The following is a 53,880-nucleotide window of genomic DNA, read 5'->3' as shown; positions in this document are numbered from 1 at the left end:
GAATTGACTGGAGGAATCCGCAACTGAGCTGGCGACCGCAGAGCGCGGGCTGATCTAGGAAAATCTGCGGTTGCCGGCATTTTGAGGAGTCCCAACGCGTCCAACTTGTGATTCACTGCGTCGCATGGATGCTGATCGCGACGCTGTTCCGGATGACATTGCCGCCCTGAAAGAGGCGCTGGCAGTCGAGCGCGCGAAGGGTTTGGAGGTCGCCGCTGAACTCGCGGTCGCCCGCGCGAAAGCGTCGCAAGACGAAGCGCTGATTGCCCAGCAGAAGCTGCAGATCGCCAAGCTAAAACATCAGATCTATGGGCAACGGTCAGAGCGTTCCGCGCGGCTGATCGAGCAGTTGGCGCTGACGTTCGAAGAGCTGGAAGCCGACGCCACCGAGGACGAGCTTGCGGCGGAACGGGCCGTGGCGAAGACGACGACGGTGCGTGGATTTACGCGCCAGCGTGCCGAGCGCCAGACCTTCCCTGAGCATCTGCCACGGGAACGGGTGGTGATCGATGGGCCTACGGCTTGTGAATGCTGCGGCAGCAATCGCCTTCGCAAGCTCGGCGAGGATGTGACCCGCACGCTGGAAGTGGTGCCGCGCCAGTGGAAGGTGATCGAGACGGTTCGGGAGAAGTTCTCCTGCCGCGACTGCGAGAAGATCAGCCAGGCGCCGGCCCCATTCCATGCCATCGCCAGGGGATGGGCTGGCCCGAGCCTCCTGGCCATGATCATGTTCGAGAAGTTCGGCCAACATCAGCCGTTGAACCGCCAGGCCGAGCGCTACGCTCTGGAAGGCGTGCCGATCGCACTGTCGACCATGGCGGATGCCGTTGGGGCGGTCTGTGCCTCGCTAGATCCGTTGCTGCGCCGCCTCGAGGCCCATGTCATGGCGGCCGAGCGCCTTCATGCGGACGATACGACCGTGCCGGTGCTGGCTAAGGGTAAGACCGACACGGGGCGGTGCTGGATCTACGTGCGGGACGACAAGCCATTTGGTGGAGCCGGCCCGCCAGCGGCGATGTTCTACTACTCGCGCGACCGCAAGGGCGAGCATCCCCAGGGGCATCTGGCCCGATATGCCGGCATCCTGCAGGCCGACGCCTATGACGGGTACAACCAACTCTATCTGGCGGGACGCCAGCCCGGACCGATACGGGAGGCTGCCTGCTGGTCGCATGGAAGGCGTCCGTTCTTCGCCATGGCCGACATCGAAGAGAATGCGCGGCGCAAGGCTGCCGGCAAAAAGGAGATCCCACTCTCGCCCATCGCGGTCGAGGTCGTGCGCCGGATCGATGCGCTGTTCGAGATCGAACGCTCCATCAATGGCAGGAGTGCGGAGGAGCGTGTTCAGGTGCGGCAGACGCTGAGCCGTCCCTTGGTCGATGATCTTCAGGTCTACATGCGGGAACAGCTCGCCAAGCTCTCCCGTGGGCACGACCTGGCCAAGGCGTTCAACTATATCCTGAAGCGATGGACGAGCTTCACGCTGTTCCTGGAAGATGGACGCGTGTGTCTCTCCAACAATGCCGCCGAACGGGGCTTGCGAGGCATCGCTCTTGGACGGAAGTCCTGGCTGTTCTGCGGATCTGATCGCGGAGGGCGGCGCGCCGCAGCCATGTACAGCCTCATCGTCACGGCGAAAATGAACGGCATCGACCCGCAGACCTGGCTCGCCGATATCCTCGCCCGCATTGCCGCCCATCCGGCTCATCGGCTGGACGAACTTCTGCCCTGGAATTGGACGCCGGCGTCAGCACTCTCCGCTCGAGCGGCATGACCACGCACGTCAACAAGGTCCATCACGTCACCACCATCACCCAGGTCGCGAAAGACCTCGGCGAAGACGAAGATTGGCTGTGGGACATCGCCAACGAAATGGAGATCGAGGACGGCGTCATCTGGGTCTATGGCGTCGGAGAACACGGCATCCAGGCGTTCACCGACTTTGGAATCGAAAACCTCATCGAGCTGATTAGGTTCTATAAAGAGAACCCTGGACTGCTCAGGCGGTAACCCTGCGGCCTACGCCGAATGGATACCCGGATAGTGGGCCTGTGAGGGTTGGTCGAAAATTACGAAGCCGGGAACAGGTCTTCCTCTTCGCCTAAACCACCAGTGAAGCGAGAGGTAAGTCAGAACATGGTATCCTACCCAATTTTCACCGCTCCCCATTCGAGTAAGCGGAATCGGACCATCTTCGGTATCGGCCACGACAGTGAGCTTCTTTAGATCGAGCCGCAACGCACTGCCACTATGTTCAAGCTCCAACTCGGTCGCGTAGATCGACATTTGTTTGCTGATCAGATTGAGGTACGTGTCGATGCGCTGTGACACGTCATCAGAATTTATTGCGGCTTCAAGGACTGCGACTCTATCTCTCGCAGATTGGATCTGGGGCCCCAAGTCTGGGTCAGTGTCAGTCGGCCGCACACCTTCCATAAACGAACCGATCCTCCCGACCACGCGGGCTCTCTCCAGTAGCAAATCCTGTTGCTCAGCTGCGCGTTCATCGTCAGCAATCGCCTGCCCCAGATTAGCTTGAACTTCGACAAGTTCATCCTCGAGCGTTTGCCGCTTCTGCTCGAGGTCTTCGATATATTTTTGGAGATGCGGCTGCTCGATCTCTACGGCGCTTAGTTGAGAATCAATTTGTTCCAACGCGACTCGAATCTGGCGAGACTGAGTTGTGGGAACAACGAGCGCGCTTTCGCAGACTGGGCAATAATCCCCCGGAACATCTGCTGCCTTAAACAAGCCGACCGAACTAAGCCTCGAACGCTGCTCTTGTCCCTCGCGCGAAAATCCTCCCTGCTCCGACATGAGCATCCGGGCTACTCGAATGTCGTCGGACGCCTGACCTAGTAGTTGGCGCAACGTCGACTGCTCCCCACGCAAGCGTTCAATCGTTTCCCCGAAGTCCGGTATTGACGCCCCCTTCAATAACTCCATCCGTCCAGCGGATTCGAGAGTGCTAAGGGTACCGTTTGTGTCAACGGATGTGGGCTCGAAATCTTGCCGAATCAAACCTACACGCTTGCCATCGTTGACTAGGCGTCGCACGCGATTGAAATCGAAGCTTCGCCTGTTATCGAATTGCGACTGACGTTGCTCAAGGGCACGCAGCGCTTCGCGAGCTAGATCCAATTCATTTTGCCTCAGAAAATGGTCCTCGTTAACAGCCCCAAGGAAATAGGGAATAGTATCCTTGATGGACTGAGGAATAAATTGCTCGCCTTGCCGGTGAAACAATCGATCACGATTATCAATTTCATCTTGCTTCTGAAAACAGAGGAAGAGCGCGTGCCTGATTGTTGCTCGGAGTGGCAACCTCGTCCCAGTCTTGGGTCGATGCTCGTTTTCTGCAATGCCAATAAAGCGGGTCAATAGAGTTATCAGCTCATCTTCGACGATATTTTTTCGCAATTCTTCATGAGAAGGCGGCTGGCCGAAGTCGCCGCGACGAACATAGATTTCTGCGCTGGTATCCGTACCAGGGCCAGGGTTCTTACGAGCTATAAACAATCTATTGTCGCGATCAACGACCTCTAACGCAAACCAACTTACGCTTCGGCGAATGACCCCTTCGGCCACATTGCAATGACTTCGACCGAGACAATAATCGATGATGTCTATGATGGCCGATTTTCCAGTCTTCGAATCTCCCGTTATGACATTGAGGCAACCACTCTTGAAAGGGAGGACCCTCTGCTCGCCGGAGTGCGAATAAAGGACAATCGATCCGATATTCATACTCATGGTCTGATACCCCATGCAGCCAGCACAGTTGAGGTCGTTCCTGCCTTTGCAAACCAACGCCCCAGGAATCTTGTGGCGGCGATAGACTCTCTCGCATCACTGGTAATCTCCAGCTGAAATGTCTTCGTAAACGCTACGCGCGCGAATCCAACGGCAAGCCCCCCGGAGCCTGTAACGATGAGGGCTGACCTGTCCAATCCAAAACGAATCGCCTCCTGAAGCACCGGCCGAAAATTCGCCGCGCGCGCCTGATATCCAACGAGCAAAGCCGAGTGCCGTTCAAGCCAAGTGTACATTGAGGTGATCGTTGTGCTGGGAAGAAGCGCTCGTGTTTTTGGATGCAGGGAAATTGGAAGAGCACAAAACGGTAAGACAAACGGACAATCTCCGTCTTTTGCATCACAAAACTCTCGAATAAATTCGGTCGCCAGCGCTCCGCAGTAGGCCGGGTTGAAGAGGTAAGCCTCCTCCGGCACTCGCTGGTCCCATCTTTTCAAGACTGACATCAGACGCACTCCGACGAAGAAAACAGACGCTGAAAGTCGGGATGCCAACCAACTCGAATGTTGTCAGCGAGCAGATGAAATGATCCTGTGGTCAGCCATGCTTCGTGTCTATTACGAAAAGGCGCCTGATAGCGGTTCGCCCAATGAAATATCTGGCGTCCGTAGCTCTTCTTGATATCCTCGCTCGATAGATTCGTTTCTTCGGCAAGGGCCATGCATTCGCGTTGCCACCGATCAACTAGAGAATCGTCATAACGTTGAGCTTCGCCATCAAATAGGGCGTTCTCTCTTACCCATTCCGACCGCTGCGTTGTTGCCTTATAGTAGTCGCGCTTGGCCATATCGATTGGCGATTGCCCCAATCCAATACAACGCATCTGCCGCACAAAAGTGCGGTTATCCGAGGTAAGCTCGACGCCCGTCAGCGCTGCCCCAAGTTCGGGGTTGAGGAGCAAATCGCCTCGTCGAAATGCAGAGGCAAGTTCGTCCACTTTGGCCCGAAGGGCCAGCAACGACAGCGGCGGCTCGCTATCATCGGTCAGAGAGCGGATGACCGCCGCGCCCCACCATCCCTCTAGATTGTCGACTAGAGCATCGATGTGCTGGGCGGGCACAGCGAACGCCAACATGTCTTCGATTTCTGCCCGAACGTTCGTTATGTTTGGAGCTTTGTCGAACACGAGAAAGGAAGCGATTAGACTCCTCCGAGCTGCGGGCGATAAGTCCATGAAGGCTTCGCGGGCAGCCTTTGTCTCTTGGCTCTTCGAACTCTTCGCTGCCTCTTCGAGGAGCGCGAGTGCTCTTTCCTCATCTTGCCTAGTTCGCCCAAGTCGTAAAGCTGCCGCGGCGGTTCCTTCCCCTGCACATCCTGTAGTGAAGAGGACGAAACGTGTTTCGAAGGGAAGCTGAGGATTGTCTAGAGTCTGCTCGCTCCAAACGCGAAGCGTCTTCCAGATGTCCGGACTCTTGTCCGTCAAAGCTCCAGGGGTTATGTGATGCTTTAGTTGAAGCTGGACAGCCGGCACTCCGGCACTTTCAATTGCGACGTCATCAAACTTTTCGATAGAAATCGTGAGACTGGGAAAGCTCTTAGATAACTGAATAGAAAGAAGCAGAGCTTGCCGGCATTGATAGAGGTAACCCAAAAAGGGCGCGACCGCGCCGAATTTGCTCTCCGCAACGACCATGTGCCTCCCCTGTTAGATTCTCCTTTGTCACGCGTAGTATTGTTTTCTGCAACCAAAACTATAGTCGATAGCGACAAACTGTCGAGCCGGCTATACGCGGCTGGCACGACCTGCTCCAGAGGCGGTGGCATGAAACACTAAGAAGCGCGGACGGGACCATTTTTTGCTGCCGCGCGTCATCCACTTTGCTCATAGCCAATATACTCGCCCGGGTAGCATCACCTAAGGAGACAGCCGGCGAAGCCCAAAACCGAACCGAAGAACCTCGTCATCTGCTGTGACGGCACCGGCAACGAGACCTCGGAAACTCCAGCCTCCTGAAGCTCGATCGCCTACGCAGGACGAACTTTGCATTGGTTGCGCCGCGATGACAGAGTCGAGGCAATACCCCCCTACCCCCGAAAATCAATGCTCCGCAGCACGATGCCCGGCGGCGAGCCCTCGAACTCCGTGGCCTGGTACTTCCGTCCCGCGCAGGCTTCGATCTGCTCGCGCAGGCGGATGAACTGGGCTTCGCGCTCATCGGGCTTGGTGCGCATCCCGCGCTCGAGGTCGTCGAGCGCTGAGGTCGAGATCGCGCAGGCGATCTCGTGGGGGCCGTCCTGCATCGAGAACTGGACGATGCCGCGGTCCTGTTCGTGGCCGATATAGCGGCCGGGGGTGAGCTTCATGGGGGACTCCTTCGTTGTGCGTCGTCCCGGCGAAGTCCGGGACCCATAATCCCGGTCGACGCCGTTGAAGCGCGCTGTGGCCACAGACGCTGGCGACCACTTGCTGCGGTGGTTATGGGTCCCGGCCTTCGCCGGGACGACAGCTATGTCGGGACACCGGGCGTGCCCCTCAACTATCCCCGTCCAATCTCTTGAAATCGTCGAACAGCGCCGTCACCAGCGCGTGGTGGCGCGCGTCCTCGCTGGGCAGGCTCGCGGTATAGAGGTTGAGCAGGTGGCGTGTCTTCACCGCGGCCTCGGGCCACGAGGCGGAGGGCGCCGTCATCATGCGGTTTTCGAGATCGGTCTCGCGCTCGCGCAGCTCCCTGACATGGGTCTCGACGACGGCGATCGCCCGGCGCAAATCGGTCGCCTTCTGCGCGGCCATGCCGCGGTGCCTGTCGAGGTCGACCGGGATGTCCTTCATGGCGTGACGCTCGCGTCAGCGGCTTGCGCGTCTTTGGCTTGCGCGTCGGCAAGATCGACCGAGCCGATCGACAGCATCTCCGTCACGCCGCGCGCGCCTTCGGCCGGCACCGTGATCATGGTGGCGATGCGGCGCCAGGACGCGAACGACAGGCCCTCGATCATCTCCTCGTCGGTGATGACCTCATAGGCGCCCGCCGGCAGCATGCGATCGATGCCGCGGATGCGGAACGGATGGTTGAATGTGATGGTTTCGCGTCGCGAGCGGATGGACATGGTGGCCTGCCTTTCGAGAGAGGGGAGCCCCAACCGACGCTGCTGCGGCCGAGCATGGGCGCATCGCGCGGCAATAGCCAGCACTAAAGCGCGATGAGATCAGGATGAATCGTCATCGCGCTTCAGGTTGTTGTTTGAGCATGATCTCTTCGGAAAACCGCTTCGCACTTTTCCGGATCATGCTTTATCGCCGCGGTTCCGCGCTCAGCGGGTGCGGCGTTTCAGCTGTCTTCGCCCAGCCTTGCGAAATCGTCGAACAGAGCGGCCACCAGCGCGCGGTGGCGGGTGTCCTCGACCGGCAGGCTTGCGGCGTAGAGATTGAGAAGGTAGCGCGCCTTCACGGCGGCCTCGGCCCACGACGCGGCAGGCACGGTCATCAGGCGGTTTTCGAGATCGGCCTCGCGCTCGCGCAGCTGGCGGACATTGCTCTCGACTTCGGCCAGCGCGCGGCGCAGGTCGGTCGCCTTCTGCGCGGCCATGCCGCGATGCTTGTCGAGATCGACGGGAACATCAGTCATGGGCGACACTCGCATCGATGCGACGCGCGTCCGCAAGGTCGACGGCGCGGATCGACAGCATTTGCTCGGAGCCGAGCACGCCTTCCACCACGTCTTCCTTGGGCACGATGATCGACGTGCCGACGCGGCGCCAGGCCGAGACGGTCTCAGCCCGGATCGTCTCCTCGTCGGCGAGCACCTGATAGCTGCCTGCAGGCAGCAGCCGATCGATACCGTGGATGTGGAACGGATGCCGGAACGTGACGGTTTCCCGCCGCGTACGGGTGGTCATGCACGCCTGCCTTCCTGCGACAGCGGCCCCAGCCGACGCCAGCTCGTTACGACCATGCGCTCAATGCGGGGCAATAGCCAGCGCTATCGTCGTTGTGCTCAGTGTCACCTCTCCCCAGCGGGGAGAGGTCGGATTACTCACGCGCGCAATTGCGCGCCTGAGTAATCCGGGTGAGGGGGCCGCGGCATACGGTGAGACCGTGCCCCCTCACCCGGATCGCGCCGGACGATGCTTCGCATCGCCGGGGGCGATCCGACCTCTCCCTCCGGGAGAGGTGAAGCACCTTCCGCTGCGCACGCAGCGTTTTAGTCCTCGCTATTGGTCTGATGCAGGCGTAGGCTCGGCCGCATCACCGCATCTCCTAGACGGCATCGACCGGTGACTGAGGGTCACGCGCGCTCCCGCCGAGAAACCAGTCGCTGAAGCACGACGCGTTCGTGCTCGCGCAGGAGCATGCGATGCCGCGTTTTCGTGCCTCGGAATGGATCGTTCCACGGGTCGATGTGGCATTGCTCCTGCTGCTTCTCGTCGGCGCTGCGGCCCTGTTCCATGGCTAAGCCCGTGCGCGTACCCTATTTGATCTGGGCGACCGGCGAATATGGCAGCGCCAATCACGGCCGCAGCAACGCCACCGTGGCGCTGCGGCTGGCGCGCAAGCTGCTGCGCGACGGCTTCATGGACGTGCGCGTCTGCACGCCGCGCGGCCGCGTGCTGCAATCGGACGAACTGGACGAACTGAAACCCGCAAAGGAGATTGATGCCATGGCCAAGGGACAGCAACGCGGCAACCGCGAAACCAAGAAGCCGAAGAAGGAGAAAGCCAAGGTGATCGCCGCGGCGCCGAGCCGCAAGGACGTCGCATGGCAGCCGGATTTCGGGCCGGGGAAGAAGAAGTAGGGCAGGCAGGACGACGCCCGCGGTAGGGGAGCGACCTCACAACGCAAGGGGGGAGGGAGCGCAGTTGTGCGCGCAGTCACAGCGCGGGCTCAATCTCCTCCCGCTCGTCTCCTCGTCGTCGCGCATTTGCGCTATACTCGCCCCGGTAGCATCACCTGGAGGGGCCGACCTGTGGAGCACGATCACAAGCTTGAGCCGAAAAACCTCGTCATCTGCTGCGACGGCACCGGCAACGAGATCTCCGAAAACATCTCCAACGTGCTGAAGCTCTATCGCTGCCTGCGCAAGACCGACAAGACGCAGCCGCGGCAGATGGTGTTCTACGATCCCGGCGTCGGCACGGTGACGGAGCCGTCGACCTGGAACAGGTGGAAGGCCAACATCAATCTAGTGCTGGGGCTCGCCACCGGCTACGGGCTCGATGACAACGTGCTGTCGGCCTATTGCTTCCTGATCGAGCATTACGCGCCCGGCGACCGCATCTATCTGTTCGGCTTTTCGCGCGGCGCCTACACGGTGCGCGTGCTGGCGGGGCTGATCCACAAAGTGGGGCTGATCTCGCCCGAGCAGGCGAACCTCGCAGGCTCGGGCCTCGTCGCCTACAAGCAATATTCCGGCACCGGGCGCGGCAACGACGTCGAGGATCTCAAGGATATCGTCGTCGACGACCAGGGGCCGCTGCCGAAGGACGAGTTCGACCTCGCCGCGCAGTTCGCGCGCATCACCTCGACGCGCTGGCCGACCATCCACTTCATCGGCGTGTGGGACACGGTGGCGAGCGTGATCGTGCCGCGGCGCGACGTGTTCTTCCTCGTGTTCACCTTGGAGGAGCTCGCGTTCACACGGCGCAATCCCAGCGTCAACATCTTCCGCCAGGCGATCGCGATCGACGAGCGGCGGCGCATGTTCCGCCTGAAGCCGTATGAGGAGCCGCAGGAGTACTGGAGCAACCGCTACGTGCCTGACGAGAAGAAGGTGGCGCAGGACATTTTGCAGGTGTGGTTCTCCGGCGTGCATTGCGACGTCGGCGGCGGCTATCCGGAGACGGAAAGCGGCGAGTCGAAATATCCGCTGGTGTGGATGATCGACGAGGCGGAGAAGGCCGGGCTGAACTTCAACAGGCGAACCGTGAACCAGCTCGCCTGGGGCATCCAGCGCAAGAACTCGCCGTTCCAGTATGTCCCGCCCGCGGTCACCGGCAAGGCGGGGGGCTTGCATAATTCGATGAGCGCGGCCTGGCGCGTGCTGGAGTATTTTCCGAAGAGCGCGAAGTACCGGGAGTGGCCTGAGCGGAAGGTGGTGTTGGGGTTCTACATCCCTGATGCCGAGCCGCGCCTCATTCCTGAAGGCGCGCATGTGCATGAGAGCGTGCTGAAGCGGATGGACGTGGAGCCTGGCTATCGGCCGGTGAATTTGCCGAAGGCGTATGTGACGGTGCCGATGCCGGTGCCGCCGGGGGCGGATCTGGCGGCGGGGGCGGAGGCGGTTGTGACGGGGTGATGGAGGGCGTGAGGAGGCAGGCTCGCGCTACATCCTCCGCCGTCGTCCCGGCGAAGGCCGGGACCCATAACCACAGGGAGTGGTTTGGCGAAGATTCGTCGTTAGTACTTCGACCTTACGTCACCGAGAAATCACGCGGTATGGGTCCCGGCCCCCGTGCGCAATTGCGCACTAGGCCGGGACGACAACTGAATGTGTGGCCGCAGTGGAGTACCTCACTGACTCTCTTGTCTCCTCCCCCACCCCGCTACCTCCGCATTCTCCCATCACCGCTACTTTTCATTAAAATTCTCGCCCTCGCTTTAGCGTGATCGCATCACATCGTCGGCATCATTGTTCCCGAGACCTCCGCAAGAACAGCGGAGCAGGAGGACACGTGCCACAATTTCCGAGAAAGTTTGCCCGTGTGAAGCCCGCCGGCCTGGTGTCCCGCCAGGCCAAGATCATCACAGACCCGCGCGCGCCGGTGATCCCGTGCACGCTGATCGACTATTCGCCCGGCGGGGCGTGCGTCGATCTCGGCGGACAGGTGAAGATCCCCGACAGATTCGAGCTGCTGCACGTGAACACCAAGAAGCGCTGCCGCATCGCCTGGAAGCGCGGCACGCGGGTGGGCGTGGTGTTTTAGGGCGCTGTTGCGCTGACATCGTTCAATCTACTCGCCGGGCACGCTGCTCTGTTCCCTCCGCCCTTGTGGGGGAGGGTCAGGGAGGGGGGTAGCCCAGCAAATGGCGTGGCACGATCTATCGCAACAAGACCCCCTTCACGCCTTCCGCATCCTGGCCTTTGCGCCTGCGACGATCTGCATCGTCACGCCGCCGATCCAGCCCAGCAGCACCAGCCAGGTCAGCGCGTCGTGCGGCTCGAGGCGGAGCACGATGACGGCGACCGAGACCAGCGCCGTGAGCGTGGCGCAGAGCGTGCCGGCGGAGCTCAACAGCTCGGCGGCATCGATATGGCTGTGGGCGTCGTCGAACGGCAGCTGCGGCGTGTCGATGCCGAGATAGAAGCCGACGACGCCGAGCAGCATCATCAACAGCAGGAAGCCCTGCGTGGTGAGCACGGGTATAGCCGATCCGACATAGGCGCCGACGAACAGCCCGCACGCAGCGCCAGCCATCGCGAGGCCCAATCGCTCGAACAAATGGGCAGTCTTGCGAACACGAAAACGCATGGCGGACCTCCGTGAGGATGCGCGGAGGTTAGGCCAGTTTGAGCCGGTGCGAAAGCTAAGGGGAGTTACGGATGCGTGAGGTGGCGTGAGTGAGGAACGCGAGAACCGCGCCATGCATTCAGCCGTCGTCCCGGCGAAGGCCGGGACCCATAACCACAGGGAGCAGTTATGGTGCGAAGTGGTAACTCCGAGTCTTCGCAAAACTATTGCTGCGGCGTATGGGTCCCGGCCTTCGCCGGGACGACACCATTGGTGGGGCACCCGCCGTCGAACTCAACACGCAGAGTCCCTCACCGCGCCCCGAACGTGGTCTTGCCGAACAGCGCCTTCTGCGTCGAGGGCTGCGAGCGCCAATATTGCGGCGGGGCCTCGACTTCGCCGCCGACTTCGGCAGCGGCGTGCCAGCCCCAGCGGGGGTCGTAAAGCATGCCGCGGGCGAGCGCGACCATGTCGGCCTTGCCTGAAGCCACGATCTCCTCGGCGTGCTTCGCTTCGGTGATCAGGCCGACCGCAATGGTCGGCAAGCCGGTCTCGCGCTTGATGGCCTCGGCGAATTGCACCTGATAGCCGGGACCGAGCGTGATCTTCTGCAAGGCAGAGACGCCGCCGGAGGAGGCATCGATCCAATCGACGCCGCGCGCCTTCAACGCTTTGGCGAATTCGATGGTCTGCGCCAGATCCCAGCCGCCCTCGACCCAATCGGTCGACGACACGCGCATGCCCACCGGCTTGTCGTGCGGGAACACGGCGCGCACGGCGTCGTAGATTTCGAGCGGGAAGCGCATGCGGTTCTCGAGCGAACCGCCATATTCGTCGGTGCGCTTGTTCGAGATCGGCGACAGGAACTGATGCATGAGATAGCCGTGCGCGCCATGCAGCTCGATCGCATCGATGCCGATGCGCTCCGCGCGCTTCGCGCTGTCGACGAAGGCCTCGCGGATGCGCTTCAGGCCGCTCGCATCGAGCGCGACGGGCGCGGCCTCGCCCTCCTTGTGCGGGATCGCCGACGGCGCCACGGTCTGCCAGCCGCCCTCGCTTGATGGAATGAGCTGGCCGCCGTCCCAGGGCCGCGCGCTGGACGCCTTGCGGCCGGCATGGGCGAGCTGCATCGCGACAGCCGTGTGCGAATGTTTCCGCACCGAGGCGATGATCTGCTTCAGCGCAGCCTCGGAGGCATCGCTGTAGAGGCCGAGACAGCCCGGCGTGATGCGGCCGATCGCCTCGACATGGGTCGCCTCGATGCAGAACATCGCAGCGCCCGACAGCGCCAGATTGTTGATGTGGGTGAAATGCCAGTCGGTGGGAACGCCGTCTTCGGCCGAATACTGGCACATCGGCGACACCACCAGGCGGTTCTTCAAGGTCAGGCCGCGCAGCTTGATCGGGGAAAACAGGGCGCTCATGCGGGGGCATCCGGATACGAGAGGGAAGGAAGCGATTGCATGAAGTTTAGTGGCCCCTTCGCGAATTGCGAGATGCGCGGGCGGCATGGCGGGTGGCGGGGCCATGCATTGCGGGGCGGTGCCAAGAACCCCGCTGTCATCCCGGGGCACGCGAAGCGTGAGCCCGGGATCCATAACCACAGGATTGGGTTTGGCGAAGGCTGGTCACTCCGAGTCTTCGCAAAACTCCTGCTGCGGCGTATGGGTCGCGGGCTCGCTGCGCGCCCCGGGACGACGGCGGAGTTTGTGGCGCGGCCTACGCCCGCCCCATCACGCTACGGCAAATCCTCGAACTTTCCCGGAATCGGCTTGCCCATGCGGATCCTGCCGTTGGGCAGGATCTCGCCGTCCGCCTGCGCGGAAAACTGGATCGTGTTGCCGCCGCCGTCGCGCTTGCTGGCCTTGCCGAGCGGGCCGAGCTTGTCGGCGAGCGCGGTGTCGTCGGCCGTGAAGACGCGGTAGTCGGTGAGATGGAAGCGACGCGGGGCCGCCCAGGTGAAATCAGGCACTGAGGTGCGCATGTCGGCATCGTTGACGCGATCGACTGTGCGGCCGGTGACGTCGCGGAACAGATCAGGGCCGTCGAGCAGCTTCGCGCGTGCGCCGTCGACCGAATAGATGTTCAGCGTGACGATGTGGCGCTCGCTGCGGAACGACACCGCGACGTCGCGCGAATCCGCCGACCACGCCGCATGGAAGGCATCCGGCGCGCTGTCGAGGATGTTGTCGTCGTTGATGTCGTCGAGCGTCATCAGCTTGCGATGCGCCGGCTCCGCCATCAGGTAGATGCGAAAACCGTCGCTGCCGGTTTCGCCGCCGCCATGGGCGGCAACGGACAACTTTCCGTTCGGCGCCTTGCCGCCGAGGATGATGGCGTATTCATTCTTGCCGTATTGATGCTCTGATGTCGCCAAAGCCGGCGCTGCGGCTAGGGCGAGAAGCATGGCGATGACGGCGCGGCGGTGGGGCATGATTGTATGTCGGCGAAGGGGCCGCCGACGTTCAACCTACTCCACCAGCGTGAATTGCAGCAGCAGCGTGCGCTGGAGCATGGAGAAATTGTCGTCCGACACCATGGTCAGCACGGTCTCGCCATCGGCCGTGACGTGAGCGTCGATGCCTTCCATGTTGTCGACCTCATGGCCGAGATCGGCGCGAAACAGCTCGCCGCCGTCGACCAGCGCGCCCGGCGCGATCGATTTCAGGGGGATCGCGCGGATGCGGATGTCGATGCCGGTGAACCAGGAAAATTTGCGCTCGAGGATCAGGACCTCGCCGGAGGCCAGCAGCACGGCGTCGCTGATGTCGAACTTGTCGGTGCGGCGCACGGCGAACTGGCCGGGCGACGGGCCGCCGATCAGGAAGGCGACCAGGTTGCCGTCGGCATCCAGCCCGCGCTCGGAGAACGCAATCAGCGTGCCGGCAAGTGGTTGGCCTTTCGGCACGAACACCAAAGCCTCGAGCCCCTTGTTGACCGGCAGCTTGCGGATCGCAGCCGGCGAGGCGATCACCTCGCCGCGGGCGCGCGTGCCGCCCTTGGCGAAGTCGAAGCGCATGATCTGGTTGACGCGCTCCAGCCCGACATAGACGAGCGAGCCGTCGCGGGCGAGCGACTCGGTGTCGTACCAGAGCCGCTTCTCCGTAATCGGCCGCCCCTCGGCGTTGAGCATCGGCGCGGCCTCGACGTCGTCGAGCCCGGCCATCTTGCTGCCGTCATAACGGACGGCGCCGGTGAACCAGGTGCCTTGATCCGAGAGCGCGAGGAAGCGCTCGCCCTTGTCATCGAGGAAGCGAAAGCCTGAGAGGCCGCCGAAGCCACGATGCGGCGAGGTCAAGACGAGCCCACTGCGATATTGCAACGAGCCGAAGCGCACGCGCGCGCGATCGCGCGGTTCAAAACTGGGAATCGGCCGCGCGTTGACTTCGATGCTGACGGGCGCGTCGACGGCGTGCTCGGGCTGCGCCGGCTTGGGCACTGCCTGCGCCTGCACGAGCCGGGACGATGCGAGAGTGGAAAATCCCGCCGCCGCGTGGCCTATAAAGCTGCGGCGGGATCGATGTGTGCTCACGAATGCAATTTGCGTCGCGGGCGACCGGCCGGCTGGGTGGGCGCGGTGTTGGTCTCGCTGAAGAGCTCGGCGAGCTTTTCGGTGATGGCGCCGCCGAGTTCTTCGGCGTCCACGATCGTCACCGCGCGGCGGTAGTAGCGCGTCACGTCATGGCCGATGCCGATCGCGATCAGCTCGACCGGAGAGCGGGTCTCGATCTCCTCGATGATGTGGCGCAGATGCCGCTCGAGATAATTGCCGGGATTGACCGACAGCGTGGAATCGTCGACCGGCGCGCCGTCCGAGATCATCATCAGGATCTTGCGCTGCTCGGGCCGGCCGAGCAGGCGCTTGTGCGCCCAGTCCAGCGCCTCGCCGTCGATGTTCTCCTTCAGCAGCCCCTCGCGCATCATCAGGCCGAGATTCTTGCGCGCACGGCGCCAGGGGGCATCGGCGGATTTGTAGATGATGTGGCGGAGATCGTTGAGACGGCCGGGATTGGCCGGCTTGCCGGCGGCTAGCCACGCTTCACGCGATTGCCCGCCCTTCCAGGCGCGCGTGGTGAAGCCCAGAATCTCGACCTTGACGCCGCAACGCTCCAGCGTGCGCGCGAGGATGTCGGCGCAGGTGGCGGCGACCGTGATCGGGCGTCCGCGCATCGAGCCGGAATTGTCGAGCAGCAGCGTCACGACGGTATCCCGGAACGTCGCCTCCTTCTCGTGCATGAAGGACAGCGGATGATAGGGATCGGTCACCACGCGCGACAGGCGCGCGGGATCGAGGATGCCCTCTTCGAGGTCGAACTCCCAGGCGCGGTTCTGTTGCGCCATCAAACGCCTCTGGAGGCGGTTGGCGAGGCGGGCGACGATGCCCTGCAGATGCGCGAGCTGCTTGTCGAGATAGGCGCGCAGGCGCTCCAGCTCGTCATGGTCGCAGAGGTCCTCGGCGGCGATGACCTCGTCGAATTTCGGCGCGAAGGCGTGATATTCCGGCCCGCGCGGCTCGTTCTTGCCGTGCTGGTTCGGACGCGTCGCCTCGCCGGGCGTCTCGTCGTCGCCAAGCTCGCCGTCGTCGAAGGTGTCAGAGGTCGAGGCCTGCGCGCTTTCCATCGCGCTCTCGCTCATCTCCTCGGATGAGGCCTGCGCCTGGTCGGCGCTCATCTCCTGCGCGGCGTCGGAATCGGGCGAGCCCTCGGCGCCGGACTGATCGTTGTCGCCGTCCTGGTTCTCGTCGTCGTCTTCATTGTCCTCACTGTCGGCGCTGCGCTCGTCGCCGAGCTCGAGCGCGGTCAGCAAATCATGCACGGCATCGCCGAACTTGGTCTGGTCCTCGACCACGCCATCGAGCCGGTCGAGCCGCTTGCCGATCTTGTCTTCGAGAATCGGACGCCAGAGATCGACCATCTTCTTTGCAGCCGTGGGCGGCGCCAGGCCCGTCAGGCGCTCGCGCACCAGCATCGCCAAGGCATCGGCGAGCGGTGCATCGGCACGGTCGGTGATCTCGTCGAACTTGCCGCGATGGAAATGGTCATCGAGCATCGCGGTGAGATTCTTGGCAACGCCCGCCATGCGGCGCGCACCGATGGCCTCGACCCTGGCTTGCTCCACCGCCTCGAACACGCCGCGTGCCTGCGGATTGCCAGGCATCAGCTTGCGATGCAGCTTGGCGTCGTGACAGGCGATCTTGAGCGCGATGGAATCGGCGTGGCCGCGCACGATCGCAGCATCGCGCTTGGTCATCTTGCGCGCCGGCTCCGGCAGCCGCGCCTTGCCCGGCGCAAGGCCCGGACGCTCGGCCGCGAAGGAGACGTCGAGCTCGGGCGACTTCGCGATCGCCTTCAGGCAGGACGCGACCGAACGCTTGAACGGCTCGGTCGGCGCTTCCTTGGTGTTGCGGAATTTGGAGTTGGAGGGCGTGCTCATCTCGATCTCACCGTCGTCCCGGCGAAGGCCGGGACCCATAGCCACCGACGGTTGGTGCGTCAGGGAAAACTATCAGCGTCGCTTCATCGAGAGACCTCGCGGTATGGGTCCCGGCCTTCGGGACGACATGCCGCGAGAGATATCAGCTGAGCGCCACGTTGACGGCCGATTCCGGCAGTTCCGCGTTGAAGCAGCGCTGGTAGAACTCGGCGACCAGGGGACGCTCGAGCTCGTCGCACTTGTTCAGGAAGGTGACGCGGAAGGCGAAACCGATATCGCCGAAGATATCGGCGTTCTCGGCCCATGTGATCACTGTGCGCGGGCTCATCACCGTCGACAGATCGCCATTGGCGAAGGCGTTGCGGGTGAGATCCGCGAGGCGAACCATCTTGTTGACGATGTCGCGGCCCTCCTGGGTGCGATAGTGCTTGGCCTTCGCCAGCACGATCTCCACTTCCTCGTCGTGGCTAAGGTAATTCAGCGTGGTGACGATCGACCAGCGGTCCATCTGGCCCTGGTTGATCTGCTGGGTGCCGTGATAGAGGCCCGAAGTGTCGCCGAGGCCGACCGTGTTGGCGGTCGCAAACAGGCGGAACGACGGGTGCGGCTTGATCACCTTGTTTTGGTCGAGCAGCGTCAGGCGGCCGGAGACTTCGAGCACGCGCTGGATCACGAACATCACGTCCGGGCGGCCGGCGTCGTATTCGTCGAACACCAGCGCGACGTTGTGCTGCAGCGCCCAGGGCAGGATGCCGTCGCGGAACTCGGTGACCTGCTTGCCGTCACGGACCACGATGGAGTCCTTACCGACGAGATCGATACGGCTGATGTGGCTGTCGAGGTTGACGCGCACGCAGGGCCAGTTCAGGCGGGCGGCGACCTGCTCGATATGGGTGGATTTGCCGGTGCCGTGATAGCCGGTGACCATCACGCGGCGGTTGCGAGCGAAGCCGGCGAGAATGGCAAGCGTGGTGGCGCGGTCGAAACGGTAGTCGGAATCGACTTCAGGAACGTGAGGATCGACTTCGGAATAGGCCGGCACTTCGAGATCACTGTCGATCCCGAACACCTGGCGCACCGACACCTTCATGTCGGGCAAACCGGAAACTTCCTCAACTTTGGACATCGCGGCGGTCGTCATCAATCCTCCGAGGTCCCGGGCGATCCCGAGACCAGTTATTTGCACGTTGGCTGCGGCTGGGTGCGGCTGCGAACCTATCAGAGACAACGTGCCGGCAGAAGCCCGCCCCACAATCAAAGTTCCGTTGTCTTTTCATTTAGATAGGCAAGGAACGCGATTTTTGGAAGGCTGCAATGCAAATCTCGCCCAAATTTCGCGCCGGGCAGGCGCCCTGCCCAAGCGAATGGCACTTTCGTCGCCTCTGCTTACTTGTGTAAGGGTCTGAACCCGAATGCTCCAGCCCGCTACAGAGACCTCGTGACTTCTTTCCTTGATCCGCTGATATCTTTCGTCTCAGTCCACGCGTGGCTGGCCTATCTGACCCTGTTCCTGGCGGCGCTTCTCGAAGCTGTCCCAGTGGTGGGATCGGTCATCCCGGGCTCGACCATCATCCTGGCTCTGAGCGCCCTCATCCCGGGCGGCGAGTTGAAACTGCAATGGGTGCTGCTCGCGGCGGCCGTCGGCGCCGTGATCGGCGACGGTTCGGCCTACTGGATCGGGCACCGGCAGCAGCGCGGAATCCTCAACACCTGGCCGCTGACCAGATATCCGCGTGTGGTCGAGGAGAGCGAGACCTTCTTCCATCGCTTCGGCACCTGGGCGGTGTTCTTCGCCCGCTTCGTGCCGCCGATCCGCGCCTTCGTACCCATCACAGCCGGTGCGCTCGGGATGACGCCGGCGAAATTCTACGCGGTCAATATCCCGGCGATCCTGGTCTGGGCGCCCGCCCATGTGCTGCCGGGTGTACTGGCGGTGTCGGCCCTGCATGAATATGCCGGGCTGCCGCACCATGAGCATATCGGCAAGCACATCTGGATGTTCAGCGTGATCGGTGTTGCGATCGTGGTGGGATTGGCGATCTGGACCATCCGGAGAAGGCACGGTGGCGGCGTGGCAGCAGCGAAGGCGCGGGGGTAAGGCGCCCACATCCGTCGTCGTGGCGAAGACCAGGCTTCATTGCTCCCGGGAATGGTGTGGCGAAATTGGCAATCCCGAGCCTTCGCCAAACCACCCTGGGACTATGGGTCCTGAATCGGCGCTCGCTTTGCTCGCTGGTTCGGGACGACGGCCCCTGGATTTGTCGTCCGCCGCCCCGGCGCCGGTCCCACATACCTTGCCCGCGGCCTGATCAACTTGCCGAACTGCAATTGCTCGCTGGAATGGGCGATCCAGCCGACGCTGCGGGCCATCGCGAACAATGCTAGCTCGCTGCCTGCAGGCAAGCGCAGCGCGTGGACGAGCACAGCCAGCACATAGTCGATGTTGACGAACTCGCCGGTCGCCTCCGCGATCCGCTCCGGCACCTCTTTGGTGAATTTGCGCGGCGCGCCGGCGCGGGCCAGCGCGTTCAGCAGCGATTGCGCGCGGGGATCGCCGCGCTTGTAGATGCCATGGCCGAAGCCCGGAAAGCGCTCGCCGAGCGCCACGCGCTCGCGCACCATCGGCTCGACATCGCGGTCGACCAGCGTCTTGACGAGCTGCGAGGCCAGCACGCCGGCGCCGCCGTGCTTCGGGCCTTTCAGCGCAGCGAGACCGGCGATCACGGCATCGTAGAGATTGAGTCCGGTCGAGGCTGCGCAACGCGCGGTGAAGGTCGACGCGTTCAATTCGTGGTCGGCGAGCAGTACCAGCGCGCGGCGGATCAAATCAGGCGCGTGCTTGTTGTCGGGCGCCCAGGCGCGCGCGATCTGCTGATGCAGCGGATCGGATGACGGCTCGGAATTCAGCATCGTGGCAACAAGGAGCCGAACGATGCGCGCGCCGACCAGCGCGCGGCCATCGGGTGCGCGGGTGAAGGCACGGGAATCGGCGCCGGTCGCGAGCGCGAGCACGGCAATGGCGCGGTCGATCGGCGCGGCGCGGCGCGCGGCTTGCGCGATCGCGCGCATCTCGTCGGAGATCTTTGGCTGATTGTCAGGAGCGAAGGGATCGACGTCGGAGACATCCCATAGCAGCGTTGCGGTGTGCTCCAGCGTGTCGTTCTCGGCGAGATCGATGCAGTTCACACCGCGATAGATCGCGCCCTCCTCCGTGATGGTCGAGATCTCCGTGTCCATGACAGGCAGGTCCGCGTCGAAGCTGCGCAGGCCGCGCGGCTCCGGCGATGGCACCCGGCGCTCCTTCAGGGCGCGCACGTCCTCGGCGCGATAGCGGTTCTTGCGCGAGTCCGGCGTCGGCTCGGAGCGGATCAGGCCGCGGCTGACATAGGCGTAGAGGGTGGCCGGTGAGATCGCGAGCTCGGCGGCGGCTTCCCGGGCAGAGAGGTAGAGCTCTTCGGAAATATTCATATTGATTTATGTAATCAAGATTGATCAATCTGTCGAGAGGGCCGATTTTCTCCTGGTGCAGTGCAAAAAGGGAGATTTGGTCCATGAACATCCACCTCACCAAAAGCCAGATCGGTCTGGACGGCGTCCCCGCGGCCGAAACCGTGCTGAGCCACGTCGACGGCGAGCGCGGTGAGTTGATCATCGCCGGCGAGCATGTCGGCCGCCTCGCCGCCGTCTCGAGCTTCGAGGGCGTCACCGCCCGGCTCTGGAACGGCGCGAGCAAGACCACCCTCACCGAAGCCAATGTCCGGGCGAGCCTCGGCGCGGCGCGCGAGCGGGCATTCGCGCGGCTGGACGAATTGCTGCCGGCAACGCGCGGCATGGGCATCATCGACGGTTTTCGTGCGGCGGTCGCCGGCTTGCGCGCCGAGCACGGGCTCGAGCACGAGGCGACCATCGTCGGCGCCTTCCCGGTGATCGCGGGCGCGCTGGTCCGGCGCGCCAAGGGATTGGAGCCGATCGCGCCTGATCCGACCGTCAGCCACGCCGCCGACACGCTGCGCATGCTGCATGGACGCTCGCCCGCGGCTCGCGAGGTGACTGCGCTGGATGCTTATCTCGTCACCGCCAGCGACCACGGCATGAACGCCTCGACCTTCACCGCGCGCGTCGTGGCCTCAACGCAAGCCAATCTGTTCGCGGCCGTCACCGCCGGCTACTGCGCGCTGACCGGTCCGCTGCACGGCGGCGCACCGGAGCCGGTGCTGGAAATGCTGGATGCGATCGGCACGCGCGAGCGCATCCAGCCCTGGGTCGATGCCGCGCTGGCGCGCGGCGAGCGGATGATGGGTTTCGGTCACCGCGTCTATCGCGTGCGAGATCCGCGCGCGGATGTGCTGAAGACCGCGGTCGAGGCGCTCGCCTCCAACGGCACCGATCTGCCGTTTGCCGGCGAGGTCGAAGCCTATATCCGCGCAGCGCTGCGCAAGAAGAACCCGGAGCGGCCTCTGGAGACCAATGTGGAGTTCTTCACCGCGATCCTGCTCGATGCGCTGGCAATCCCGCGGCAGGCCTTCACGCCGATCTTCGCGGTGGCGCGCGCGGCAGGGTGGACCGCCCATGCACGCGAGCAGCAGCGGACGGGACGATTGATCCGGCCGAGCTCGTCTTATGTGGGGGCAATGCCGGAGGCGTTTGTGGCGTGATGACGGATGGCTGAGACGCGATGGCGCTCAGCATTCCGAAATCGTAGATTCCATGGGGCGAAAGCCGGGACGACGCCAGAGAATGCCGGGAGGCTCAGGCCTCCCGCACCACCGTCTTGAGATAATTATACGCCTTGATGATCTCGATCAGGCGATCCTCGGTGGAGCGGTCGCCGCCATTGGCGTCGGGGTGGTGCTGCTTGACCAGGGCCTTGTACTTGGCCTTGACGTCGGCGAGCTTGGAATTCGGGCCGAGGCCCATGACCTGGAGCGCCTTGCGCTCGGCATTCATGACCTTGCGCGTTTCGGCCTTCGGCTCGGCCTCCGGCCCCTTGCGCCAGTTGGCGCGGCCGTTGATCTCGCTGAACATGCTGAACGGATCGGACGCCATATCGATCTCGGCTTCCGCGCCCTTCTTGCCGCCATTGGCGCCCATCTTCCAGGTCGGGCGATGGCCGGTCAGCGCATCCTTCTGATAGCGCGCGACGGCGTCGGCATTCATGCCGGAGAAGAAATTGTAGTTCTGATTGTACTCGCGGACGTGGTCCAGGCAGAAGTGCCAGTACTCGCGCTGGTTATCACGGCCCTTCGGCGCGCGGTGCGCGCCCTTGTTCTGACACCCGGCCCACTCGCAACCGACCGCGGTGTCGCGCGGCTTCACTTCGGCCTGCTTGCCCCGCGGCTTCACACGGATGGAGTCGAAGAACTTTGATGAATCGATCGGCATGGCTGACTTTGACTACGCAATGCAAAAACCTTCAAGTCTTGACATTGCAATTAGCTGCGAACCCGGCAAATAACGGAGTGCGTCTCTGCACCTGAATGGCACACACACATGGCTATGAGCGACATTATCAGCAACAAGTTGCAGGAAGCTTTCACGCCGGAAAGCCTGCAAGTCGTCGACGAGTCACATTTGCATGAGGGCCATGCCGGCCATCGGCCGAGCGGCGAGACGCACTTTTGCGTTTATATTGTGTCTGGAGCCTTCAAAGGGAAGAGCCGGGTCGACCGTCATCGCATGATAAATGCGGCGCTGGCTGCGGAACTTTCCGGCGGCGTGCATGCGCTGGCGATCCACGCGCAGGCGCCGGGGGAAGGCTAACCGCTGTCATGCCCCGCGAAAGCGGGGCATCCAGTACTCCGAGACGGCGCGGCTAGAATCGAGCTGCCGCGGCGTACTGGATCGCCCGCTTTCGCGGGCGATGACACCGACCATGCATCAGAACGACGTCCCCGCCCGTCTCGGCTTTGCCTCTTCCATCTCGGCCTCGCGCGGGACCGGTGAAATACGGAGCGCGGTGATGCGGTTGCGTTCGCGGCGGAGCACGCGGAAGCGGAAGCCGTGGAACGTAAAACTCTGGCCACGGTCGGGGATCGAGCGCGCCTCGTGAATGACGAGGCCTGCGACCGTGGTTGCCTCGCCATCCGGCAGGCGCCAGTCCATGGCACGGTTGAGGTCACGGATCGGCACCGATCCGTCGACCACGACGGAGCCGTCCGGCTGGGCGCGCACGCCGGCGACGACGACGTCGTGCTCGTCTGAGATGTCGCCGACGATCTCTTCCAGAATGTCTTCCAGCGTCACGAGACCTTCGACTTCGCCATATTCGTCGACGACGAGCGCGAAATGGGTCTTGCGGCGGCGGAATGCCTTGAGCTGCTCGGACACGGGGCGCATCTCCGGCACGAACCAGGGCGGCAGCGCGATGGTGGAGACGTCGATGCGCGAAGTGTCGCCGTCGGAGGCTCGGATCGCGCGCAGGAGGTCCTTGGCGTGGAGCACGCCGATGATGTTTTCCGGCTTCTCGCGCCAGAGCGGGATGCGGGTGTATTCGGTCGCCAGCACCTCACGCACCAGCTCCTCCGGCGGCAGATCGGCGTTGATCATCATCATCTCGGTGCGATGGATCATGACGTCGGAGACCTGGAGCTCGCGCAGATCGAGCAGGCCGCCGAGCATGTCGCGGTCCTGCTTCTCGACCTTGCCCTCGTGATGCAACAGGTCGACCGCACCGCGCAGGCGTTCGGTCGGCGACAGGATCGCCTGATGCTCGCCGGCGAGGCCGAAGCCGCGCATCAACATGCGGACGATGATTTCGACGACCCGAAGCAACGGACCCAGCACATACATCGTCAGCCGCATCGGGCGCGCGACCGCGAGCGCCATGCGGTCCGGCGCATTGATGGCGATGGTCTTGGGCAGCACTTCGGCGAAGATCACGACCAGCGCCGTCATCACGCCGGTGGCATAGAGCACGCCGACATCGCCGAACCAGGCGGTGAAGATGGAGGTCGCAAGCGCCGAGGCGGTGATATTGGCGATGTTGTTGCCGAGCAGCAGCGCGCCGATCAGGCGCTCGCGCATGTCGAGCAGCCGCGAGACCACGTCGGCGTCGCGATTGCCCTGCTTGGAGAGCCGCAGCATGCTGGCGCGCGAGGCGCCGGTCAGCGCGGTCTCGCTCGCGGCAAAGAAGCCCGAGACCAGCAGGCAGATGACGACGATGGTGAAGCCGAGCCAATCCATGAGACTCTCAAAGCTCTTCTTTTGACGCGTTTTCTTGACGCGAACCGGTATCCACTTCGCTCGAAAACGCTTTGATCGTTCCGCCGCGCATCAAGCCTTTTGCGCGAGCTTGTCCTTCAGGAAGTCGCGCACCGGGGTCGGCTCGACGTCCTTGGCAATGACGGCGCGCCCGACGGCCTGCAGCAGGATGAAGGTGAGCCTGCCGCGCTTGACCTTCTTGTCCTGCGCCATCAGCGCCATCAGCGCGTCGGCATCGGCGAGCCCCTCCTGCGCAAAGCCGGCGATGTCCTGCAAGCGCGTCGGCAAGCCGGCTTCGATCAGGTGGCGTTCGACGCGGGCCGCATCAGCCTCGCCGATCATGCCGAGCCTGGCCGAGAACTGCGCCGCCAGCGTCATGCCGATCGCAACGCCCTCGCCGTGGAACAGGCGGTCGGAAAAACCCGTCGCGGCCTCCAGCGCGTGGCCGAAAGTGTGACCGAGATTGAGCAGCGCGCGCTCGCCGGTCTCGCGCTCGTCACGCGAAACGACGCCGGCCTTGGCGCGGCAGGAGGTCGCGATCGCATGCTCGCGCGCGGAGCCGCCCTTGAAGATGTCAGCGTGATTCTTCTCCAGCCAGGTGAAGAAGGCCTCGTCGCCGAGCACGCCGTATTTTGCGACCTCGGCATAGCCGGCGCGGAATTGCCGCGGCGACAGCGTGTCGAGCACGGCCGTGTCGGCGATGACAAGCACCGGCTGGTGGAAGGCGCCGAGCAAATTCTTGCCCTGCGGCGAGTTGATGCCGGTCTTGCCGCCGACGGAGGAATCGACCTGCGCCAGCAGCGAGGTCGGCACCTGCACGAAATCGACGCCGCGACGCAGGATCGCAGCCGCAAAGCCGGCGAGATCGCCGACGACGCCGCCGCCGAGCGCGATGACGAGATCGTTGCGCTCGATCTTGGCGGCGATCAGGGCTTCGCTGACTTTTTCCAGGCCGGCATAGGTCTTGGAGATCTCGCCTTCCTCGACGATGACGCGCGAGGTCGGAATGCTGGCGGCGGCGAGCGAGGCTTCCGTGGGCTCGAGCCAGTATTTTGCGACAGTGCGGTCGGTGACGATGGCCGTGCGCACACCGGGACGCAAAGCCGCGACCCGCTCACCGAGCGAAGACAGCACGCCGCGGCCGATGACGATGTCATAGGCGCGATCGCCGAGCGCGACGTCGACATTGACGGGATCGGAATGTTTCAAAGGCGCGGTCATCGAACGGCACTCGCGATATCGGCTGATGGTGGACCGCAGAGATACGCGTGCAGCGTCTCGATGCATTCCTCGACGATCTTGTCATGCGGCACGTCACGCGAGGCGATGGTGAGGTCGGCCTTGCCGTAAACAGGCTCGCGCTCGGTGAGCAGGCGCGTCACGGTGCCTTCGGGATCCGGAGTCTGCAGCAGCGGACGGTCCGCGCGGCGGCGCACCCGCCGCATGATGACGTCATGGTCCGCCCTGAGCCAGATCGAGATCGCCTTCGCCGCGATGCGGCTCCGCGTCTCCTCGCGCATGAAGGCGCCGCCGCCGGTCGCCAGCACCAGCGGCCCGCCCTCCAGCAGGCGCGCGATCACCCGCGCTTCGCCGTCGCGGAAATGCTGCTCGCCGTGGCGCTCGAAAATCTCCGGTATGGTCATGCCGGCCGCCGCCTCGATCTCGGTATCCGCATCGACAAAAGTGAGCTTGAGCCGCGCCGCCAGGCGGCGACCGATGGTCGATTTGCCGACGCCCATCATGCCGACCAGCACGATCGAACGCCCGCCCAGTGCCGACAGGATGTCGGCCTCAGGGCTCGCTTGTACTGGCAACTCGGCGTCGGACATTATTGGCTCGATTGGATCTCGCTCAAACTGCCGCCAAAGGCGGCATCCCGGCCACCTATACGACCCCCTCGGGGCCCTCGCCAGAGGACTCTTGCTATGACCCGGCGAACATGTTGGATGATTTCATTGGTTAATTTGCCCGTTCAAGACCCGTATCGAGACCTTGCCCGATGCCCAGCCTGTTCCGCTTCCTGACGGTCGTCGCCGTGATCGCCGGCATCGTCTATGGCGTGGTGTTCGCGCTGGCCAACTTCGTCAATCCGAAGCCGCGGGAAATGACGGTGACGATCCCGCCGGATAAGTTTCTCAAGAAATAGGAGCTAGCCTGAAGGGCATGCGCAAATCCTCCGCCAAGCCCTCCAACGTCAAGCCCTCCGACGCCAAGCTCACCGGCCTGTTCCTCGACATGCTCGCGGCGGAACAGGGTGCCGGGCCCAACACGCTCGATGCTTACAGGCGCGACCTCACCGATTTTTCCGAGTTTCTGACCCGAGCTGGCCACAGCTTTGTGGACGCCGAGACGCAGACGTTGCGCGATTATCTCGGCGACCTCGATGCGCGCGGCTTCAAATCCTCCAGCGTCGCGCGGCGGCTGTCGGCGATGCGGCACCTGTTCCGCTTCCTGCTGAACGAGCGCATCCGAACCGAAGATCCCGCGGCGATCCTGTCTGGCCCCAAGCGCGGCCGCGGCCTGCCGAAGGTGCTGTCGATCTCGGATGTCGACCGCATGCTCCGCCGCGCCAAGGAGATGAGCGAGGCGGCGGACGCTTCGCCCTCGCAGCGGCTGCGGGCGTTGCGGCTCTATTGTCTGCTCGAGGTGCTCTACGCCACGGGCCTGCGCGTCTCCGAGCTGGTGTCGCTGCCACGCACGGCGGCCAAGCGCGACGCCCGCATGATCGTGGTGCGCGGCAAGGGCGACAAGGAACGGTTGGTGCCGCTCAACGAGGCCTCGCGGCAGGCGATGGCGGATTATCTCGGTGCGACGGAAGCCTCCAAGGGCGAGAAGAAGGGCAGCCTCGCCGCTACGAAATGGCTGTTTCCCTCCTTCGGCGAGAGCGGGCATCTGACGCGGCAGCATTTCGCCCGCGACCTCAAGGAGCTCGCGGTCGCTTCGGGACTGCAAGCACGGCTGGTCTCTCCGCACGTGCTGCGGCACGCGTTCGCGAGCCACCTGCTGCACAACGGCGCCGACTTGCGCATCGTGCAGACCCTGCTTGGCCATACCGACATCTCGACCACCCAGATCTACACCCACGTGGTCGAGGAACGGCTGAAGAGCCTGGTGCGCGACCTGCATCCGCTGGCGGAGAAGTAGCCGCCACCGCTCCGCGGCGGGCTAATCCGCCTTGACTTCGGCCACATCTCCGCAGAAAGAGCCGTGGCCTTATCCTTGATTTGGCGCGCTCCCGAGAGCGCACAGGTCAACCCCTTGAAGAAGCTAAACTTCTTTTCCTGAAGCCAGCCTCGCTTCGCCTCGTCGTCCCGTCCCCCTATATTGAAACGATGCCAGACCAGATGCGCAGCTATCTCGACTTCGAAAAGCCCGTCGCCGAGCTCGACTCCAAGGTCGATGAGCTCAGGACGCTCGCTGCCTCCGGCACCGACATCGCCGAGGAGATCGGCCGGATCGAGGACAAGGCCGCGCAGGCGCTGGCCGACCTCTATCAAAACCTGACGCCCTGGCAGAAGACGCTGGTGGCGCGGCATCCGCAGCGGCCGCATTTCAACGACTTCATCAAGGGCCTGATCACCGAATTCACCCCGCTCGCCGGCGACCGCAAGTTCGGCGAGGACGAGGCACTGGTCGCGGGCTTCGGCCGCTTCCGCGGCGAAGCCATCTGCGTGATGGGCCAGGAAAAGGGCGATTCCACCGAGAGCCGCATCAAGCACAATTTCGGCATGGCGCGCCCCGAGGGCTATCGAAAATGCGTGCGGCTGATGGAGATGGCCGAGCGGTTCGGCCTGCCGGTGCTGTCGCTGGCCGATTCCGCCGGCGCCTATCCCGGCATCGGCGCCGAAGAGCGCGGCCAGGCTGAAGCGATCGCACGCTCGACCGATGCCTGCATGGCGCTGACAGTGCCGAACGTTGCCATCATCACCGGCGAAGGCATGTCGGGCGGTGCCATCGCCATCACTACCGCCAACAAGGTCTTGATGCTTGAGCACGCGATCTACAGCGTGATCTCGCCGGAAGCCGCCTCCTCGATCCTCTGGCGCGACGGCTCCAAGGCGCAGGAAGCCGCCAACAACATGAAGATCACCGCCCAGGACATGCTGCGCTTCGGGGTGATCGACAGCATCCTGAAGGAGCCGGTCGGCGGCGCCCATCGCGACCCCGCCGCCATGATCGCCACCACCGGAGACGCGATCGCCAAGGCCTTCGACGAGCTCCGCGGCATGGACGGCGAGGCCATCCGCAAGCAGCGCCGGCAGAAATTCCTCGATATCGGCCGGAAACTGGGCTGATTCATCGTCATTCCGGGGCGATGCGCAGCATCGAACCCGGAATCTCGAGATTCCGGGTTCGCCCTTCGGGCGCCCCGGAATGACGGTTTGGTGGCCCGGTAACCCCGCATTAACCCTTTTTTTGCCCAAATCGGCGATCTCAGTACCGGTTCGACTGCAAAGTCCAAGTTCCGGCCCAGTTTAAGTCTCTGTTGACCACGCCGCCGCGCCAACGGGCTCGTGATCCCCGGTCGGGTTGCGACCTCAAGGGGCGGAGGTTAGAATTTTAATCAATGGCTTCAGGGCATAAGCGCTGGGGTTTGGTCTGAAAAAGTCCGGCTGTCCGGTCAGGCCAAGCTCCACAAATCGGGGTTCGCGCTTCCGCCCGGCACGTTGTGGGGTCCATCTTGAATTCTCGTTCGCTTGCTCGCGCGCTCTTGGCTTCGGTTGCGCTTGCCGTCAGCATCGTGCTCGCCGGCTGCGATACCGATCAGGTGTCGCTGGCGACCAACGCCAAGGCCAATCAGCCGGTCTCGCCCAAGCTCATCGCCGCGATGGGCGAGAAAGATATGGATCTGAATTCGCCGATCCTGATCCGCCTGTTCAAACAGGAAGCCGAGCTCGAGATCTGGAAGCAGACCCGATCAGGCCAGTTTGCGCTGCTCAAGACCTATCCGATCTGCCGCTGGTCGGGCGATCTCGGACCGAAGGTGCGGGAAGGCGACCGCCAGGCGCCGGAAGGATTCTACTCGATCAATCCAAGCCAGATGAATCCGCAGTCGGCCTATTACCTCTCGTTCAACACCGGCTTCCCCAACGCGTTCGACCGCGCCTTGGGGCGCACCGGCTCGCAGTTGATGGTGCATGGCGATTGTTCGTCACGCGGCTGCTACGCCATGACGGACGAGCAGATCGCTGAGATCTATTCGCTCGGCCGCGAATCTTTCTTCGGCGGCCAGAAGGCGTTCCAGTTCCAGGCCTATCCTTTCAGGATGACGCCGGTGAACATGGCCAAGCACCGCAACAATCCGAACATGGCCTTCTGGAAGATGATCAAGGAAGGCTATGATCATTTCGAGGTGACGCGGCAGGAGCCGAAGGTCGACTTCTGCGAGAAGAAGTACGTGTTCGACGCGGCCAAGGCGCCCGACGCCAAGCGCGATCCCGTGTTCGATGCCTCCGCCAAGTGCCCGGCCTACGTGATCCCCGAAGACATCGCCAGCGCCGTGCGCGAGAAGGAGCAGCGCGACGAGGCCGAGTACAGCAAGCTCGTCGCCCGCGGCACGCCGGTGGCGCGCATGAACACCGGCATCGACGGCGGCATGAACAAGGTCTTCGCAGCCAAGATTCCGGAAGGCTCGACCGGCCTGTCGGAAGGCGCCGAAGGCAATACGCTGCAGATGCTGGCGATGTCGAAGGCGCCGGGCACAATCCCCGGCACCGTCAACCCGCCGAAGCCGAACCTCGAGCCGGCCGCCTCCGCGCCGCAGGAAGAGCCGGTCGTCGCCGTCAGCGCGCCCGCGACCAACACACGCGTCGCCTCGGTTCAGCCTGCCGAAAAATCCGGCGGCTTCTTCTCCAATATCGGCCGCAAGATGGGCTTCAGCACCGCCGACACCACGGCGACCACGCCGCCGCCGCAAGCGACCGCCTCCGTGACCCCGGCCCCCGCAGCGCCGAGCACGGCCTCCAAGCTGAAGGCCGCGGTGACCCATCTCGTCCATCGCGATACCCCAAAGGATAAGCCGGCCGTTGCCGCCAGGCCCGCCGAGCCGGCAAAGCCCGCGGAGACCAAGGTCGCCGCAACGCGGCCCGCGCTGAAGCCGTCGGTGAACGATGGTGCGGGCGACAGCGGCCAGATGGCCGGCGCTGCACCCGTGGTGTCGTCCAACTCGTTCGACAGCCGCTTTGGCGCGTTGAAATAAGGACGGCTTCGCTCTCGAAACGAACTCCGCCGTCATCGCCCGCGAAAGCGGGCGATCCAGTATTCCAGAGACAGCAGTTTTTGAACCGATAAGCCGCGGCGTACTGAGTTCTGGGCGAGAGCGGCGCGCCTCGCCAAACCCTACGGCGCCAGATACCGCATCAGCTCCGGATTGCCCCTCACCTCGCCCGCCGCGCCTTGCAGCGCGACGCGGCCGCGATCCAGCACGTAGGCGTAGTCGGCGACGCGCAGCGCGAGGTCGAGATGCTGCTCGACGATGATGACGGCGATGCTCTTGGCGAGCTCGATCAGGCGCTCGGTGATCTCCTCGATCACGCCGATCCAGACGCCCTCGGTCGGCTCGTCCAGCAGCAGCAGCTTTGGATCCCCTAACATGGCGCGGCCGATGGCGAGCATCTTGCGCTCGCCGCCGGAGAGCGTGCCGGCGGGTTGGTCGAGGCGCTGGCCGAGCTTCGGAAAGATCGCCAGCACGCGGTCGACCGCGCTGACATCCTTGTTGAAGAGCGAGCCGACCGCGAGATTGTCGCGCACCGACAGGCGCGCGAACACCGAATGCTCCTGCGGCACGTAGCCGATGCCGGCGCGGACGCGCTCTTCGGGGCGGCGGCGGCTGATGTCGCGGCCGTCGAAGCCGACCTCGCCCTTCCACGCCGGCAGCTCGCCGACGATGGTCTTCATCAGCGTGGTCTTGCCCGCGCCGTTGCGACCGAGCACGGCGACGCCGCCGCGCCAGGGAATGCCGAGGTTGACGTCGAACAGGACCTGGCTGCGGCCATAGCCGGCGTCGAGATGCTTGATGTCCAAAAATTCAGGCACGGCGCAAATAAATCTCCTGGACGGATGAGTTGGCCTGGATCTCCGACACGGTGCCCGATGCCAGCACCTTGCCCTGGTCGAGCACGGTCAACCGATCACAGATGTCGCGGATGAAATCGAGGTCGTGCTCGACGATGACGAGCGAGCAATGTTTTTTGATCGGCTGCAGCAATTCGCCGGTGACGCGGCGCTCCTCCAGGCTCATCCCGCCGGTTGGCTCGTCAAGCAGCAGAAGCTTTGGCTTGCCCGCAAGCGCCATCGCGATCTCGAGCCATTGCTGCTGGCCGTGCGACAGTGCAGCCGCCGCGTCGAAGGCGCGGTCGGCGAGGCGGAATTGCGTCAGCATGGTCATGACCTGACCATGCAGCGCGCCGCGCGTGCGCGAGAACACGAGATCGAGCAGCGAGGACTGCGCCTGCAGCGCGAGCAGGATGTTGTCGTACAGCGTCAGCGACGGCAGGACTGAGGTGATCTGGAATTTCAGGCTCATGCCGGCGCGTGCACGCTCGGTCGGCGTGAACGCGGTGATGTCGGTGTTGACGAAGCTCACCTTGCCCTGCGTCGGGACTTCCGCGCCGGCGATGCACTTCATCAACGTGCTCTTGCCGGAGCCGTTCGGGCCGATCAGGCCATGAAACTCGTTCTCGCCGACGGTGAGCGCGGCGCCGTCGAGCGCAGTGAGCTTGCCGAAGATCTTTGAGATGCCCGCGGCTTCAAGGAGCGGCATTTCGCTTCTCCTTCCGCTTGGCACTGAAGCTGCCGACCCGCTCGCGCTCGCCCAGCACAAAGCTGATCAGCCCGAGCGGCCGGAACAGGATCACCAGCAGCAGCAACACGCCGAGAATGATCGGCCAGATATCGCGGTAGTTGTCCGACAGCCAGAAGCTGACACCCTCGACGATGACGGTGCCGATGACGGCGCCGATCAGCGTGCCGGAGCCGCCGAACAGCACGTAAAGAACGACCTGCGTCGAGACGACGACACCGACCATATTGGGCCAGACAAAGCCTTCGTGGAAGGCATAGAGGCTGCCGGCAAGTCCGGCGATGGCACCGCCGATCGCGAAGATGATTGCCTTGAGGTGCTGCGCCTTGTAGCCGAAGAAAGCGATGCGCTGCTCGTTCTCGCGCAAGCCCGCGAGTGCGAGGCCAAACTGCGAGCGCACCAGGAAACGGCAGAGCAGATAGACGACGATCAGGATGCCGAGAACGAGGTAATAGAACGCCGGGCCTTCCGAGAATTCGTAGCCGCCGAGCGTCATCGATGAAATCGAGGGAATGCCGTTCTGGCCGCCGAGATAATACCAGCCGCGCGCGAGCCGGTCGGCGGCGTAGGAGCCCGTGAGAGTGCCGAGTGACACGAAGATCACGCTGGAGGGATGCCGGCCCAGCAGCAGAAAGCCGCCGAGCAGCAGCGCGAAGGTGAGGCCGATCAGCGTGCCTGCCGGCAGCACCAGGAAGATGTTGGTGATGTCGAGGTCGCGCGCGAGCAGCGCGACGCCATACCCAGCCGAACCGAAGAACAGGGCCTGGCCGAAGCTCATGATGCCGGCATAGCCCCAGACCAGGTCAAACGACAGCGCGAACAGCGCCAGGATGACCACGCGCGTCGCGAACACCGTGAGGTAATCCTGCAGCACCAGCGGCGCGAGCAGCGCGGCGACGAGCACCACGCCCTCCACGACCGGCAGGACTTTTCGACCGGCGACAGCCTGGGCGATCGCTACGCGTTCAGTCATTGCGACGTCCGTCTCCCCGCCGAGCTCGGCGGGGATCGCCTGTTTCACTGCGCTCATCGACTTCGACATACGAGCTTAGCATTCCTTGGGATCGACGAGACCATCGCTGCGTCCAACGATCTCGTAATTCCCGCCCTTGGCGACCGCGGTGTACATCTTCATCTTGCAGTGCCGCTTGCCCGGCACCATCTCGGCCGGCCCGCCCGGACCTTCGGCAATCTTGGCGTGATCGAGCGCGGCGGCGACCGATTCGCGGTCGATCTTGCCGGCCTCCTTCACCGCAGCTTCCCACAGCTTCAGGCCGCGATAGGTGCCGGTCGCCGCGCTGCCGGCGGCGAACAGGAAGTTGCCCGGGAAATCCTTCTCGTAGGCCGCCTGGATCTTGGCGTCGAACGGGTTCTCCTTGGTCAGCACCTTGAAATAGTCGAGGCAGCTCGCAAGGCCCTCGATCTCGTTGGCCTGATTGATGTTGAGCGTGTTCTCGTCATAGTAGACGCAGGCAAGACGACCGCCATTCTTGAGGAAGCCCGCTTCATAGAGCTGCTTGAAGAACGGGCCGACACCCGGCGGGATGACGGTGTTGAAGACGACGTCGACCTTGTTGGAGATGATGCGGTTGGCGGTCGAGGAGAAGTCGATCTGGTCGAGCGGATAGTATTCCTCGAACACGACCTCGCCGCCGTTGGATTCGATCACCTTGCGAGCATAGACGTTGAGCGTGTGCGGCCAGACATAGTTGGCGCTCGGCAGCGCGAACTTCTTGCCGCCGTTCTTGATCAGCCAGGGAATGAACTCGTCGCATTGCTGCGCCGGCGTCGGGCCGGTGCAGAATAGAAAGGGCGTGCACTCCTTGCCTTCGTAGAGCTGCGGGTAGATGTAGAGCGTCTTGCCGCGCGCCACGATGGGGTCCTTGATCGCATTGCGCATCGACGAGGTGATGCCGCCCAGCACCATGTCGACCTTGTCGCGCTGGATCAGTTTCCGCACGTTGCCGACCGCGACCGATTCATTCGACGCGGTGTCCTCGATGTAGAGCTCGAGCGGACGGCCGAGCAGGCCGCCCGCGGTGTTGATGTCCTTGATCACCATCTTGGCGACGTTGGCGTCGGCATTGCCGGCGTAGGCGATCGGGCCGGTGAGGTCGGTCGCGATGCCGACCTTGATGGGAGCTTCCGCAGCATTGGCCCAGGGCGCCGGGATCACCCAGCTGCCGACGCCGGTCGCGACGGCACCGGAGGCGAAGGCAAAATTGGACAAGAAGCGGCGACGCGAGAGTTGACGATCGAACATATGACTAAACCCCTTTTCCAGCGATGAGGCCCTGCGGGCGGAATTTGATGAAGGCAATGGCGAGAACGAAGACGAGGACATCGGCGACCACGGGCGCCATGATCCACGGCAGCGCGGCGCTAAGCGTGCCGATGACGCCGGCACCGGCGACCGGGCCAATGAAGGACCCGACACCGCCGACCATGACGGCGACAAAGCCCTGAATCAGGAAGCGGATGCCGAGATCGGCGTAGAGGCTGAACACCGGCACGATCAGCGCACCGGCAAGGCCGGCGAGCGCCGACCCAAAGGCGAAGGTGGCGCCGTACATCAGCGGCGTGGAAATGCCTGACGCACGCGCCAGCGACGGATTCTCCAGCGTGGCCCGCATGCGCAGGCCGAAGCTGGTGCGCGACAGCAGCAGATAGCAGCCGACCATCACCAGGAGCGTGATGACGATGATGGTGAAGCGCCACGCCGAGATGTGCATGGTGCCGATGTCGATCGAGCCGCCGATCGGCTCGGGCACCGTGAGATAGAAGCCGCCGATCAGCCCGCGCACGGATTCGCGGATGATCAGTCCGAGCGCGTAGGTGCCGAGCATCGCCACGATCGGCGCGGCATAGAAGCGGCGGATGATCAGCGCCTCCAGCACGAAGCCGAGCGCGCCGACCAGGAAGGGCGCGGCGACCATGCCGGCCCAGATCGGCAGGCCCTTGGCATGGGCGAGATAGGTGATGTAGGCCCCGAGCAGGACGAACTCGCCCTGCGCGAAGTTGAAGATGCCCATCATGCTGGCGATGATCCCGAGCCCCAGCACGATCAGGACGATGATCGCGCCAAAGCTCAGGATTTCGAACGCCGCGACGAACGCGTTAGCCATAGGATGCGATCCACCCCGCCTGCACCAGCGCGCCCCTCACATCTTCTTCCAGTCGCCGACCTGCTCGAAGGCATGCGCGGCGCGGTAGATGGTGGATTCCTCGAACATGCGGCCGACCAGCATCAGGCCGACCGGCAATCCGTCGACCATGCCGCAGGGCAGCGACATCGCGGGATGGTGGGTGATGTCGAACGGCGCGGTGTTGGAGATCATCTCCAGCGCGCGGGCGACGTAGTCCTCACGGCTGGCATTGGGCTCCGGCAGCTTGGTCGCCTTCATCGGCGTGGTCGGCATCAGCAGCAGGTCATAATCACCGAGCGCCTTGTCGTAGGCCGCGGTCAGCCGCCGCGAGATATTGAGCGCCTTGCCGTAGAAGCGTGGGCCGAAATTATTGTTGATGTAGGTACCGAGCATCATGAACAGCTTGGTGGTCTCGGACAGCGAATCGGCCTGGCGGCGCCAGCCGCGATGGAAATCCATCAGCGAGGTCGAATAGAGATCGCCGCGGCTGAGCCCGTAGCCATCGCCGAACATCATGGTCTGCGTCAGACCTTCGGTGCCGATGGGCGTCCAGATTGCGCCCCCCAGGAGATGCATCGGGATCGACACCGTCTCCACGCTGGCGCCAAGATCCTTGAAGCGTTTCGCCGCCTCGCGAACACTTTCATTCACCACGGCCTCTGCGCCCGGCTGCTCGAAGCCTTCCTTGACGATACCGATCTTCATGCCCTTGACGCCCTGGCCGAGCGCTTTGGTGTACTCCTCGACCTTCGGTGCCTTGATGCGCGGATCGTAGCCGTCGTCGCCGGCGAGCACTTCGAGCAGCAGCGCATTGTCGGCGACCGTCGCGGTCATCGGGCCGGTGTGATCGACATAGATCTCGATCGGCATGATCCCGGTGTAGGGCACGAGGCCCCAGGTCGGCTTCATGCCGTAGATGCCGCAGAACGAGGACGGCATGCGGATCGAGCCACCCTGATCGCCGCCGATCGCCATGTTGACCTCGCCGAGCGCAACCACGACGCCCGAGCCCGACGACGAGCCGCCGGCCGAGTAGCCCATCTTGTGCGGATTATGCACCGGGCCGTAGGAGCCGGTGTGGCTGCCGCCGGACAGGCAGAAGTGCTCGCAATGCGTTTTGCCGACGATCTCGGCGCCGGCATCCAGCATGCGCGTGACAATGGTGGCGTCGAAATCGGGCATATAGCCTTCCAGGGTCGACGAGCCATTGGTCATGGGCACGCCGGCCAGCATGATGTTGTCCTTCAAGGCCACCGTCTTGCCCTTGAGCTTGCCGCTGGCCGCACCCTTCACCGTCGATTTGCGATACCAGGCATTGCGAGGGTTCTCCTCTGCCGAGGGCCGGTAGCCCGGCGTGCGCGGGTATTTCACCTCGGGCACCTCGTCGGGCATCGCGGCGACGAGATTGTAGGCCTCGATCGAGCCCTGCATCAGACCGCGGAACGAGGCGACGTCGTCGTCGGTCAGTGAAAGGCCGCACTGCTCGGCGACGCTGCGAAGCTGGGCTGGCGTGGGAAGGACAACTGTCACGGCGCTCTCCTGAAGTTTCTTGAAACGAAGATGGGCGTGGCCGCCCCGGCGCGACGCACCATCGGCCCCGCGGAAACATTCAAAACGGAAATATTTTCCTTTTCAAGTATTATTTTGCGCTCAGGCGCCCTGCGAATTGTCGCGCGCCGGTCAGATCGGCTTGATCAGCTTGAAATCGAGACCATCGGCCTCGGCGAGATGCATCGGCATCCGCGCGCGCCCGTCGCGAACGGTGACCGTTCCGCGCGCGCCGCTGTAGACGATGTTGCGGCCGGCTTTGAGCATCGGGCCCATCGCCAATGAGCCCGCCTTGTTGGCGACCGCTTCGAGAAAGCGCATGCCTTCGTAACCGGACTGACCGACCGAGCCGATCGGCGGCGCGTTCGGGCCGAACATCGCGCGATAGCGGCCCTGGAAGTCGTCATTGGCGCGCGCGCCGGTGCCGGTGAAATAGCCGGAGGCGCAGAACATGTTCTCGCTGTTGTCGGCGCCGATGCCGAGCAGCACGGTATCGTCCATGGCGCCGGCGAGCCGCAGCGTGGTGGCCCCCAGGCCGCATTCGCCGAAGGCACGGTTGAAGGCGCTGCTGTCGGTGCCGATCAGCGAGATCAGCACCACGTCCGGCCGCGCGGCGCGGATGCGCGCCAGATGCGGCTCGTGATTGTCCTCGCCGAGCGGGACGAACTCCTCGCCGACGACGTGGCCGCCGGTTTCCTTGATGTAGTTCTTCACCGCGCGGTGCGACTGCCAGGGCCAGACGTAATCGCTGCCGATCAGGTACCAGCGCTTCGCCTTCTTGACGTCAGCGAGCCAGTGGATCGACGGCCGGCTCTGCCAGCGCGGCGTCTCGCCGATCGCCATCACGCCCGGCGTGCGCTCGCCGCCTTCGTAGACCGGTGTGTAGATATAGGGGATGCGATGCCTTGTGGTGATATCGCGCAAGGCGACGCGGACCGCACTGGTGTGCAGGCCGACGATGAGATCGAGCTCGTCGAAGGCGATCGCCTGCTCGGCGCGGTTCAGCACCTCGTCCAGCGGACCGCCGGCATCGTAGACGGAAAACTCGATCTCGCGACCGAGGATGCCACCGCGCTTGTTGATCTCGGCAACGGCGAGCTGCGCGGAATTGGTCGCGCAGGGACCCCAGACGCCCGGGGATCCCGTGCAGCAGATGAAGCCGCCGACACGCAGCCTGTTGGTGCCGCGCCGCTTGAAGAGGGCGTGATCGCGCGGCGACAGCGCGCCATCAGCCGCCGATGACGACAGATTCCTGAACAGCAAAGACGGCGGCAACGCCGGACCGCCGTGAGCCGGGAAGTTTACCGTCGCGCGCACGCCAACTCCTGTCTGGCACCAGACCTGAAAGCACATTGAGCAGGCGGCCGCGGCTTCCGCCCTTTTGTTGGGCAATGATCCTATTTTGAAAATATTGAATATTCAACAATTGAAGTGCATATAGATGCAGCATTGATTGCAAGACATTCACTCATTTGGGTCAAGACGAAGTCTTAGCCGTGGCAAAATCGAACGCTCCCATCACCGAACACCTCGCCTACCTGCTCGCGCAAGCCAACCGGGAGATCAACCGGCAGCTGGAACTGCGCCTCAGCAAGGAGGGAGTTCCCGTCGAGCAGTGGCGCATCCTGAAAGTGCTGTCGGACGGCGACGGCCACTCGATGGGCGAGCTTGCCGACGCGGTGCTGCTCAACCATCCGACGCTGACCAAGATGATCGACCGCATGGTCTCCGACACGCTGGTCTATCGCCTGCAGGACCCCAACGACCGCCGCAAGGTGCTGATGTTCATCTCCGACCGCGGCAAGGTGCTGTGCAAGAAGCTCAACTCGCTCGCGGTGGACCAGGAGGAGCACATCCTGGAGAGCTACGGCGACAAATCGACGAGCGAGTTGAAGCGGCTGCTGGAGAACTTGATCGATAGCTCGAATTGAGTTGCTTCGTCGTCCTGGACAAGCGAAGCGCAGATCCGCGCGCACTCGATAGATTCCGCGGTATGGATCCCGCCCCCCCGTGCGCAATTGCGCACTAGGCCGGGACGCCAGTGAATATGACGCGAGACCGCGCGCGTCACCCGCAACTAAATTCCCAAGTACTTGTGCTGCAGGTCCGGCTCGGCCATCAGCTCGTCCGACGTCCCGGACCAGACCGTCTTGCCGCGTTCGATGATGTAATGGCGGTCGCATATGCGGGCGAGATGGTCGACGTTCTTGTCGACGACCAGGATCGACTGGCCCCGGCTCTTCAGCATCGACAGGCAATTCCAGATCTCGTCACGGATCAATGGCGCAAGACCCTCGGTCGCTTCGTCCAGGATCAGGAGCTTTGGGTTGGTCATCAGCGCACGGCCGATGGCCAGCATCTGCTGCTCACCGCCGGAAAGCTGGTTGCCCATGTTGGCGGCGCGCTCGGCGAGCCGCGGGAACAGCACATAGATCGCGGCGAGCGTCCAGGGATTGGCGCTGCCAAAGCGATCGGCCGCGGCCGCGACAAGATTTTCGCGGACGGTGAGGTTGGGGAAGATCTGGCGTCCTTCGGGGACCAGCCCGACGCCAAGCTTCGCGATCCGATAGGACGGCTGCGTCCGCACGTCAGTGCCCGCAAAGCGGATCGCGCCCGATCGTGCCGGCGTCAGGCCCATGATGGAACGGATCGTTGTGGTCTTGCCCATGCCGTTGCGGCCCATCAGCGATACCATCTCGCCCGGCTTGATCGACAGCGACAGGCCGAACAGCACCTGGCTGAGGCCGTAGCAAGTCTCGATGCCTTCGACGTCGAGCAGCGTGTCAGCCATGATGCGTCACCACATGCTGGTCGCCGAGATAGGCGCGCTTGACGTCTTCATTGGCACGGATCACGTCGGGATCGCCGGAGGCGATGACGCGGCCATAGACCAGCACCGAGATGCGGTCCGCGAGCGCGAACACCGCGGGCATGTCGTGCTCGACCAGCACGATCGAGACCTCTTTGCGCAGCTCCTGGAGCAGTTTGACCATGCCCTGAGATTCGGTGACGCCGAGACCGGCCATGGGCTCGTCGAGCAACAGCAATTTCGGTTTGCTCGCGAGCGCGACGGCAAGCTCGATCTGGCGCCGCTCGCCATGACTCAGCTTCGACACCTGGACGTCGGCGCGGTGGGCAAGGCCGACGCGGTCGAGCGCGGCGTGCGCGGCGTCGCGCAAGCCCTTCTCCTTGCGGGCATTGGCGAAGAAGCGGAACGAGGTGCCGGCGTGCGCCTGCGCCGCCAGCGCGACATTGTCGGCAGCGGTGAAGTCGAGCAGGAGCGAAGTGATCTGGAACGAGCGTGCGAGGCCCAGCGCGCAGCGGCGATAGGCCGGCAAGTAAGTGATATCGCGCCCCCCAAGCGAGACGCTGCCGGAATGCGGCGCGAGATGCCCAGTGAGCTGGCTGATCAGCGTGGTCTTGCCGGCGCCGTTCGGGCCGATGATGGCGTGCAGCTCGCCCGCCGCGACATCGAGCGAGACGTGGTCGGTCGCGACGATACCGCCGAAGCGGCGCACCAGCTTTTCGACGCGGAGCAGCGGTTCAGCCACGGCCGATCCTCCCGAGCAGGCCCATGATGCCGCCGCGGCCGAACAGCACGATCAACAGCAGCAGCGGGCCCATGATCAGCGCCCAATATTCAGTGATCTGCGACAGGAACTCTTCCAGCAGCAGATAGACCACCGCACCCATGACAGGGCCGAACAGCGTGCCCATGCCCCCCAGAATCACCATCACCATGAGGTCGCCGGAACGGGTCCAGTACATCACGGCAGGACTGACGAAATCTGTGTTGTTGGCGAGCAGCGCGCCGGCGAGACCGCACATCGTGCCTGAGATGACGAAGCAGACGAGCTGATAGCGTTTTGCCGGGAAGCCAATCGCCTGCATGCGCTGCTCGTTGGAGCGCAGGCCCTGCACGACGAGGCCGAAGCGCGAATTGACGATGCGCCAGATCAGGAAGATCACGCCGAACAGGCAGGCGAGACAGAGATAATAGAACTGCGTGCGGTTCGACAGGTTGATCAGACCGGAGAAATCGCTGCGCTTGTAAACGGTGAGGCCGTCATCGCCGCCATAGCGCGCGAGGCCCGAGGCGACGTAATAGGCCATCTGCGCGAAAGCCAGCGTGATCATGATGAAATAGACGCCGCGGGTACGCAAAGACAGCGCGCCGATCACCAGCGCGTAGATCGCGGACGCCGCAAGCGCGACCGGGAATTGGGCGAAGCCGCTTCCCACGCCTTCCTGCGCGAGCATGCCGACCGCATAGCCGCCGATGCCGAGATAGGCGGCGTGACCGAAGCTCATCATGCCGCCAAAACCCATGATCAGGTTTAGGCTCGCGGCCGCAAGCGCCAGGATGACGATGCGCGTGAACAGCGTCAGGATGAAGATGTTGCCGGACAGGGAGGAATAGAGCGGCAGCAGCACGAGGCCCGCCAGCATCAGGGCCGTGACGGCCTTGCTCACGCTCAAACCCTTCATCGACGGTTGGCCGGAAACAGCCCCTCCGGCCGCACCACCAGCACGATCGCCATCAGGAGATAGATCAGCATGGATGACAGCGCAGGCGCGGCGGTGGAGGCAGCGGCGCCGCTCAGCACCTGCCGCAGCAGATTGGGCAGGAAGGCACGGCCGAGCGTATCGATCATGCCGACGAAGATCGCGGCCAGGAATGCGCCGCGGATCGAACCGATGCCGCCGATCACGATGATGACGAAGGCGAGGATCAGGATGTTCTCGCCCATGCCGATCTGCACGGTGAGGATCGGCGCCTGCATCAGGCCTGCGAGGCCGGCGAGTGCGGCGCCCAGGCCGAACACCAGCGTGTAGAGCAGCTTGATGTTGATGCCGAGCGCACCGATCATCTCGCGGTTGGAGGCGCCGGCGCGGATCAGCATGCCGATGCGGGTGCGCATCACGCCGAGATAGAGCAGCAGCGCCACCAGCAGCGCGACGATGATGATGGCGAGGCGGTAGGCCGGATAGTGAATGCCGGGCAGGATCGGCACCGGCACCGTGAGCCAGGCCGGCAGCGGCAGCGCAAGGCCCGCCGGTCCCCAGATCAAGCGCACGGCTTCGTTGAAGAACAGGATGAGGCCGAAGGTCGCGAGCACATGGTCGAGATGGTCGCGCCCGTAGAGATGTCGCAGCGCGCTCATTTCCAGTACGATGCCGAGCACCAGCGTCGCACCGAGCGCCAGCAGCGCGCCGAGCAGGAAGCTGCCGGTCCACGCCGCGAAGGTCGCAGCGAAATAGGCGCCCATCATGTAGAGCGAGCCGTGCGCGAGGTTGACGAGATCCATGATCCCGAACACCAGCGTCAGGCCGGCGGCAAGCAGAAACAGCAGCAGGCCGAACTGCAATCCGTTCAGGAACTGTTCGACGACGAGCAGCATCAAGACTCTTTCAGGCGCACGCGGACGCGCGCCGATGTTCGAACACAGTCGCCATCAGTGAAAGAGCTCCCCCTGCCTCTACAAGGCAGAAAAATGGGTAATGGCAGTATCGTTCCGAGGCAAGAGCGATTCCGCACCAGACATGCACTTTGTTGCATGCCGGTGCATGCGACCTTCCATCGGTCCAGCAACGCCGCGCAGGATAGGACAGCCTGCCGCACCCAAACGATAGCCCTCCCCCCGTTTCCGGGGAGAGGGCGTGAGAGGTCGGAACGAGGGGTGGCGTCTAGTGCGACGTGACCTGGCGGGAGAAATCGTCCGGCACGTTGAGCTCGCTATTGGCCGTCGAGGCCTCCAGCGCCGCCATCCGAAACAGGTAGGCCAGCGTCGCCAACCCCGAATCTTCGGCCATCTGCGCCAGCTCGAGCGCCATGTCGGACATGTAGCCGAGATTCTCGTCCTTGGTTTGCGCCATGATTTGGCTATCTCGCATCATATTCGACATCTCAGGCGCTCTTTCGTTGCGCGGCAGTGCGGCCGCAATTGTTGGCATGGGCGATGCAATCGAGACGCGGTCCGTCCTGATGGACGATCGAGGCCATGCCGATGCGATCATGCAGGGCATCGACCGTCTCCTGGCGAATGTCGATGGTCGCCGCCATGGTCCAGGCATTCTCCACCAGCGCGGGCAGGCCGAGCGGCGTCACGACGAAGCCGGCCTCGTGGAAACGCGGCAGCCACCAGGTCTCCATGATCGCGCTGACGCGCGCGATTCCCTGATCGAGACAGAACTCCTGCACCGCCGCCATCAGTTGCAGGTTGAGCGCGCCATCGCGGCGATCGCGAACGACGAAATAGCGCGACCACTCCCAGACCAGCGGATCCTCGGGCCAGCCGCGCACGGCGGCCAGATGCGGAAACACCTCGCTCATCATCGAGGGCTTGGTGGTCGGATAAAGCCGGTGACCGCCGACGACGCGGCGCTCCTCCAATGCGAGCAGATAAACGGTGTCCTCGTTGTCATAGGAATCGATCTCGCGACCGTCGGGCCTGCGAAGTGTCTCCCAGTGCCGTTCCTCGACGAATATATCGTGGCGCAGCCGGAAATGCTGCTCGAGTACGTCTTCATATAGGTGGCGATTGACGGCGGAAATTGCGTGAATCATGAAAACCCCCATCCAGCCTCAATGGGGGTAGCCTCCGCGAAAAGGCGCGGAGTCGATATTGGGAAATTTCCCAGTACGTTGCTTACGGATTGATAATCTTGTGGCGAATCGCGAGTGCAACCGCATGCGTGCGGTTGACAGCTCCGAGCTTGCGCGCAGCGGTTGCAAGATGTTCCTCGGCGGTGCGCTGCGTGATGTTGAGGATCTCACCGATCTCCCACGCGGACTTGCCCTGCGACGCCCAGGCGATCACCTCGCGCTCACGCGGGGTCAGGCGCGCCGAGCGACTCGGTGCAGGATCGAGCAGACGGCGGATGTGGTCGAAGCCGTACATCGCCATCAGATGCAGAGCCGGCTTGCTGCGCGGATTGAGATCGAGATGGACGCCGCCGAGCGACACCGCGGCCTCGTAGCCGGTGAGCCCGTGGATGGGCACGATGAAGCCGCGTGACATCCGGAAATCGGTGGCGCGATTCATCACCTCTGCCGCATTCGGCTCGATCTCGGCATCATACGGCGCTTCCGACCACTCGAATGGGTTGAGCGATTGCCGGCACAGGCGCACCACAGGATCGACGCGATCGTAATTGTTTTGCGTGTAGAGACTGAACCAGCCCGCCGGCCAGCGCTTGGCGAGCACCATCTGCGCGAACCGCTGATCAGGATTCGGCAATCCGGTCACGATTATGGTCTCGAAGCCGAAGCGACCGAACGCCGTTTCGAGCGCGTCCATGGCATCCGGGACCCTGTCATAGGCTCCCAGCCCTTCGATGAAGTCCAGCGCCTCGCGGCCATAGTCAACGGCGGTCATCGATGCGTTCCCTGACGCTCGCGCATCCGTATAACACGTCTTGGGGGACTGCCTCAATTCACTCGCGCCCGTAATTCCCCGGGGTGGCATCGGCATCGAAGATTTAATCTACTTGTGGAGGAAGTGACCTCCAGTTACACCTCAGGCGTCTAGAGCGGGAAAGCCACGATGGAAGACGAGAACATCGCCCTCAACAGCGTGCTCGGCCTGGAACTGAACCGCGTGTTTTTCGCCGTCCGCGATACGGCGAACAAGCAGAAGATCATCGAGTTCGCCCGCGACGTGCTGCGGAGCGAACGCGCGGAACGTCCCGGCAGCGTGTCGCCGGAGGGACCGGCAAGCTAGGACGCAGCTGCAGCAAACGACGCCGACGCAACGGATCGCGCGACGACGCCCTTCGATTTGAGCGCGCTGATTTCAGGACATTCCGGCAGCGAAACTGATCCGCTCGTATCGTCATGAATGAGCTCCCCCCTCCCGGGAGGACAAAGCCGGCGCGTCGCCATCCACATCGCCAGGTATTTGACGCTGGATGACCTTGCATCGCTCGTGAGATGATCGCCGCCGCGATCGTCTTTCGGATACCAAGATCATGATGACACTGCGCCAGGTTGAAGTGATCCGTGCCGTGATGGTGACGGGCACCATTGGTGGCGCGGCCAAGCTGCTGAACGTATCGGCACCGGGGATCAGCCGGCTGGTCAAATATACCGAGCGCTCGCTCGGCATCCGCTTCTTCCAGCGCCAGAACGGCCGCTACTTCCCAACCCCGGAAGCCGAGAACATCTTCGAGCAGATCAACGGCGTCTACAAGAAGGTCGACGACCTCTCCGAGATCATCTCCAAGATCGGCCGCGGCGGCTTGTCAGAACTGCGTATCGGCTCGGTGCCGAGCATCTCGCAGGTGATGGTGCCGCGCGCCATCGAGCGTGTCCGGCGCCGCTATCCGGATCTCGGCATCGACATCAACATCCTCAAGATCGAGGAAGCCATCGACTATCTGCTGCTCGGCCGCGGCGAATGCGTGGCGATGAGCTACCGATTAGAGCATTCCGGTCTCGACTTCCTGCCGCTCGCCTCGGGCGAGCTCTATTGCATCGTGCCGCCCGGCCACGAGCTCGCCGGCCGCAAGCAGGTCTCGGCGGCCGAGATGACGCGCTATCCGCTGATCGGCATCGATCCCAACGATCCCTACGGCCGGATCATGGCCGAGATGTTTGCGCGCCATAAGCTCGACTACAACATCACCATCCGCGCGCGCTTCGGTACCACGGTCTGCGCGCTGGTGAAGGCAGGGCTCGGCATCGCCATCATCGATCAGTTCACGGTGGCTCATGGCGGCTATCCCGGCATCGAGCTGATCAAGATCGCCGAGCCGACGCGGTTCGACACCTATATCGCGGTGAAGCGCGGCGCGCCGCTGTCGCTCCATGTCGAATATTTCATCGAATCCCTGCGTGCCGAGATGCGCGCGGTCGAGCCGTCCCGCGGCAACGGCAAGGCCGTGCCCGGGCGGACGCGGAAGAAATAACATTATGTTAGGTTTGCGGGACGAAAGGGTAATTGTGTTAGGCAGAGGAATGGCTATCGTCCCTCTTGGAATTGCGCGGATTTCCCCGCTAATGGCCTAACATCAACGCGCGCCCCAAGGACCATCGAGGGACGATCAAGAGACGATAGTGGATCATGTCTAGCCGCGGCCCCGCTGCCTCCAAAAAACTCCTGACCGGCCTGATCGGCGCGCCGATCGCTCATTCCGCCTCCCCTGCCATGCATGAGCGCGCCGCCGAGGCGCTGGGCCTGCGGGGCCACTACCAGCTCATCGAGGTCGCCGGCGCGGACGCGACCGGGTTGAGAATGATGCTCGAGGGCGTGCGCCGGCTCGGCTTTGCCGGCGTCAACGTCACCTTCCCCTACAAGGAAGCCGTGGTGCCGCTGCTTGATGAGCTGGCATCGACGGCAGCGACCATGGCCGCGGTCAACACCGTCGTGGTCAGGAATAACAGACTGATCGGCCACAACACCGACACCACAGGCTTTGCGCGCGCGGTCAAGCCGCTGCTGGCGCCTGCCGGAAATGCAGTGGCCGTGATCGGCACTGGCGGTGTCGGCAAGGCCATCGCCTTCGCACTGGCGAGCCTGAAGGTGACTGACCTGCGCATCTTCGACAGCGAGCCGGCGCGTGCCGAGAAGCTTGCCGCGCTGCTGGCCAACCACGGCGGCGCACGGGTCGCCCGAAGCGTCGAGGACGCGCTTCATGGCGCAACCGGCCTCGTCAACGGCACGCCGGTCGGCATGCTGCCGAACCGGGACACGCCGGTCCCCCCGGCGCTGCTGCGCGAAAACCTGTGGGTCGCCGACGCCGTTTACTCGCCGCTGATCACGCCGCTGCTTGCCGCTGCGCGAGAGAAGGGCGCGCGGATCATGACCGGGCGGGAGCTTGCGATCTACCAGGCCGCCGACGCCTTCGAATTGTTCACGGGCCTTGCCCCATCGACTGAAGTCATGGGAGAGGCTTTTGACGCCGTGATGGCAGCGCGCAGCGCCGCCTATCAGGCAGCTTGAGGCGAAGCGGCCGGACACAAGGCCGCTTGCAAAATTGAAACGGGAGGAGAGGACGATGAAATCAACGCTACTGGTGGGCGCACTGCTCACTGCCATCACGACCACGGGCGCCTTCGCACAGACGATCAAGCTCGCCGACGTCGCCGAGCTGTCGGGCGGCGGCGCAACCGTCGGCACCAACTGGAAAAACGGCATCGACCTCGCGATCGAGGAGATCAATGCCAAGGGCGGCATTCTCGGCCGCAAGCTTGAGGTCACCCACGCCGACTCGCAATCGAACCCGGGCGTGGCGCGCGCGCAGGTGCAGAAGGCGCTCGACGCCGAGCCTTATGTGTTGCTCGGCCCCGGCTATTCCGGCTCGGTGAAGGTCACCGCGCCGCTCGCCGCCGAAGCCGGCATCACCCAGATCATGGGCGGCGAAGCCGCCGAGTTGACGCAGGCCGGCAACAAATTCCTGTTCCGCACCTCGTTCGGCCAGCAATCCTCGATGCCGAAGGTCGCAAAGTACATCCACGACGACATGAAGGCGAAGTCGGTCGCGGTGGTCTGGGTCAACAACGACTTCGGCCGTGGCGGACGCGACGTCGTCATCAAGGAGCTGGAGCGTCTCGGCTCCAAGGTCGTCGCCGATCTCTCCACTGAAGCGGGCCAGGCCGATTTCGCCGCCGACGTCGGCAAGATCAAGGCCGCCAATCCCGATGCCGTGTTCGTCTACCTCAATGAAGAGGAGAGCGCGCGCATCCTGAAGGAGCTGAAGCGCCAGGGCGTCACTGCGCCGCTGATGGGCGAGACCACGCTGATCGGCCAGAAGGTGATCGAGCTCGCCGGCGATGCCGCCAACGGCGCGCGCGGCCATGTCGGCCTCACCACGGATGCGCCGGTCGAGCTGATCAAGGGTTTCCGCGACCGCTTCTCGAAGAAGTACAATTACGTCCCTGATCATAACGGCCTGAAGGGCTACCTCGCCGTCTACATGGTGAAGGCCACCACCGAGAAGATGGGCAAGGTCGACCCCAAGGCGTTCGCCGACACGCTGCACGGCCTGACGATCAAGGCCTCTGAGGAGCCCGGCATTCTGATGGACGTCACCTTCGACCAGAATGGCGACATCGATCGGCAAAGCTTCCTGGTCGAGGTGGTCGACGGCAAGCAGGTAGTGAAGCAGGTATTGCCGAAGCTGAAGTGAGGCGTTCTTCGCCTCTCCCCGCGCCTGTCTCGCCGGAGCTTTAGCGAAGGCGGATGCGGGGAGAGGGAGAAGATAAGGCGGCGAGAGGGGAAAATGTCCAATCTGTTCGATCTCCTGGTCGCGGGCCTCGCCACTGGCGCGATCTACGCGCTGGTCGCGGTCGGCTTCACGCTGCTGTGGCAGACCTCGCAAACCATCAATTTTGCGCAAGGCGAGTTCGTGATGCTGCCGGCGTTTTTGATGCTAGCGGCGATGCATGTCGGCGCGCCGTTCTGGCTCGCGATCATCCTCGGCATTCTCTTGTCGATGATCCTGCTTGGTCTCGCCTTCAAGATGCTGCTGGTCGACCCGATGATGCGCCACGGCGTGCTGCCGCTGGCGATCGCGACCATGGCGCTGGCCATCGGCATCAAGGAAGCCGTGAAGCAATTCTTCAGCGCCGAGGCCTCGCCGTTTCCGTCGATCGTGCCGACCGGCGACATCTCCGTCCTCGGCCACGCCGTCTCGCTGCAAAGCATCGGCGTGCTGGTCGTCGCGATCCTGGCTGTATTCGGCCTGACCACGCTGCTCAACCGCACCTCGCTCGGTCACCAGATGCAGGCGGCGGCGCAGAACCCCACGGTCGCGCGCATCATCGGCGTGCCTGTCGAGCGCATGATCTTGCTGACGTTCCTGATCAACGCCTTCCTGGTCGCGCTGGCGTCGCTGCTGATCACGCCGATCTATCTCGCCAAGTTCTCCTCCGGTGAAGTGCTGGGCCAGGCCGCCTTCATCGCCGCGATCGTCGGCGGCTTCAACCAGGTCCGCGGCGCGATCGCCGGCGGCCTGTTGATCGGCGTGCTCGACAATCTCGCGGCCGCCTATGTCTCGACCCAGTATCGAGCCGCCGTGCCGATGATCTTCCTCATCGCCGTGATCCTGTTCCGGCCGCAGGGCCTGCTCGGCCGCGCTGAGGAGCGCACGGTATGAGCGGCTATGCCAAACCCCTGAAGATCGCGCTCGGCCTCGCCGTCATCGCCGGCCTGATCGTCATCCCCATGAACTTCAACCGCTACGGTCTGTTCATCCTGAGCCAATGGGCGGTGATGACCATCGCCGCGATGGGGCTCAATCTCACGCTCGGCTATGCCGGCCAGGTGTCGCTGGCGCAGGGCGCCTTCGTCGGCATCGGCGCCTATGCCGCCGCGATCATGACGACCCACGGTTGGCCGCTGCCGGCGGCAATTGCAGTCGCGATCGCCTTGAGCTTCGCAGTCGGCTGGGTGCTCGGCTATCCCGCGCTACGCGTGCAACACCATTACCTCGCGTTCGTGACGCTCGCCTTCTCCACCCTCGCCTTCCTTGTGTTCCGCAACGAGAGCTGGCTGACCGGCGGTATCTACGGCATCTCCGGCATCCCGCGGCCGCACTTTTTCGGCATTGCGACCAACAAACCGCTGCCGTTCTACTATATCTGTCTCGGCTCGCTTGCGATCGTCTCGCTGGCGGTGTGGTGGCTGATCCGCTCGCCCTGGGGACGCGCCTTCATGGCACTGCGCGAAAATCCCCTGCGCGCGCAATCACTCGGCATCGATACCCGCCGCTACACGCTGATGGCGTTCGCGATCGGCTCGGCGCTCGGCGGCGTCGCCGGCGCGCTCTATGCGCCGTTGACGCAATATATCGATCCCGTTCCCTTCAACCTGTCGCTCTCGCTCGATCTCTTGATGATGGTGATCGTCGGCGGCGCCGGCTTCTATTTCGGCCCGCTCCTTGGCGCGATGATCGCGGTGCTGCTGCCGGAATGGCTGCGCTTCACCGAAGGCTATTATCTGATGCTCTACGCGATCGCGGTGATGGGGCTGCTGATCTGGTCGCCGACAGGCATCCTGGGAATCCTCGACCGCCATATGGCCGCACGGCGCACCAAGGCGGCCTCCGCACTGCGCGCCGTCGCCAAATCCCGCCTGGAGACGGCGCAATGAGTGCGGTGCTCGAGGTCACCAATATCAAGAAGAGCTTCGGCGGCATCACCGCGGTCGACGACGTCTCCTTCGACGTGCGCGAGGGCGAGATCCTCGGCCTGATCGGCCCGAACGGCTGCGGCAAGTCGACCTTGTTCAACTGCATCCTCGGCCAGCTCACGCCATCAGGCGGTGAGGTCAGGCTCGACGGCAAGGTCGTCACGGGCTTGCGCCCTTCCGAGCTGAACAAACTCGGCGTCAGTCGCACCTTCCAGCTTCTGCAGGTGTTTCCAAAGCTTTCGGTTCGCGAGAATCTGATCCTCGCGGGTCAGGAGCATCAGGGCAACATGGCCTCGCGCCTGGTCGGCCGCTCCGATGCCGGATTGACCGACGCCGCCAACCAGATGATCGGATTCTTCAAGCTCGATCATCTCGCGGCTGAACCCGCCGGCGGCCTCTCCTACGGCCAGCAAAAGCTGCTCGATGCCGCCATGGCCTTTATGGGCGGCCCACGCCTGGTGCTGCTCGACGAGCCTGCCGGCGGCGTCAATCCGACCATGCTGTCCGACCTGAAGGAACGGCTGGTCGCGATCAACCGCGAGAAGAATGCCACCTTCGTCGTGATCGAGCACAACATGGAATTCGTGATGTCGCTGTGCTCGCGCGTGATGGTGATGGCGGAAGGCAAGGTGCTGGCGATGGGACGGCCCGACGAGGTTCGGAAGAACCCGGCCGTGATCGAAGCCTATCTCGGACATTAGGGAGCGCGAGCCATGAGCGACCCGATCCTCTCGGTTCACAATCTCGTCGGCGGCTACGGCAAGATGACGATTCTGAACGGCACCACCTTCTCGGTGCCGTCCGCGACGATCACCACGATCATTGGCCCCAACGGCGCCGGCAAGTCCACCGTGTTCAAGGCGATCTTCGGTCTCTTGAAGCTCCGCGAGGGCAAGATCAGCTTTGCCGGCCGCGACGTCACAAACTTGAGCCAGCGCGCGCTGCTCAATGCCGGCATCTGCTACGTGCCGCAGGGCCGCAACATCTTTCCCGAGCTTTCGGTACGTCACAACATCGAGCTCGGCGGGGTCGCGGCGAAGGGCATCGACCTGCCGACACGAATCGAGGCCGCGCTCGACCTGTTTCCGGCGCTGCGGCGCAAATCGACCCAGCAGGCCTCGACCTTGTCCGGCGGCGAGCAGAAACAGCTCGAAATCGCCCGCTCGCTGCTGCTCGAGCCGAAGCTGGTGCTGATCGACGAGCCCTCGATCGGGCTGTCGCCGCTGATGGTGCAGCAGACCTTCGACATCCTCAAATCCTTGCGTGACCGCGGCGTCACCATCCTGATGATCGAGCAGAACGCGCGCTCGGCGCTGGAGATTTCTGACATCGGCATCGTGCTCGAGCTCGGCCAGACTCGTATCGTCGACAAAGCGGAGCGCATTCTGAACGATCCCCGCATCGGCCAGCTCTTCCTCGGCGGCGCCATGGAGGAGAGCGCGGCATGAGCGCGAAAATGCGCATCGCGGTGGCCGGCGCCGGCCTGATCGGCCGCCGCCATGTCGAACTGATCGACGCTTCGCCGGATTGCGTGCTGGCCGGCATCGCTGACCCCTCCCCCAACGCGAAAGAGTTTGCGCGAGCACGCAAGACGCCCTGGCACGCAGATCATCGCGCTTTGCTTGCGGACGAGAAGCCAGACGGTTTGATTATCGCCTCCCCGAGCACACTGCATTTCCAGATGGCGCTCGATTGCGCTGAGGCCCGCGTACCCGCGCTGATCGAGAAGCCGGTGACTGATACCGTCGCAGCCGCGCGGCGCCTGTGCGCCGCGGTCATGCGGACCGGCGTGCCGATGCTGGTCGGCCATCATCGCCGGCACAATCCGATCATCAAGGCCGCGCGCGAGGCAGTGACATCAGGCAAGCTCGGCCAGCTCACGGCCGTGGTCGGGCTGTGGTTGCTGAAGAAACCCGACGATTATTTTGATGTCGCGTGGCGGCGCGAGCACGGCGGCGGCCCGCTGCTGATCAACCTCATCCACGACATCGACAATCTCCGCTTTATCTGCGGCGAGATCGCCGAGGTGCAGGCACTGACCTCGAACAAGGCTCGCGGCTTTGCCGTCGAAGATACCGCCGCATTGCTGCTACGCTTCGAATGCGGTGCGCTCGGAACAGTAGCCGTGTCGGACGCAACGCCGGCACCGTGGAGCTGGGAGCTCACCTCCGGCGAGAACCCCGCGTATCCCAAGCAAGACCAGCCCTGTTACATCTTCTCCGGCACCGTGGGCTCGTTGTCCGTGCCGAACATGGAACTCTGGTCCTACGCGCAACAGTCTGGCTGGTACGCGCCGCTGGCGCGCGAGAGCATCGCGCCGGCGGCTGTCCATCCGCTGGCCGAGCAGCTCCGGCATTTCTGCGCGGTGATCGCGGGGCGCGAACAGCCGCTGATCTCGGCGGAGGATGCGATGGGGACGCTCGCGGTCGTCGAGGCCGTCAGCGAGGCCGCGCGCACGGGCCAGAAAATATCGCCGGGCCACATCATGGAGCAGGCAGCATGAACAAGCGCTCGATCGCAACGGTCTCCCTCTCTGGCGCCCTCGACGAAAAGCTGCGTGCCATCGCATCCGCAGGCTTCGAGACGGTGGAGATTTTTGAGAACGACCTGCTGTCGTTCGGTTCAAAGCCGCGCGAGATCGCAAAGCTCTGCAAGGACCTCAATCTCGAGATCTGCGCGTTCCAGCCGTTCCGTGATTTCGAGGGCATGCCGGAGCCGCAGCGCGCGCGCAATTTTGCCCGCGCCGAGCGCAAGTTCGATCTGATGCAGGAGCTCGGCACTGATCTCTTGCTGATCTGCTCCAACGTGTCCCCTCACTCGCTCGGCGGCATCGACCGCGCGGCCGACGATTTTCGCGAGCTCGGCGACCGCGCTGCCAAGCGGGGCCTGCGCGTCGGCTATGAGGCGCTGGCCTGGGGCCGGCACGTCAACGACTATCGCGACGCCTGGGAGATCGTGCGGCGCGCCGATCATCCCGCGATCGGCGTCATCCTCGACTCTTTTCACGCGCTGGCGCCGGGGTTCCCGGTTCGCGCCATGGCCTCGATCCCCGGCGACAAGATCTTCCTGGTGCAGCTCGCCGACGCGCCCAAGCTCGAGCTCGACATCCTATCGTGGAGCCGGCACTTCCGCTCCTTCCCCGGCCAGGGCGATCTGCCGGTCGGCGAGTTCATGCAGGCGATCGCGGCGACCGGTTATTCCGGGCCATGGTCGCTGGAGATCTTCAACGACCAGTTCCGCGCCGGCTCCGCGGCGCAGACGGCGGTCGACGGCCTGCGCTCGCTGATCCTGTTGCAGGACCACCTCGCCCCGGACTGGCCAAAGCTCGTCGGCGAGCCCCTGGCCCCTAAGCCCAAGAGCAGCGGCACCGGTTTCATCGAATTCGCCGTCAACGAGGCCAAGGCCGGCGAGCTCGCGCAATTGTTCTCGCAGCTCGGCTTCCGCAAGACCGGCAAGCACCGCAGCAAGGCGGTGGAGCGCTGGTCGCAAGGCAAGGTCGAGCTCGTGATCAACTCGGAGACCGGCGGCTTTGCGCATTCGCACTATGTCACCCATGGTCCCGGCGTCTGCGCCATCGCGCTCGACATCGACAATGCCGGCCTTGCCATGCAGCGGGCCGAGACGCTGAAGGCGCGCACCTTCTATCAACCGGTGGGGCCGGGCGAGCTGGAGATCCCCGCGATCCACGGCGTCGGCGGCAGCCTTCTGTACTTCCTCGACCAGGCCGGCAAGAACTGGGACACGGATTTCGAGCCCGTCGCGAGCAACGCAAGCGCGGATGCGTTGATCGCGGTCGATCACATCGCGCAGTCGATGCCTTATGACGAGATGCTGTCGTGGCTGCTGTTCTACACCGGCATCCTCGACCTGAAGCGGCTGCCGCAGATGGAGATCGCCGACCCCAGAGGCCTCGTGCAGAGCCAGGCTCTCATCAATGGCGACCAGAGCCTGCGTTTCGTCGTCAACGGCTCCTCGGCCAATCGCACACTGCCGGCCCGCTTCATCTCGGAGTTTTTCGGCTCGGGCGTGCAGCATGTCGCCTTTGCGTGCGAGGACATCTTTGCGACCGTCGCCGCGATGCGCGCCCGCGGCGCCGGCTTCCTCGATATCCCTGACAATTACTACGACGACATCGAAGCTAAATACGACCTCGCGCCCGATGTCATGGCCAAGCTCCGCGCCAACCACATCCTCTACGACCGCGAGGGCGACGGCGAATTCTTCCAGGTCTACACCCACATTTTCGACGAGCGCTTCTTCTTCGAGATCGTCGAGCGGCGGAGCTATCAGGGATTTGGCGCGCCCAATGCCGGCATCAGGCTCGCCGCGCAAGCGCGCGAGATGCGGCCCGCGAGCATGCCGCGGGTGTGATGACCCTCTCCCCTCGCGGGCTCCTCTCCCCGCACGCGGGGAGAGGGGGAA

56 protein-coding genes are annotated in these 53,880 nt (G+C 63.8%); 23 read left to right on the top strand and 33 right to left on the bottom strand.

Annotated features, from left to right (window positions below; all coding sequences use genetic code 11):
* Window positions 1-124: 124 nt before the first annotated feature.
* Together tnpC and XI06_RS40090 are read left to right on the top strand one after the other, a co-directional pair.
* Complete coding sequence (gene tnpC / locus XI06_RS40095) at window positions 125-1,774, top strand: IS66 family transposase (RefSeq protein ID WP_271607815.1); 1,650 nt, start codon at window positions 125-127, stop codon at window positions 1,772-1,774.
* Window positions 1,771-2,010 (top strand): hypothetical protein, encoded by a 240-nt coding sequence (locus XI06_RS40090; protein ID WP_097669996.1) that lies wholly within the window; start codon window positions 1,771-1,773, stop codon window positions 2,008-2,010. The genes tnpC and XI06_RS40090 overlap by 4 nt, the downstream gene beginning before the upstream one ends.
* A gap of 9 nt (window positions 2,011-2,019) precedes the next feature.
* On the opposite strand, the gene XI06_RS40085 is transcribed toward XI06_RS40090, so the two are convergent.
* The 8 genes from XI06_RS40085 to XI06_RS40050 form a co-directional block, all read right to left on the bottom strand.
* Window positions 2,020-3,753 carry a DUF3732 domain-containing protein gene (locus XI06_RS40085; protein WP_271607814.1) on the bottom strand — a complete coding sequence of 578 codons (1,734 nt, stop codon included), beginning with the start codon at window positions 3,751-3,753 and terminating at the stop codon, window positions 2,020-2,022.
* Complete coding sequence (locus tag XI06_RS40080) at window positions 3,750-4,259, bottom strand: three component ABC system middle component (RefSeq protein ID WP_271607813.1); 510 nt, start codon at window positions 4,257-4,259, stop codon at window positions 3,750-3,752. Before XI06_RS40080 ends, XI06_RS40085 begins: the two co-directional genes overlap by 4 nt.
* A complete protein-coding gene (locus XI06_RS40075) occupies window positions 4,259-5,446 on the bottom strand; it encodes an ABC-three component system protein (protein WP_271607812.1) in 1,188 nt (395 codons plus the stop codon). Before XI06_RS40075 ends, XI06_RS40080 begins: the two co-directional genes overlap by 1 nt.
* Window positions 5,447-5,838: 392 nt before the next feature.
* Window positions 5,839-6,117, bottom strand: coding sequence for a DUF1488 family protein (locus XI06_RS40070; protein ID WP_237860064.1), 279 nt, complete (start codon window positions 6,115-6,117; stop codon window positions 5,839-5,841).
* Between the two features lie 169 nt (window positions 6,118-6,286).
* Window positions 6,287-6,583, bottom strand: a complete 297-nt coding sequence (locus XI06_RS40065) for a hypothetical protein (protein ID WP_271607811.1) — start codon at window positions 6,581-6,583, stop codon at window positions 6,287-6,289.
* Window positions 6,580-6,858 carry a hypothetical protein gene (locus XI06_RS40060; protein ID WP_271607810.1) on the bottom strand — a complete coding sequence of 93 codons (279 nt, stop codon included), beginning with the start codon at window positions 6,856-6,858 and terminating at the stop codon, window positions 6,580-6,582. Before XI06_RS40060 ends, XI06_RS40065 begins: the two co-directional genes overlap by 4 nt.
* Window positions 6,859-7,079: 221 nt before the next feature.
* On the bottom strand, window positions 7,080-7,376 hold the full coding sequence (locus XI06_RS40055) for a hypothetical protein (protein ID WP_237860069.1): 297 nt from the start codon (window positions 7,374-7,376) through the stop codon (window positions 7,080-7,082).
* Window positions 7,369-7,647 carry a hypothetical protein gene (locus XI06_RS40050; RefSeq protein WP_271607809.1) on the bottom strand — a complete coding sequence of 93 codons (279 nt, stop codon included), beginning with the start codon at window positions 7,645-7,647 and terminating at the stop codon, window positions 7,369-7,371. The genes XI06_RS40055 and XI06_RS40050 overlap by 8 nt, the downstream gene beginning before the upstream one ends.
* Before the next feature lie 549 nt (window positions 7,648-8,196).
* Between XI06_RS40050 and XI06_RS40045 the strand changes: the two genes are divergently transcribed.
* The 3 genes from XI06_RS40045 (at window position 8,197) to XI06_RS40035 (ending at window position 10,672) form a co-directional block, all read left to right on the top strand.
* Window positions 8,197-8,544, top strand: coding sequence for a hypothetical protein (locus XI06_RS40045; RefSeq protein WP_237860073.1), 348 nt, complete (start codon window positions 8,197-8,199; stop codon window positions 8,542-8,544).
* Window positions 8,545-8,715: 171 nt separating this feature from the next.
* Complete coding sequence (locus XI06_RS40040; protein WP_271607808.1) at window positions 8,716-10,044, top strand: DUF2235 domain-containing protein; 1,329 nt, start codon at window positions 8,716-8,718, stop codon at window positions 10,042-10,044.
* Window positions 10,045-10,420: 376 nt separating this feature from the next.
* Entirely contained in the window at window positions 10,421-10,672 is a 252-nt protein-coding gene (locus XI06_RS40035) for a PilZ domain-containing protein (protein WP_188108249.1), read from the top strand.
* Between the two features lie 135 nt (window positions 10,673-10,807).
* On the opposite strand, the gene XI06_RS40030 is transcribed toward XI06_RS40035, so the two are convergent.
* From XI06_RS40030 to cobS, 6 genes are all read right to left on the bottom strand, one after another.
* Window positions 10,808-11,218, bottom strand: a complete 411-nt coding sequence (locus XI06_RS40030; protein WP_237860080.1) for a hypothetical protein — start codon at window positions 11,216-11,218, stop codon at window positions 10,808-10,810.
* Window positions 11,219-11,508: 290 nt separating this feature from the next.
* A complete protein-coding gene (locus tag XI06_RS40025; protein WP_271607807.1) occupies window positions 11,509-12,621 on the bottom strand; it encodes an NADH:flavin oxidoreductase/NADH oxidase in 1,113 nt (370 codons plus the stop codon).
* A 314-nt stretch (window positions 12,622-12,935) separates the two neighbouring features.
* Window positions 12,936-13,631 (bottom strand): hypothetical protein, encoded by a 696-nt coding sequence (locus XI06_RS40020; protein WP_271607806.1) that lies wholly within the window; start codon window positions 13,629-13,631, stop codon window positions 12,936-12,938.
* A gap of 36 nt (window positions 13,632-13,667) precedes the next feature.
* Window positions 13,668-14,729: an esterase-like activity of phytase family protein gene (locus XI06_RS40015; RefSeq protein ID WP_271607805.1), complete on the bottom strand. Its 1,062-nt coding sequence runs from the start codon at window positions 14,727-14,729 to the stop codon at window positions 13,668-13,670.
* Window positions 14,726-16,630 carry a cobaltochelatase subunit CobT gene (gene cobT / locus XI06_RS40010; RefSeq protein ID WP_237872213.1) on the bottom strand — a complete coding sequence of 635 codons (1,905 nt, stop codon included), beginning with the start codon at window positions 16,628-16,630 and terminating at the stop codon, window positions 14,726-14,728. The genes XI06_RS40015 and cobT overlap by 4 nt, the downstream gene beginning before the upstream one ends.
* A 142-nt stretch (window positions 16,631-16,772) precedes the next feature.
* Window positions 16,773-17,771 carry a cobaltochelatase subunit CobS gene (gene cobS / locus XI06_RS40005; protein WP_028175820.1) on the bottom strand — a complete coding sequence of 333 codons (999 nt, stop codon included), beginning with the start codon at window positions 17,769-17,771 and terminating at the stop codon, window positions 16,773-16,775.
* 297 nt (window positions 17,772-18,068) lie between these two features.
* Between cobS and XI06_RS40000 the strand changes: the two genes are divergently transcribed.
* The gene (locus tag XI06_RS40000; protein ID WP_237860092.1) at window positions 18,069-18,728 is read left to right on the top strand and encodes a DedA family protein; all 660 of its coding nucleotides are present in this window, start codon (window positions 18,069-18,071) and stop codon (window positions 18,726-18,728) included.
* Window positions 18,729-18,829: 101 nt separating this feature from the next.
* On the opposite strand, the gene XI06_RS39995 is transcribed toward XI06_RS40000, so the two are convergent.
* Window positions 18,830-20,098, bottom strand: a complete 1,269-nt coding sequence (locus XI06_RS39995; protein WP_237890904.1) for a citrate synthase family protein — start codon at window positions 20,096-20,098, stop codon at window positions 18,830-18,832.
* A gap of 83 nt (window positions 20,099-20,181) precedes the next feature.
* Here XI06_RS39995 and XI06_RS39990 point away from each other — a divergent pair, with 83 nt between their 5' ends.
* On the top strand, window positions 20,182-21,285 hold the full coding sequence (locus XI06_RS39990; RefSeq protein WP_237860097.1) for a citrate synthase/methylcitrate synthase: 1,104 nt from the start codon (window positions 20,182-20,184) through the stop codon (window positions 21,283-21,285).
* 94 nt (window positions 21,286-21,379) lie between these two features.
* Here XI06_RS39990 and XI06_RS39985 read toward each other — a convergent pair whose 3' ends face one another.
* The gene (locus tag XI06_RS39985) at window positions 21,380-22,012 is read right to left on the bottom strand and encodes a J domain-containing protein (protein ID WP_237860100.1); all 633 of its coding nucleotides are present in this window, start codon (window positions 22,010-22,012) and stop codon (window positions 21,380-21,382) included.
* 108 nt (window positions 22,013-22,120) lie between these two features.
* Here XI06_RS39985 and XI06_RS39980 point away from each other — a divergent pair, with 108 nt between their 5' ends.
* Window positions 22,121-22,390 (top strand): BolA family protein, encoded by a 270-nt coding sequence (locus tag XI06_RS39980; RefSeq protein WP_271607804.1) that lies wholly within the window; start codon window positions 22,121-22,123, stop codon window positions 22,388-22,390.
* Between the two features lie 117 nt (window positions 22,391-22,507).
* On the opposite strand, the gene XI06_RS39975 is transcribed toward XI06_RS39980, so the two are convergent.
* The 3 genes from XI06_RS39975 to XI06_RS39965 all read right to left on the bottom strand — a co-directional run bounded on the left by XI06_RS39975 (window position 22,508) and on the right by XI06_RS39965 (window position 25,659).
* The gene (locus XI06_RS39975; RefSeq protein WP_271607803.1) at window positions 22,508-23,812 is read right to left on the bottom strand and encodes an HlyC/CorC family transporter; all 1,305 of its coding nucleotides are present in this window, start codon (window positions 23,810-23,812) and stop codon (window positions 22,508-22,510) included.
* Between the two features lie 90 nt (window positions 23,813-23,902).
* The gene (gene aroB, locus XI06_RS39970; RefSeq protein WP_237890907.1) at window positions 23,903-25,051 is read right to left on the bottom strand and encodes a 3-dehydroquinate synthase; all 1,149 of its coding nucleotides are present in this window, start codon (window positions 25,049-25,051) and stop codon (window positions 23,903-23,905) included.
* Window positions 25,048-25,659, bottom strand: a complete 612-nt coding sequence (locus tag XI06_RS39965; protein WP_237890910.1) for a shikimate kinase — start codon at window positions 25,657-25,659, stop codon at window positions 25,048-25,050. Before XI06_RS39965 ends, aroB begins: the two co-directional genes overlap by 4 nt.
* Before the next feature lie 170 nt (window positions 25,660-25,829).
* Between XI06_RS39965 and XI06_RS39960 the strand changes: the two genes are divergently transcribed.
* From XI06_RS39960 to XI06_RS39945, 4 genes are all read left to right on the top strand, one after another.
* Window positions 25,830-25,976, top strand: a complete 147-nt coding sequence (locus XI06_RS39960) for a hypothetical protein (RefSeq protein ID WP_035669499.1) — start codon at window positions 25,830-25,832, stop codon at window positions 25,974-25,976.
* Between the two features lie 17 nt (window positions 25,977-25,993).
* Window positions 25,994-26,974: a site-specific tyrosine recombinase XerD gene (gene xerD / locus XI06_RS39955; protein WP_237872220.1), complete on the top strand. Its 981-nt coding sequence runs from the start codon at window positions 25,994-25,996 to the stop codon at window positions 26,972-26,974.
* Window positions 26,975-27,162: 188 nt separating this feature from the next.
* Window positions 27,163-28,125, top strand: coding sequence for an acetyl-CoA carboxylase carboxyltransferase subunit alpha (locus XI06_RS39950; protein WP_128949359.1), 963 nt, complete (start codon window positions 27,163-27,165; stop codon window positions 28,123-28,125).
* A gap of 386 nt (window positions 28,126-28,511) precedes the next feature.
* Window positions 28,512-30,029 (top strand): L,D-transpeptidase family protein, encoded by a 1,518-nt coding sequence (locus XI06_RS39945; protein ID WP_271607802.1) that lies wholly within the window; start codon window positions 28,512-28,514, stop codon window positions 30,027-30,029.
* Window positions 30,030-30,169: 140 nt separating this feature from the next.
* Here the strand turns inward: XI06_RS39945 and XI06_RS39940 are convergent, their stop codons facing one another.
* The 7 genes from XI06_RS39940 to XI06_RS39910 form a co-directional block, all read right to left on the bottom strand.
* Window positions 30,170-30,865, bottom strand: coding sequence for an ABC transporter ATP-binding protein (locus XI06_RS39940; protein ID WP_237872225.1), 696 nt, complete (start codon window positions 30,863-30,865; stop codon window positions 30,170-30,172).
* Window positions 30,858-31,592, bottom strand: a complete 735-nt coding sequence (locus tag XI06_RS39935) for an ABC transporter ATP-binding protein (RefSeq protein ID WP_271607801.1) — start codon at window positions 31,590-31,592, stop codon at window positions 30,858-30,860. The genes XI06_RS39940 and XI06_RS39935 overlap by 8 nt, the downstream gene beginning before the upstream one ends.
* Entirely contained in the window at window positions 31,579-32,673 is a 1,095-nt protein-coding gene (locus XI06_RS39930; protein WP_237872229.1) for a branched-chain amino acid ABC transporter permease, read from the bottom strand. The genes XI06_RS39935 and XI06_RS39930 overlap by 14 nt, the downstream gene beginning before the upstream one ends.
* A gap of 6 nt (window positions 32,674-32,679) precedes the next feature.
* Entirely contained in the window at window positions 32,680-33,894 is a 1,215-nt protein-coding gene (locus XI06_RS39925) for a substrate-binding protein (RefSeq protein ID WP_271607800.1), read from the bottom strand.
* Window positions 33,895-33,898: 4 nt separating this feature from the next.
* The gene (locus tag XI06_RS39920; RefSeq protein WP_237890917.1) at window positions 33,899-34,756 is read right to left on the bottom strand and encodes a branched-chain amino acid ABC transporter permease; all 858 of its coding nucleotides are present in this window, start codon (window positions 34,754-34,756) and stop codon (window positions 33,899-33,901) included.
* A gap of 36 nt (window positions 34,757-34,792) precedes the next feature.
* On the bottom strand, window positions 34,793-36,307 hold the full coding sequence (locus tag XI06_RS39915; protein WP_237872233.1) for an amidase: 1,515 nt from the start codon (window positions 36,305-36,307) through the stop codon (window positions 34,793-34,795).
* 150 nt (window positions 36,308-36,457) lie between these two features.
* Complete coding sequence (locus XI06_RS39910) at window positions 36,458-37,642, bottom strand: substrate-binding domain-containing protein (protein ID WP_237860128.1); 1,185 nt, start codon at window positions 37,640-37,642, stop codon at window positions 36,458-36,460.
* Between the two features lie 179 nt (window positions 37,643-37,821).
* Between XI06_RS39910 and XI06_RS39905 the strand changes: the two genes are divergently transcribed.
* Window positions 37,822-38,256, top strand: a complete 435-nt coding sequence (locus tag XI06_RS39905) for a MarR family winged helix-turn-helix transcriptional regulator (protein ID WP_237860130.1) — start codon at window positions 37,822-37,824, stop codon at window positions 38,254-38,256.
* 146 nt (window positions 38,257-38,402) lie between these two features.
* Here the strand turns inward: XI06_RS39905 and XI06_RS39900 are convergent, their stop codons facing one another.
* The 7 genes from XI06_RS39900 to XI06_RS39870 all read right to left on the bottom strand — a co-directional run bounded on the left by XI06_RS39900 (window position 38,403) and on the right by XI06_RS39870 (window position 43,704).
* Complete coding sequence (locus tag XI06_RS39900) at window positions 38,403-39,116, bottom strand: ABC transporter ATP-binding protein (RefSeq protein WP_237860132.1); 714 nt, start codon at window positions 39,114-39,116, stop codon at window positions 38,403-38,405.
* Complete coding sequence (locus XI06_RS39895; protein ID WP_271607799.1) at window positions 39,109-39,876, bottom strand: ABC transporter ATP-binding protein; 768 nt, start codon at window positions 39,874-39,876, stop codon at window positions 39,109-39,111. The genes XI06_RS39900 and XI06_RS39895 overlap by 8 nt, the downstream gene beginning before the upstream one ends.
* On the bottom strand, window positions 39,869-40,813 hold the full coding sequence (locus XI06_RS39890; protein ID WP_237860136.1) for a branched-chain amino acid ABC transporter permease: 945 nt from the start codon (window positions 40,811-40,813) through the stop codon (window positions 39,869-39,871). Before XI06_RS39890 ends, XI06_RS39895 begins: the two co-directional genes overlap by 8 nt.
* Window positions 40,810-41,727: a branched-chain amino acid ABC transporter permease gene (locus XI06_RS39885; RefSeq protein WP_092251677.1), complete on the bottom strand. Its 918-nt coding sequence runs from the start codon at window positions 41,725-41,727 to the stop codon at window positions 40,810-40,812. The genes XI06_RS39890 and XI06_RS39885 overlap by 4 nt, the downstream gene beginning before the upstream one ends.
* 286 nt (window positions 41,728-42,013) lie before the next feature.
* Entirely contained in the window at window positions 42,014-42,232 is a 219-nt protein-coding gene (locus tag XI06_RS39880; RefSeq protein ID WP_333909388.1) for a hypothetical protein, read from the bottom strand.
* Between the two features lies 1 nt (window position 42,233).
* Window positions 42,234-42,893: an acyl-homoserine-lactone synthase gene (locus tag XI06_RS39875; RefSeq protein WP_237860140.1), complete on the bottom strand. Its 660-nt coding sequence runs from the start codon at window positions 42,891-42,893 to the stop codon at window positions 42,234-42,236.
* A gap of 82 nt (window positions 42,894-42,975) precedes the next feature.
* Window positions 42,976-43,704 carry a helix-turn-helix transcriptional regulator gene (locus XI06_RS39870; protein ID WP_237860142.1) on the bottom strand — a complete coding sequence of 243 codons (729 nt, stop codon included), beginning with the start codon at window positions 43,702-43,704 and terminating at the stop codon, window positions 42,976-42,978.
* A 168-nt stretch (window positions 43,705-43,872) separates the two neighbouring features.
* Between XI06_RS39870 and XI06_RS39865 the strand changes: the two genes are divergently transcribed.
* The 10 genes from XI06_RS39865 to XI06_RS39820 all read left to right on the top strand — a co-directional run bounded on the left by XI06_RS39865 (window position 43,873) and on the right by XI06_RS39820 (window position 53,829).
* A complete protein-coding gene (locus tag XI06_RS39865) occupies window positions 43,873-44,049 on the top strand; it encodes a hypothetical protein (RefSeq protein WP_237860145.1) in 177 nt (58 codons plus the stop codon).
* Between the two features lie 247 nt (window positions 44,050-44,296).
* Window positions 44,297-45,235: a LysR family transcriptional regulator gene (locus XI06_RS39860; RefSeq protein ID WP_237860147.1), complete on the top strand. Its 939-nt coding sequence runs from the start codon at window positions 44,297-44,299 to the stop codon at window positions 45,233-45,235.
* A gap of 155 nt (window positions 45,236-45,390) precedes the next feature.
* Window positions 45,391-46,269 carry a shikimate dehydrogenase gene (locus tag XI06_RS39855; protein WP_237860150.1) on the top strand — a complete coding sequence of 293 codons (879 nt, stop codon included), beginning with the start codon at window positions 45,391-45,393 and terminating at the stop codon, window positions 46,267-46,269.
* A gap of 55 nt (window positions 46,270-46,324) precedes the next feature.
* The gene (locus XI06_RS39850) at window positions 46,325-47,455 is read left to right on the top strand and encodes an ABC transporter substrate-binding protein (protein ID WP_237872238.1); all 1,131 of its coding nucleotides are present in this window, start codon (window positions 46,325-46,327) and stop codon (window positions 47,453-47,455) included.
* Window positions 47,456-47,548: 93 nt separating this feature from the next.
* A complete protein-coding gene (locus XI06_RS39845; RefSeq protein ID WP_194464941.1) occupies window positions 47,549-48,424 on the top strand; it encodes a branched-chain amino acid ABC transporter permease in 876 nt (291 codons plus the stop codon).
* Complete coding sequence (locus tag XI06_RS39840) at window positions 48,421-49,419, top strand: branched-chain amino acid ABC transporter permease (protein ID WP_271607798.1); 999 nt, start codon at window positions 48,421-48,423, stop codon at window positions 49,417-49,419. The genes XI06_RS39845 and XI06_RS39840 overlap by 4 nt, the downstream gene beginning before the upstream one ends.
* Window positions 49,416-50,159 carry an ABC transporter ATP-binding protein gene (locus tag XI06_RS39835; RefSeq protein WP_237860157.1) on the top strand — a complete coding sequence of 248 codons (744 nt, stop codon included), beginning with the start codon at window positions 49,416-49,418 and terminating at the stop codon, window positions 50,157-50,159. Before XI06_RS39840 ends, XI06_RS39835 begins: the two co-directional genes overlap by 4 nt.
* Window positions 50,160-50,171: 12 nt before the next feature.
* A complete protein-coding gene (locus XI06_RS39830) occupies window positions 50,172-50,906 on the top strand; it encodes an ABC transporter ATP-binding protein (protein WP_271607797.1) in 735 nt (244 codons plus the stop codon).
* A complete protein-coding gene (locus XI06_RS39825; protein WP_271607796.1) occupies window positions 50,903-51,961 on the top strand; it encodes a Gfo/Idh/MocA family protein in 1,059 nt (352 codons plus the stop codon). The genes XI06_RS39830 and XI06_RS39825 overlap by 4 nt, the downstream gene beginning before the upstream one ends.
* Window positions 51,958-53,829, top strand: coding sequence for a bifunctional sugar phosphate isomerase/epimerase/4-hydroxyphenylpyruvate dioxygenase family protein (locus tag XI06_RS39820; protein ID WP_271607795.1), 1,872 nt, complete (start codon window positions 51,958-51,960; stop codon window positions 53,827-53,829). The genes XI06_RS39825 and XI06_RS39820 overlap by 4 nt, the downstream gene beginning before the upstream one ends.
* The last annotated feature ends 51 nt before the right edge of the window (window positions 53,830-53,880 follow it).

Origin of the sequence: Bradyrhizobium sp. CCBAU 11434, from assembly GCF_028128895.1 — a bacterium.
GTDB lineage: Bacteria > Pseudomonadota > Alphaproteobacteria > Rhizobiales > Xanthobacteraceae > Bradyrhizobium > Bradyrhizobium zhengyangense.
The sequence above is the reverse complement of the archived record's forward strand: the minus strand, read 5'-3'. Positions and strand labels throughout refer to the sequence as shown.

What these genes read in the sequence shown, in the direction of transcription:
- tnpC (WP_271607815.1), top strand. Translation starts at nt 125, where the DNA reads ATGGATGCTGATCGCGACGCTGTTCCGGATGACATTGCCGCCCTGAAA.
- XI06_RS40090 (WP_097669996.1), top strand. Translation starts at nt 1,771, where the DNA reads ATGACCACGCACGTCAACAAGGTCCATCACGTCACCACCATCACCCAG.
- XI06_RS40085 (WP_271607814.1), bottom strand. Translation starts at nt 3,753, where the DNA reads ATGAGTATGAATATCGGATCGATTGTCCTTTATTCGCACTCCGGCGAG.
- XI06_RS40080 (WP_271607813.1), bottom strand. Translation starts at nt 4,259, where the DNA reads ATGTCAGTCTTGAAAAGATGGGACCAGCGAGTGCCGGAGGAGGCTTAC.
- XI06_RS40075 (WP_271607812.1), bottom strand. Translation starts at nt 5,446, where the DNA reads ATGGTCGTTGCGGAGAGCAAATTCGGCGCGGTCGCGCCCTTTTTGGGT.
- XI06_RS40070 (WP_237860064.1), bottom strand. Translation starts at nt 6,117, where the DNA reads ATGAAGCTCACCCCCGGCCGCTATATCGGCCACGAACAGGACCGCGGC.
- XI06_RS40065 (WP_271607811.1), bottom strand. Translation starts at nt 6,583, where the DNA reads ATGAAGGACATCCCGGTCGACCTCGACAGGCACCGCGGCATGGCCGCG.
- XI06_RS40060 (WP_271607810.1), bottom strand. Translation starts at nt 6,858, where the DNA reads ATGTCCATCCGCTCGCGACGCGAAACCATCACATTCAACCATCCGTTC.
- XI06_RS40055 (WP_237860069.1), bottom strand. Translation starts at nt 7,376, where the DNA reads ATGACTGATGTTCCCGTCGATCTCGACAAGCATCGCGGCATGGCCGCG.
- XI06_RS40050 (WP_271607809.1), bottom strand. Translation starts at nt 7,647, where the DNA reads ATGACCACCCGTACGCGGCGGGAAACCGTCACGTTCCGGCATCCGTTC.
- XI06_RS40045 (WP_237860073.1), top strand. Translation starts at nt 8,197, where the DNA reads ATGGCTAAGCCCGTGCGCGTACCCTATTTGATCTGGGCGACCGGCGAA.
- XI06_RS40030 (WP_237860080.1), bottom strand. Translation starts at nt 11,218, where the DNA reads ATGCGTTTTCGTGTTCGCAAGACTGCCCATTTGTTCGAGCGATTGGGC.
- XI06_RS40025 (WP_271607807.1), bottom strand. Translation starts at nt 12,621, where the DNA reads ATGAGCGCCCTGTTTTCCCCGATCAAGCTGCGCGGCCTGACCTTGAAG.
- XI06_RS40020 (WP_271607806.1), bottom strand. Translation starts at nt 13,631, where the DNA reads ATGCCCCACCGCCGCGCCGTCATCGCCATGCTTCTCGCCCTAGCCGCA.
- cobT (WP_237872213.1), bottom strand. Translation starts at nt 16,630, where the DNA reads ATGAGCACGCCCTCCAACTCCAAATTCCGCAACACCAAGGAAGCGCCG.
- cobS (WP_028175820.1), bottom strand. Translation starts at nt 17,771, where the DNA reads ATGACGACCGCCGCGATGTCCAAAGTTGAGGAAGTTTCCGGTTTGCCC.
- XI06_RS39995 (WP_237890904.1), bottom strand. Translation starts at nt 20,098, where the DNA reads ATGAATATTTCCGAAGAGCTCTACCTCTCTGCCCGGGAAGCCGCCGCC.
- XI06_RS39990 (WP_237860097.1), top strand. Translation starts at nt 20,182, where the DNA reads ATGAACATCCACCTCACCAAAAGCCAGATCGGTCTGGACGGCGTCCCC.
- XI06_RS39985 (WP_237860100.1), bottom strand. Translation starts at nt 22,012, where the DNA reads ATGCCGATCGATTCATCAAAGTTCTTCGACTCCATCCGTGTGAAGCCG.
- XI06_RS39980 (WP_271607804.1), top strand. Translation starts at nt 22,121, where the DNA reads ATGGCTATGAGCGACATTATCAGCAACAAGTTGCAGGAAGCTTTCACG.
- XI06_RS39975 (WP_271607803.1), bottom strand. Translation starts at nt 23,812, where the DNA reads ATGGATTGGCTCGGCTTCACCATCGTCGTCATCTGCCTGCTGGTCTCG.
- aroB (WP_237890907.1), bottom strand. Translation starts at nt 25,051, where the DNA reads ATGACCGCGCCTTTGAAACATTCCGATCCCGTCAATGTCGACGTCGCG.
- XI06_RS39965 (WP_237890910.1), bottom strand. Translation starts at nt 25,659, where the DNA reads ATGTCCGACGCCGAGTTGCCAGTACAAGCGAGCCCTGAGGCCGACATC.
- XI06_RS39960 (WP_035669499.1), top strand. Translation starts at nt 25,830, where the DNA reads ATGCCCAGCCTGTTCCGCTTCCTGACGGTCGTCGCCGTGATCGCCGGC.
- xerD (WP_237872220.1), top strand. Translation starts at nt 25,994, where the DNA reads ATGCGCAAATCCTCCGCCAAGCCCTCCAACGTCAAGCCCTCCGACGCC.
- XI06_RS39950 (WP_128949359.1), top strand. Translation starts at nt 27,163, where the DNA reads ATGCCAGACCAGATGCGCAGCTATCTCGACTTCGAAAAGCCCGTCGCC.
- XI06_RS39935 (WP_271607801.1), bottom strand. Translation starts at nt 31,592, where the DNA reads ATGCCGCTCCTTGAAGCCGCGGGCATCTCAAAGATCTTCGGCAAGCTC.
- XI06_RS39930 (WP_237872229.1), bottom strand. Translation starts at nt 32,673, where the DNA reads ATGTCGAAGTCGATGAGCGCAGTGAAACAGGCGATCCCCGCCGAGCTC.
- XI06_RS39925 (WP_271607800.1), bottom strand. Translation starts at nt 33,894, where the DNA reads ATGTTCGATCGTCAACTCTCGCGTCGCCGCTTCTTGTCCAATTTTGCC.
- XI06_RS39920 (WP_237890917.1), bottom strand. Translation starts at nt 34,756, where the DNA reads ATGGCTAACGCGTTCGTCGCGGCGTTCGAAATCCTGAGCTTTGGCGCG.
- XI06_RS39900 (WP_237860132.1), bottom strand. Translation starts at nt 39,116, where the DNA reads ATGGCTGACACGCTGCTCGACGTCGAAGGCATCGAGACTTGCTACGGC.
- XI06_RS39890 (WP_237860136.1), bottom strand. Translation starts at nt 40,813, where the DNA reads ATGAAGGGTTTGAGCGTGAGCAAGGCCGTCACGGCCCTGATGCTGGCG.
- XI06_RS39885 (WP_092251677.1), bottom strand. Translation starts at nt 41,727, where the DNA reads ATGCTGCTCGTCGTCGAACAGTTCCTGAACGGATTGCAGTTCGGCCTG.
- XI06_RS39880 (WP_333909388.1), bottom strand. Translation starts at nt 42,232, where the DNA reads ATGTCGAATATGATGCGAGATAGCCAAATCATGGCGCAAACCAAGGAC.
- XI06_RS39875 (WP_237860140.1), bottom strand. Translation starts at nt 42,893, where the DNA reads ATGATTCACGCAATTTCCGCCGTCAATCGCCACCTATATGAAGACGTA.
- XI06_RS39870 (WP_237860142.1), bottom strand. Translation starts at nt 43,704, where the DNA reads ATGACCGCCGTTGACTATGGCCGCGAGGCGCTGGACTTCATCGAAGGG.
- XI06_RS39865 (WP_237860145.1), top strand. Translation starts at nt 43,873, where the DNA reads ATGGAAGACGAGAACATCGCCCTCAACAGCGTGCTCGGCCTGGAACTG.
- XI06_RS39860 (WP_237860147.1), top strand. Translation starts at nt 44,297, where the DNA reads ATGATGACACTGCGCCAGGTTGAAGTGATCCGTGCCGTGATGGTGACG.
- XI06_RS39855 (WP_237860150.1), top strand. Translation starts at nt 45,391, where the DNA reads ATGTCTAGCCGCGGCCCCGCTGCCTCCAAAAAACTCCTGACCGGCCTG.
- XI06_RS39850 (WP_237872238.1), top strand. Translation starts at nt 46,325, where the DNA reads ATGAAATCAACGCTACTGGTGGGCGCACTGCTCACTGCCATCACGACC.
- XI06_RS39845 (WP_194464941.1), top strand. Translation starts at nt 47,549, where the DNA reads ATGTCCAATCTGTTCGATCTCCTGGTCGCGGGCCTCGCCACTGGCGCG.
- XI06_RS39840 (WP_271607798.1), top strand. Translation starts at nt 48,421, where the DNA reads ATGAGCGGCTATGCCAAACCCCTGAAGATCGCGCTCGGCCTCGCCGTC.
- XI06_RS39835 (WP_237860157.1), top strand. Translation starts at nt 49,416, where the DNA reads ATGAGTGCGGTGCTCGAGGTCACCAATATCAAGAAGAGCTTCGGCGGC.
- XI06_RS39830 (WP_271607797.1), top strand. Translation starts at nt 50,172, where the DNA reads ATGAGCGACCCGATCCTCTCGGTTCACAATCTCGTCGGCGGCTACGGC.
- XI06_RS39825 (WP_271607796.1), top strand. Translation starts at nt 50,903, where the DNA reads ATGAGCGCGAAAATGCGCATCGCGGTGGCCGGCGCCGGCCTGATCGGC.
- XI06_RS39820 (WP_271607795.1), top strand. Translation starts at nt 51,958, where the DNA reads ATGAACAAGCGCTCGATCGCAACGGTCTCCCTCTCTGGCGCCCTCGAC.